Annotated in this window: 47 protein-coding genes, 1 other RNA gene and 1 pseudogene (1 of these 49 running past the window's edge); 22 read left to right on the top strand and 27 right to left on the bottom strand. The window is 65.7% G+C overall.

What is annotated here, in order from left to right:
* From R2770_20385 to fbaA, 6 genes are all read left to right on the top strand, one after another.
* A protein-coding gene (locus R2770_20385) for a 4Fe-4S dicluster domain-containing protein (GenBank protein MEZ5282823.1) crosses the window boundary here: on the top strand, positions 1 to 1036 show its 3' portion. It extends 482 nt beyond the left edge of the window; only the last 1036 of its 1518 coding nucleotides appear in the window; its start codon lies off the left edge, out of view; the stop codon is at positions 1034 to 1036.
* Between the two features lie 8 nt (positions 1037 to 1044).
* On the top strand, positions 1045 to 3894 hold the full coding sequence (locus R2770_20380) for a molybdopterin-dependent oxidoreductase (GenBank protein MEZ5282822.1): 2850 nt from the start codon (positions 1045 to 1047) through the stop codon (positions 3892 to 3894).
* Positions 3895 to 3904: 10 nt separating this feature from the next.
* On the top strand, positions 3905 to 4519 hold the full coding sequence (locus R2770_20375) for a histidine phosphatase family protein (GenBank protein MEZ5282821.1): 615 nt from the start codon (positions 3905 to 3907) through the stop codon (positions 4517 to 4519).
* 318 nt (positions 4520 to 4837) lie between these two features.
* Positions 4838 to 5848, top strand: a complete 1011-nt coding sequence (locus R2770_20370; protein MEZ5282820.1) for an HNH endonuclease signature motif containing protein — start codon at positions 4838 to 4840, stop codon at positions 5846 to 5848.
* Between the two features lie 25 nt (positions 5849 to 5873).
* Complete coding sequence (locus R2770_20365) at positions 5874 to 6269, top strand: VOC family protein (protein ID MEZ5282819.1); 396 nt, start codon at positions 5874 to 5876, stop codon at positions 6267 to 6269.
* A gap of 12 nt (positions 6270 to 6281) precedes the next feature.
* Positions 6282 to 7352 carry a class II fructose-bisphosphate aldolase gene (fbaA, locus tag R2770_20360; GenBank protein ID MEZ5282818.1) on the top strand — a complete coding sequence of 357 codons (1071 nt, stop codon included), beginning with the start codon at positions 6282 to 6284 and terminating at the stop codon, positions 7350 to 7352.
* Between the two features lie 14 nt (positions 7353 to 7366).
* Here the strand turns inward: fbaA and nth are convergent, their stop codons facing one another.
* Positions 7367 to 8014, bottom strand: a complete 648-nt coding sequence (nth, locus tag R2770_20355) for an endonuclease III (protein ID MEZ5282817.1) — start codon at positions 8012 to 8014, stop codon at positions 7367 to 7369.
* 21 nt (positions 8015 to 8035) lie between these two features.
* A complete protein-coding gene (locus R2770_20350) occupies positions 8036 to 8749 on the bottom strand; it encodes a nitroreductase family protein (protein ID MEZ5282816.1) in 714 nt (237 codons plus the stop codon).
* 54 nt (positions 8750 to 8803) lie between these two features.
* On the opposite strand from R2770_20350, the gene R2770_20345 reads away from it, so the two are divergent.
* Entirely contained in the window at positions 8804 to 10000 is a 1197-nt protein-coding gene (locus R2770_20345; protein MEZ5282815.1) for an acyl-CoA dehydrogenase family protein, read from the top strand.
* Between the two features lie 13 nt (positions 10001 to 10013).
* Here R2770_20345 and R2770_20340 read toward each other — a convergent pair whose 3' ends face one another.
* The 3 genes from R2770_20340 to R2770_20330 are packed head-to-tail and all read right to left on the bottom strand — an operon-like array spanning position 10014 to position 13593.
* Positions 10014 to 12425, bottom strand: a complete 2412-nt coding sequence (locus R2770_20340; protein ID MEZ5282814.1) for an AAA family ATPase — start codon at positions 12423 to 12425, stop codon at positions 10014 to 10016.
* Positions 12422 to 12973: a hypothetical protein gene (locus tag R2770_20335; GenBank protein ID MEZ5282813.1), complete on the bottom strand. Its 552-nt coding sequence runs from the start codon at positions 12971 to 12973 to the stop codon at positions 12422 to 12424. The genes R2770_20340 and R2770_20335 overlap by 4 nt, the downstream gene beginning before the upstream one ends.
* A complete protein-coding gene (locus tag R2770_20330; protein ID MEZ5282812.1) occupies positions 12970 to 13593 on the bottom strand; it encodes a hypothetical protein in 624 nt (207 codons plus the stop codon). Before R2770_20330 ends, R2770_20335 begins: the two co-directional genes overlap by 4 nt.
* A gap of 47 nt (positions 13594 to 13640) precedes the next feature.
* On the opposite strand from R2770_20330, the gene R2770_20325 reads away from it, so the two are divergent.
* Positions 13641 to 14132: an NUDIX domain-containing protein gene (locus R2770_20325; GenBank protein MEZ5282811.1), complete on the top strand. Its 492-nt coding sequence runs from the start codon at positions 13641 to 13643 to the stop codon at positions 14130 to 14132.
* Here the strand turns inward: R2770_20325 and R2770_20320 are convergent.
* The 6 genes from R2770_20320 to R2770_20295 all read right to left on the bottom strand — a co-directional run bounded on the left by R2770_20320 (position 14122) and on the right by R2770_20295 (position 24065).
* Entirely contained in the window at positions 14122 to 15039 is a 918-nt protein-coding gene (locus tag R2770_20320) for a cation diffusion facilitator family transporter (protein MEZ5282810.1), read from the bottom strand. The two genes, R2770_20325 and R2770_20320, sit on opposite strands and share 11 nt — an antisense overlap.
* A gap of 9 nt (positions 15040 to 15048) precedes the next feature.
* Positions 15049 to 16398 (bottom strand): aminotransferase class V-fold PLP-dependent enzyme, encoded by a 1350-nt coding sequence (locus R2770_20315; GenBank protein MEZ5282809.1) that lies wholly within the window; start codon positions 16396 to 16398, stop codon positions 15049 to 15051.
* Between the two features lie 61 nt (positions 16399 to 16459).
* A complete protein-coding gene (locus tag R2770_20310; protein ID MEZ5282808.1) occupies positions 16460 to 18262 on the bottom strand; it encodes an ABC transporter ATP-binding protein in 1803 nt (600 codons plus the stop codon).
* A complete protein-coding gene (locus R2770_20305) occupies positions 18249 to 20162 on the bottom strand; it encodes an ABC transporter ATP-binding protein (protein ID MEZ5282807.1) in 1914 nt (637 codons plus the stop codon). The genes R2770_20310 and R2770_20305 overlap by 14 nt, the downstream gene beginning before the upstream one ends.
* A 48-nt stretch (positions 20163 to 20210) precedes the next feature.
* Positions 20211 to 22001 carry an HD-GYP domain-containing protein gene (locus R2770_20300; protein MEZ5282806.1) on the bottom strand — a complete coding sequence of 597 codons (1791 nt, stop codon included), beginning with the start codon at positions 21999 to 22001 and terminating at the stop codon, positions 20211 to 20213.
* Positions 22002 to 22058: 57 nt separating this feature from the next.
* The gene (locus tag R2770_20295) at positions 22059 to 24065 is read right to left on the bottom strand and encodes an HD-GYP domain-containing protein (protein MEZ5282805.1); all 2007 of its coding nucleotides are present in this window, start codon (positions 24063 to 24065) and stop codon (positions 22059 to 22061) included.
* A 54-nt stretch (positions 24066 to 24119) separates the two neighbouring features.
* Here R2770_20295 and R2770_20290 point away from each other — a divergent pair, with 54 nt between their 5' ends.
* Positions 24120 to 24776, top strand: coding sequence for a nitroreductase family protein (locus R2770_20290; protein MEZ5282804.1), 657 nt, complete (start codon positions 24120 to 24122; stop codon positions 24774 to 24776).
* Between the two features lie 10 nt (positions 24777 to 24786).
* A complete protein-coding gene (locus R2770_20285; GenBank protein ID MEZ5282803.1) occupies positions 24787 to 25992 on the top strand; it encodes an aminotransferase class III-fold pyridoxal phosphate-dependent enzyme in 1206 nt (401 codons plus the stop codon).
* A gap of 175 nt (positions 25993 to 26167) precedes the next feature.
* Here R2770_20285 and R2770_20280 read toward each other — a convergent pair whose 3' ends face one another.
* The 3 genes from R2770_20280 to R2770_20270 are packed head-to-tail and all read right to left on the bottom strand — an operon-like array spanning position 26168 to position 30351.
* Positions 26168 to 28513, bottom strand: a complete 2346-nt coding sequence (locus R2770_20280; protein ID MEZ5282802.1) for an ABC transporter substrate-binding protein — start codon at positions 28511 to 28513, stop codon at positions 26168 to 26170.
* Positions 28514 to 28544: 31 nt separating this feature from the next.
* The gene (locus tag R2770_20275) at positions 28545 to 29408 is read right to left on the bottom strand and encodes an ABC transporter permease (protein MEZ5282801.1); all 864 of its coding nucleotides are present in this window, start codon (positions 29406 to 29408) and stop codon (positions 28545 to 28547) included.
* Positions 29401 to 30351, bottom strand: coding sequence for an ABC transporter permease (locus R2770_20270; protein MEZ5282800.1), 951 nt, complete (start codon positions 30349 to 30351; stop codon positions 29401 to 29403). Before R2770_20270 ends, R2770_20275 begins: the two co-directional genes overlap by 8 nt.
* A 111-nt stretch (positions 30352 to 30462) precedes the next feature.
* Here R2770_20270 and R2770_20265 point away from each other — a divergent pair, with 111 nt between their 5' ends.
* From R2770_20265 to R2770_20250, 4 genes are read left to right on the top strand one after another with little or no spacing between them, the layout of a single operon-like run.
* Complete coding sequence (locus tag R2770_20265; GenBank protein ID MEZ5282799.1) at positions 30463 to 30945, top strand: OB-fold domain-containing protein; 483 nt, start codon at positions 30463 to 30465, stop codon at positions 30943 to 30945.
* Between the two features lie 16 nt (positions 30946 to 30961).
* Positions 30962 to 32158 (top strand): thiolase family protein, encoded by a 1197-nt coding sequence (locus tag R2770_20260; protein MEZ5282798.1) that lies wholly within the window; start codon positions 30962 to 30964, stop codon positions 32156 to 32158.
* The gene (locus R2770_20255; GenBank protein MEZ5282797.1) at positions 32122 to 32694 is read left to right on the top strand and encodes an 8-oxo-dGTP diphosphatase; all 573 of its coding nucleotides are present in this window, start codon (positions 32122 to 32124) and stop codon (positions 32692 to 32694) included. The genes R2770_20260 and R2770_20255 overlap by 37 nt, the downstream gene beginning before the upstream one ends.
* 44 nt (positions 32695 to 32738) lie before the next feature.
* A complete protein-coding gene (locus tag R2770_20250) occupies positions 32739 to 34562 on the top strand; it encodes a hypothetical protein (GenBank protein ID MEZ5282796.1) in 1824 nt (607 codons plus the stop codon).
* Between the two features lie 259 nt (positions 34563 to 34821).
* On the opposite strand, the gene R2770_20245 is transcribed toward R2770_20250, so the two are convergent.
* Both R2770_20245 and R2770_20240 read right to left on the bottom strand, forming a co-directional pair.
* Entirely contained in the window at positions 34822 to 35643 is an 822-nt protein-coding gene (locus tag R2770_20245; protein ID MEZ5282795.1) for an HDOD domain-containing protein, read from the bottom strand.
* Positions 35644 to 35719: 76 nt separating this feature from the next.
* Positions 35720 to 35974, bottom strand: a complete 255-nt coding sequence (locus R2770_20240) for a hypothetical protein (GenBank protein ID MEZ5282794.1) — start codon at positions 35972 to 35974, stop codon at positions 35720 to 35722.
* A 39-nt stretch (positions 35975 to 36013) separates the two neighbouring features.
* On the opposite strand from R2770_20240, the gene R2770_20235 reads away from it, so the two are divergent.
* Complete coding sequence (locus R2770_20235) at positions 36014 to 37183, top strand: glycoside hydrolase family 3 N-terminal domain-containing protein (protein ID MEZ5282793.1); 1170 nt, start codon at positions 36014 to 36016, stop codon at positions 37181 to 37183.
* A gap of 46 nt (positions 37184 to 37229) precedes the next feature.
* On the opposite strand, the gene R2770_20230 is transcribed toward R2770_20235, so the two are convergent.
* From R2770_20230 to R2770_20220, 3 genes are all read right to left on the bottom strand, one after another.
* Entirely contained in the window at positions 37230 to 38318 is a 1089-nt protein-coding gene (locus R2770_20230) for a Zn-dependent alcohol dehydrogenase (GenBank protein MEZ5282792.1), read from the bottom strand.
* Between the two features lie 70 nt (positions 38319 to 38388).
* Positions 38389 to 39618 carry a substrate-binding domain-containing protein gene (locus R2770_20225; GenBank protein MEZ5282791.1) on the bottom strand — a complete coding sequence of 410 codons (1230 nt, stop codon included), beginning with the start codon at positions 39616 to 39618 and terminating at the stop codon, positions 38389 to 38391.
* The gene (locus R2770_20220) at positions 39606 to 40244 is read right to left on the bottom strand and encodes a thiamine diphosphokinase (protein MEZ5282790.1); all 639 of its coding nucleotides are present in this window, start codon (positions 40242 to 40244) and stop codon (positions 39606 to 39608) included. The genes R2770_20225 and R2770_20220 overlap by 13 nt, the downstream gene beginning before the upstream one ends.
* 60 nt (positions 40245 to 40304) lie before the next feature.
* Here R2770_20220 and R2770_20215 point away from each other — a divergent pair, with 60 nt between their 5' ends.
* From R2770_20215 to R2770_20200, 4 genes are all read left to right on the top strand, one after another.
* Positions 40305 to 42758, top strand: a complete 2454-nt coding sequence (locus R2770_20215) for a transglycosylase domain-containing protein (GenBank protein ID MEZ5282789.1) — start codon at positions 40305 to 40307, stop codon at positions 42756 to 42758.
* A gap of 73 nt (positions 42759 to 42831) precedes the next feature.
* Entirely contained in the window at positions 42832 to 43560 is a 729-nt protein-coding gene (locus tag R2770_20210; GenBank protein ID MEZ5282788.1) for a hypothetical protein, read from the top strand.
* Positions 43560 to 44081, top strand: coding sequence for a hypothetical protein (locus R2770_20205; GenBank protein ID MEZ5282787.1), 522 nt, complete (start codon positions 43560 to 43562; stop codon positions 44079 to 44081). The genes R2770_20210 and R2770_20205 overlap by 1 nt, the downstream gene beginning before the upstream one ends.
* A complete protein-coding gene (locus tag R2770_20200; GenBank protein ID MEZ5282786.1) occupies positions 44075 to 44674 on the top strand; it encodes a histidine phosphatase family protein in 600 nt (199 codons plus the stop codon). Before R2770_20205 ends, R2770_20200 begins: the two co-directional genes overlap by 7 nt.
* On the opposite strand, the gene R2770_20195 is transcribed toward R2770_20200, so the two are convergent.
* From R2770_20195 to R2770_20165, 7 genes are all read right to left on the bottom strand, one after another.
* Complete coding sequence (locus R2770_20195; GenBank protein ID MEZ5282785.1) at positions 44661 to 45368, bottom strand: hypothetical protein; 708 nt, start codon at positions 45366 to 45368, stop codon at positions 44661 to 44663. The two genes, R2770_20200 and R2770_20195, sit on opposite strands and share 14 nt — an antisense overlap.
* Positions 45369 to 45477: 109 nt before the next feature.
* Complete coding sequence (locus R2770_20190; protein MEZ5282784.1) at positions 45478 to 46710, bottom strand: trypsin-like peptidase domain-containing protein; 1233 nt, start codon at positions 46708 to 46710, stop codon at positions 45478 to 45480.
* Between the two features lie 108 nt (positions 46711 to 46818).
* Positions 46819 to 47182, bottom strand: an RNA gene (gene rnpB / locus R2770_20185) — RNase P RNA component class A.
* A 34-nt stretch (positions 47183 to 47216) separates the two neighbouring features.
* Positions 47217 to 49034 carry a hypothetical protein gene (locus R2770_20180; protein ID MEZ5282783.1) on the bottom strand — a complete coding sequence of 606 codons (1818 nt, stop codon included), beginning with the start codon at positions 49032 to 49034 and terminating at the stop codon, positions 47217 to 47219.
* Positions 49035 to 49237: 203 nt separating this feature from the next.
* The gene (locus R2770_20175) at positions 49238 to 51187 is read right to left on the bottom strand and encodes a delta-60 repeat domain-containing protein (protein ID MEZ5282782.1); all 1950 of its coding nucleotides are present in this window, start codon (positions 51185 to 51187) and stop codon (positions 49238 to 49240) included.
* 145 nt (positions 51188 to 51332) lie between these two features.
* On the bottom strand, positions 51333 to 51752 hold the full coding sequence (locus R2770_20170) for a hypothetical protein (protein ID MEZ5282781.1): 420 nt from the start codon (positions 51750 to 51752) through the stop codon (positions 51333 to 51335).
* 18 nt (positions 51753 to 51770) lie between these two features.
* A complete protein-coding gene (locus R2770_20165; GenBank protein MEZ5282780.1) occupies positions 51771 to 53315 on the bottom strand; it encodes an FAD-dependent oxidoreductase in 1545 nt (514 codons plus the stop codon).
* Positions 53316 to 53459: 144 nt separating this feature from the next.
* Here R2770_20165 and R2770_20160 point away from each other — a divergent pair, with 144 nt between their 5' ends.
* Together R2770_20160 and trpD are read left to right on the top strand one after the other, a co-directional pair.
* Positions 53460 to 53723, top strand: coding sequence for a WhiB family transcriptional regulator (locus tag R2770_20160; protein MEZ5282779.1), 264 nt, complete (start codon positions 53460 to 53462; stop codon positions 53721 to 53723).
* A 72-nt stretch (positions 53724 to 53795) separates the two neighbouring features.
* Positions 53796 to 54806: pseudogene (gene trpD / locus R2770_20155) on the top strand (anthranilate phosphoribosyltransferase).
* A 64-nt stretch (positions 54807 to 54870) separates the two neighbouring features.
* Here the strand turns inward: trpD and R2770_20150 are convergent.
* Positions 54871 to 56673, bottom strand: a complete 1803-nt coding sequence (locus R2770_20150) for a DEDD exonuclease domain-containing protein (GenBank protein ID MEZ5282778.1) — start codon at positions 56671 to 56673, stop codon at positions 54871 to 54873.
* 87 nt (positions 56674 to 56760) lie between these two features.
* Between R2770_20150 and R2770_20145 the strand changes: the two genes are divergently transcribed.
* Positions 56761 to 57671: hypothetical protein (locus R2770_20145; GenBank protein ID MEZ5282777.1), on the top strand; the 911-nt coding region annotated here is incomplete at its 3' end.

Below are 57671 nucleotides of genomic sequence, written 5' to 3'. Positions count from 1 at the left end.
CGTGGCCGTTCGCTCCCCAGAGCAGAACACCAACCCCAAGGTGTACTACCGGGGTGCCAACCAGGCTGCCCTCGACCCGCTGCGCAGCCGAATCCCCGCCGACGGGCTGATCTGGGCCGACACCACACCCAACCATCCCACGCCGCCTCACATCGACGCCGGTGTGATCGCCCGCACCACCTACACCACCGGCTCGCACCCCCTCACCTGGAAGGGCAAGGTGTCTGGCTACCTCGTCACCAAGGCCATAGCCGCCGGTGTCATGTTGGTCGCCGCGCTGATGGTGCTGATGGGTCATTCGGGCGAGCAGGCCGCTGTGGGCGTGGTGCCCCCGATGATCGGTGGGGCGTTCCTGGCCGTCACGGGTGTGCTGCTGATCGCCGACCTCAAGCGGCCCGAGCGCTTCTATTTCCTCATCACCAAGGGCAATTCGAGCAGCTGGTTGGTCAAGGGTGCATACATTCTGGGCGCCTACGCAGCCGTGATGGCGCTCTGGTGGATCGCAGGCCTTGCCGATTCGGGTGGCGTGCTGAAGCTGTTGGCCGTGCCGGCCGCCGTGCTGGCCGCGGCGACCGCCGGGTATACCGCCTATCTGTTCGCCCAGTGCGAGGGCCGCGACCTGTGGCAGAGCGAGCTGCTGTTGCCGATGCTGCTGGCCCAGGCGGCCACCGCCGGTGGGGCGACCTTCCTGATCCTCGACCTGTTCATGGACCTGCCCGAGGTCGCTGCGGTCCGCTGGGTCACCCTGGGCGGCATCGCTGCCATGGCCCTCGTGCTGTTCGCAGAGCTGTCGGGCAAACACACCCGCCATGTCGAGATGGCCGTGCACGCCATGACCAGGGGCGCATACATGGGCAAGTTCTGGACCGGCGTGGGCCTCGGGATGCTCGCCCCGCTGTGTGTCCTGGTGTTCCTGGTGGCAGCCGACATCTCCAATCCCGTGCTGGGAGCCATCGCCGGAGTGTCGGCCTTGGCCGGCATGTGGGCATACGAAGACAGCTACGTCCGCGCCGGCCAGTCCGTGCCGTTGAGCTAGGGGACACGATGACCGACTCGAACTATCGCAACGTCAACGCCGGGCTGTCGAACTTCCCGCCCCACGAACGTTGGCACGACTGGACCGAACTCGACGCCAAGCAGTGGCCCAAGCGGGTCGAGCGTAAGTACACCCTGGTGCCCACCACCTGTTTCAACTGCGAGGCCGCGTGTGGCCTCGTGGCATACATCGACCAAGAGACCGGCCAGGTCACCAAGTTCGAGGGCAACCCCGAGCATCCCGCCTCTCGCGGCCGCAACTGTGCGAAGGGCCCTGCAACCGTCAACCAGGTGCACGACCCCGAGCGCATCTTGTACCCGATGCGCCGAGTGGGCGAGCGCGGCAGTGGCCAGTGGCAGAGGGTGTCGTGGGACGAAGCCCTCGACGACATAGCGGGCCGTATCCGCACCGCCATCGCCGAGGATCGCCGCGACGAGGTCATGTACCACGTGGGCCGCCCGGGCGAAGATGGCTACACCGAGCGGGTTCTGGCCGGCTGGGGCGTCGATGGCCACAACAGCCACACCAACATCTGCTCGTCCAACGCCCGCATCGGCTACCAGAGCTGGATGGGGCACGATCGCCCGTCGTCCGACTACGCCAACGCCGAGGTCATCTTCTTGATCTCGAGCCACCTCGAGACCGGCCACTATTTCAACCCGCACGCCCAGCGCATCATCGAGGCTCAGCAAAAGGGCGCCAAGGTCATCGTCGCCGATCCGCGCCTGTCGAACACCGGCTCGAAGGCCGACTACTGGTTGCCCACCTGGCCCGGAACCGAGGCGTTCCTGTGCCTGGCCATCGCCAGATTGCTGATCCAGAACGACACGTGGAACAAGCGCTTCGTCGAGCGCTGGACCAACTGGGAGACCTATCTGCGCGAGACCAGGCCCGACCTGCCGGTCGAGTTCGCCTCTATGCGCCAGGCCCTGCTCGACGAGTACTCCTATTACACCCCAGAAGAGGCGGAGCGGATCTGCGGGGTAGATGCGGCGACCATTCGCGAGATCGCCGACATCATCGGGGCCCACCCCACCAAGCTGGCCACCCACAACTGGCGCGCCGCCGGCGCCGGCAACCTGGGCGGCTGGCAGGTGGCTCGCACCCTGTTCTTCCTGAACGTACTGACTGGTTCTGTGGCCACGGTCGGCGGCACCGCCGGCAACGGCTGGAACAAGTTCAAGCCCCACGCCCCCCTGGGCAAACAAGACATCGAGCACTGGAACGAGATGTCGTGGCCGCAGGAATACCCGCTGGCCTACCACGAGATGTCGATCCTGTTGCCCCATTTCCTGAACGAGGGCCGCGGCAAGCTCGACGTCTATTTCACCCGCGTCTACAACCCGATCTGGACCAACCCCGACGGGTTCACCTGGCTCGAGGCGCTGAAGGACGAAGCCAAGGTCAACTGTCACGTGGCGTTGACACCGACGTGGAGCGAGACCGCCTGGTTCGCCGACTACGTGCTGCCCATGGGCGTGGGTTCAGAGCGTCACGACATCGCCAGCTTCGAGACGCACGCCTCGCGCTGGATCGGTTTCCGTCAGCCGGTCATGCGCCGTTACGCCCAGATCAAGGGCGAGAGTGTCGACGACAACTCTCGCGTTTATGACTTCAACCCCGGCGAGGTGTGGGAAGAGAACGAGTTCTGGCTCGACCTGTCGTGGCGTATCGACCCCGACGGGTCCATGGGCATCCGTAAGCATTTCGAGAGCCGCGCCAACCCAGGCAACGTCATGCCCATCGACGAGTACTACGGCCTGATGTTCGAAGAAGAGGTGCCCGGCCTGCCAGAGGCCGCCGCCGCTGCAGGCCAGACGCCGCTCGAGTTCATGCGCGACCGTGCTGCGTTCGAGGTACCCGGCGAGGTCTACGAACCCTACGAGAAGCCGGTCGACGCGGCCGCGGTCGAGGGTTGTGTGAAGGACGATCTGGGGGTCTACCGCAAGCCGGGCACCATCGGCATGTTCGATGGTTCAGACGAGGCCTTCGCCAACACAGCGCTGGCCCCATTGGGCGACGGTTCACCGGCCGTCGAGATCGATGGCGAGCTCAAAGAGGGTTTCCCAACGCCCTCGAAGAAGCTCGAGTTGTTCTCGACCACGCTCAAGGAGTGGGGCTGGCCCGAATACGCCACGCCCAAGTGGATACCCAGCCATGTTCACTGGGAAGAGCTCGATCTGGCGGGCACCGAGCGCATCTTGTTGCCGACGTTCCGGATTCCGACCCTCATCCACACCCGGTCGGCCAACTCGAAGTGGCTCAACGAGATCAGCCACCGTCACCCATTGTGGATTCATCCAGAGGATGCCGAGAAGCTCGGCATCGAGGAGAGCGGGCTGGTGCGCATCACCACCCGCATCGGCCACTTCGTCATCCAGGCCTGGCGCACCGAGGGCATCCGACCCGGCGTCGTCGCAGCTTCGCACCACATGGGGCGCTGGCGTCTGGAGGAGGAGAAGGCCCGTTCCTGGGGTGCAGGCCTGGCCAAGATCACCAACGACGGCACCCAGTGGAACCTCAAGCGAACCAAGGGCATCAACAGCTACGACTCGGCTGACCCAGATACCAACCGCATCTGGTGGAACGACACCGGCGTGCATCAGAACCTGACGTTTGCGGTGCAACCCGACCCCATCAGCGGCATGCAGTGCTGGCATCAGCGGGTGCACGTGACCCCGGCCCAGCCGGGCGACGAGTATGGCGATGTCTCGGTCGACACCGCCAAGGCCCGCGAGGCTTATCTCGACTGGCTCGACAAGACCCGCCCGGCACCGGGCCCTCACGGGCTGAGGCGGCCCCTGTGGTACGCCAGACCGATGAAGCCGGTGGCCGCGGCGTACAAGCTCGAAGGCTGAGCCGGTCGCCGTGACCCGCGAGTTGCTGGTGGTCCGCCATGGCGAGACCCAATGGGCGACTGCGGGCAAACACACCGGCCGCACCGACATTCCACTGACCGACCTCGGGCGCCAGCACGCGGCAGCGGCCGGCAAGATGCTGGGCGGTTGGTACATCGACCGGTGCTACACCAGCCCGCTCAGCCGGGCGCGCGAAACGGCCGAGTTGGCAGCGGTCGACGCCCCGACCTTCGTCGACGATCGGCTGGTCGAATGGGACTACGGCATCTTCGAAGGCAGGCGCACGTCGGAGATTCGCCGCGAGGTTCCGGGCTGGACGATCTGGAGCAGCCACGACGGGGCAGGCGAGTCGGTCGACGATGTCGGGCGTCGCATCGATGCGTTCATCGACGATCTACTCGATCCGGCCACCGCGCCCGAGCGGGGGTCGGGTGTCGACATCGTGTTCGCACACGGGCACAGCCTGGCCGTGCTGATCGCCAGGTGGCTCGGTCTGGCGGCCATCGAGGGTCGGCGTTTCAAGCTGGCCACCGCCACGGTCAGCTGGCTGTCGTTTCACCGAGAAGACCGGGTGCTGAAGGTGCTCAACCACCGCCTGGGCGATCAACTTCCCGGCCCCGGTTAGCCGTCGTCATCGCCAGCCCTCTGGCACGGGTACTGCTACCACTGCTCGATCGACTTCGAGCCTGAACGGTGCGACGTGGGTCGCCCAGAGGCCTAGTGGGCCGGGCAGACGCCGCGGGGTGCCGGGCCTTGAGCGTGACCGCGGTCGGGTCGATGTCGCCGCGGACGCGTGGTGGCTACTGGTCGTGTCAGTACTGACACACGCTGTGATGTTTCTTTATCAATAGAGACTGTCCCACCCCTTCAGTAGGCTTTCGATCACAGATCGAAAGCCTGTTCGACCCGTTGGGGTGAGGCGGGAACAAAGAGGGGAACATTCATGGTGGAACCAGTGATCTACACGACACAAGAACTCGACGTTTGTCGTCGGGAAGCCGACCTGCTGATCGAAACCGGCCGCCGTATCACCCAGGCCCACTATCGGCTTGTTGTCGGGTGCGCGGAGTTTGCTGATGGGCCGGTGTGGATCGCAGACGGAGAACCATCGGCCGCGCACTGGTTGGCGCCCCGCCTCGACGCCTGCGCGTCCACGGTGCGCGACTGGATCCGAATCGGCCGCGCTCTGCGCGTTCTTGACGCAACCGCGGTTGCGTTCAAAGGCGGCCAGTTGTCTTATGCGAAGGTGCGAGCCCTCGTTTCTATGGCCACACCGGCCAACGAAACCGAACTGTTGGCTATCGCACGCACCACACCAGCAGCAGACATCGCCAAAGCATTCGCCCGCTGGTCACAACAACACGAACCCCACACCATCATCGACAACCGCCACCGCCGCACCCGCGCCATGCGCACCCGCACCGAACCAGACGGCACCGTCTCAACCAGTCTGCGACTCCCACCCCTACAAGCCGGCGTGCTCGAACGTGCCGTCGAGGCACAGGTGATGCGCCGCACCATGCAACGCGAACCCGACGGCACCTGGCCATCGCTGGCTCAGCAAAGAGCAGACGCCCTAACCGAACTAGTCACCACCAACAGCCAACACCGGTTCGAGGTCCTCATACATGTCGATCACACCGGCTGCCGGTTCCCCGACGGAACACCACTCACCGACTCGACCGTCGCAGGCCTTCTCGACCAGGCAGCCGTTCGTCTCATCGTCCACGACACCAACAGCAAACCGGTCAACGCGTCAGACGCCAGACGGCGACCAACCATCCGCCAGAAACGCACCACCCAAACCGAACAACCCGCATGCACCCAATGCGGAACCACCCACCTACCCAACCTCCACCACACAACCCCACACGCACAAACCGGCCACACCCGAACCGACCAACTCCAAACCCTCTGCACACCCTGCCACCGCAAACACCACAAAGACGGCTGAAGCCAAACAGTTCTATGGTCGTCTGGTGAACATCGAACTAGCGGCCCTGATCGTCGCCGACTACGACGCCGCCATCGACTTCTTCGTTCAGGCGCTCGGTTTCGAACTGGTGGAAGACTCGCCATCGACCACCAACGACGGGCGTCCCAAGCGGTGGGTCGTGGTCCGGCCACCGGACGCATCGACCGGACTGCTGCTGGCCCGGGCCGACGGCGACGAGCAATCCCAGGCGATTGGCCGACAATTCGCTGGTCGCGTGGGCCTGTTCCTGCGCGTCGACGACTTCGAAGCCGCCTACACCCGCATGGTCGAACACGGCGTGCGGTTCGTCACCGAACCCCGCTCAGAGCCCTACGGCGAAGTCGCAGTGTTCGTCGACCTCGAGGGCAACCGATGGGACCTGCTGGGCCCGCCGAACTAATACTCTGAGCCGATGGATTCAAACCAGTTCCCCGCGGGTGTACTCACAGGCGATGCCGTCAGCGAGGTCTTCGCCTTGGCCAAATCCGAGGGGTTCGCGATCCCGGCGGCCAACTGCATCGGTTCGAACTCGATGAACTCGGTGATGGAGACGGCGGCCAAGGTCAACGCACCGGTGATCATCCAGTTCTCCAACGGCGGGGGAGCGTTCGTCGCCGGCAAGGGGCTGGGCAGCGACATCAGGGCTTCGGTGTTGGGCTCGATCGCCGGCGCATATCACGTTCGCAGCCTGGCCGAGCACTATGACGCAAGGGTGATACTGCACACCGATCATGCAGCCAAGAAGCTGCTTCCGTGGATCGACGGCATGCTCGACGCCGGCGAGGACTATTTCGAAGCCGCAGGCGAGCCGCTGTTCAGCTCGCACATGCTCGACCTTTCCGAAGAGCCGCTCGAGGAGAACATCGACATCTGCGTCGAGTACCTGCGGCGTATGTCGAGGATGGGCATGACCCTCGAGATCGAGCTGGGAATCACCGGTGGCGAGGAAGACGGGGTCGACAACTCGGGCGTGCGCCCCGAGGACCTCTACTCCAAGCCCGAAGAGGTCGCATACGCCTACGAGCGACTGTCAGAGGTCAGCGACCGGTTCACGATCGCCGCAGCGTTCGGCAACGTGCACGGTGTGTACAAGCCGGGCAACGTCGTGTTGACCCCCAGCATCTTGGGCGACGCCCAGCGTTTCATCGAAGACAAGCACGGCACCGGGCCCAACCCGGTGAACTTCGTGTTCCACGGCGGGTCGGGCTCGTCCGCCCAAGAGATCGCCGAGGCCATCTCTCACGGCGTGGTCAAGATGAACATCGACACCGACCTGCAGTGGGCGTTCTGGGACGGCATTCGGGCCTACGAGGCCGAGAACCACGACTACCTGCAGGGCCAGATCGGAAACCCCGAAGGGCCCGACGCACCCAACAAGAAGAAGTACGACCCGCGTGTGTGGCTCCGCAAGGGCGAGGAGTCGTTTGTGGCCAGGCTCGAGCAGGCCTTCGCCGAGCTGAACAACATCAACACCCTGGGCTGAGGGCCCGCGACTTCCTAGCGGCGGGCCTCGTCGCGAATCCGCTTCTTCGTGGCTGCCCAACTGCAGATCGGGCAGGTCAGCAGATCGTGATGGCGGGCGGGGCAATATTCGCGCCCGAAGAAGATGATCTGCAGATGGCGGTCGTTCCAGGTTTCGCGCGGGAACACCGCCTTCAGGTCGCGCTCGGTGCGTTCGACGTTTGAGCCGTTCGACAAGCCCCACCTGGCGGCCAACCGATGGATGTGCGTGTCGACGGGAAACGCCGGCACGCCGAACGCCTGCGACATCACGACGCTGGCCGTCTTGTGGCCAACGCCGGCAAGCGACTCGAGGAACTCCCAGTCGGGCAACACCTCGCCGCCGGCGTCGAGGATCTGGTTGGCGGCGGTCCACAGGTTCTTGGCCTTGGTGGGCGCCAGGCCGATCTCGCGAATCAGCTCGAGGATGCGGTCGGGTCCCAGGGCCGCCATCTTCTCGGGGGTGTCGGCCAAGGCGAACAGGGCCGGGGTGACCTCGTTGACCTTCTTGTCGGTGGTTTGGGCCGACAAGGCCACGGCGACCAGCAGCGTGTAAGGGTCGGTGTGATCGAGAGGTATCGGCGTCTCGGGGTACAGGTCGTCGAGAATCTCGCCGATGCGGTCTGCCTTGTCCTGACGTTTCACCCGGGCGACGATAGCTGCGAATCAGCCCAGCACCGTGAGGACATCGGCCAGCGGTTTGCGGTGCAGATCGGGCACCCGAGTGCCGGGTAACGGGTAGCCGATCGGGAACATCACGAACGGACGCTCGTTGGCCGGCCGACCCAGCAGCTTGGTCAAGAACGCCATCGGCGAAGGGGTATGGGTGAGAGTGGCCAGGCCCATGTTGTGCAGGGCGGTGATGAAGATGCCGGCCGCAATGCCGCAGCTCTCCTTGACGTAATAGTTCTTGCGCTGGGTCCCGTCGGCCAACAGCTCATAGCGCTGCTCGAACAACACGACGATCCACGGAGCTATCTCGAGGAACTCCTTGTGGTGGTCGGTGCCCAGCGGCGCCAGGGCCTCCTGCCACTCGTCGTTCATGCGGTTGTCGAGATAGTTGACGCGTTCCTCTTCCTCGGCGGCCTCGCGGATCTGGCGTTTCAACACCGGGTCACACACCGCCACGAAACTCCAAGGCTGCTTGTGGGCGCCCGAGGGAGCGGTCGAGGCTGCAGCCACCGCCAGCTCGATCAGCGAGCGGTCGACCGGTTCGTCGGAGAACATCCGCACGCTGCGCCGTCGGCCGACCGCGGCGGTGAATTCGCCGGCGCGACGCTGCATCTCGTCTGGCGACAGGCGGGCGAAGTCGAGCTCTATGAACGGGTGTTGTGCCGCCAACTCGGGCGGGGGATAGGGGTGCTCGTAGTGTGGAGCCATGCGCACAGCTTGCCCGGTTTGGACCCGGCGCGCCCGAGGTGCACAATCTCGGCCATGACCGACGCACAGCTCGCCAGGGTCGACGCCGCAGTCGACGACCTCCTCGCCGCCACCGACGCTCAGAACATGACGCGGATCGAGTTCCGAGGGCACCAATTCGACCACGGGCTGGCCTGGGTGCACTTCGACGAAGGCCACGGCGGCCTGGGCGTGAGACCCGACCTGCAGGGTCACGTCGAACGCCGTCTGCGAGAGGCCGAAGCGCCCGGACAAGACCCGGCCACCTTCTTCATCGCCCTCATCGGCCCCACCATGCACACCCACGGCACCGACGAGCAGAAGCGGCGGTTCCTGCGGCCGATGTTCACCGGCGAGGAGAAGTGGTGCCAGCTGTTCAGCGAGCCGGGCGCGGGGTCAGACTTTGCCGGCCTGGCGACCAGGGCGGTGCGCGACGGCGACGAGTGGGTCATCAACGGCCAGAAGGTGTGGAACACGCTGGCCCACATCGCCGACTGGGGAATGCTGGTCACCCGATCCGACCCCGAGGCACCCAAGCATCGGGGCATGACGTACTTCGCACTCGACATGCATTCGCCGGGGGTCGAAGTGCGGCCGCTGCGCCAGATCACGGGCGAAGCCGAGTTCAACGAGGTCTACATGACCGATGCCCGCGTTCCCGACGCGAACCGCATCGGCGACGTGGGCGATGGCTGGCGGGTGTCGCTGACGACGCTGATGAACGAGCGCAGCGCCATCGGCGGCGGGGGAGCACCCAAGCGGGGCAGCGGCGCCATAGCGGTGCTGGTCGACGGCTGGAATCGGGCACCCGAACATGCCAAGACCCCGGCAGCCCGAGAGCGCCTGATGAAGCTGTGGGTGCAGGCCGAGGCCCTGCGTCTTACCAACATCCGCGCTTCGCAGAACCGCAAGGCGGGCAACCCGGGGCCCGAGATGTCGGTGGCCAAGCTGGCGTTCTCGTCGCTGAACCAGTCGATCATGGAGGCGGCCGTAGACCTCGAGGGCATGGCAGGCCAGGTCGACTACGACTACACGTTCCGTAGGCCAGAAGACCTGTCGGTGTCAGGCGCCGAATCGGGCGCCCATCACGCGTTCCTGCGGGTGAGGGCCAACTCGATCGAGGGTGGCACCAGCGAGATCATGCGCAACATCGTCGGCGAGCAGGTGCTGGGCCTGCCGGGCGAACCCCGCGTCGACAAGGACGTGCCCTGGATCAAGGTGCCGCGCAGCTAGCCGGACATCGGTGTCACGCGGGCCGGGGTAGTTCGGGAAGCGGAACCGACACCGGACCATGGGCGCGGTGGGCGTCCACGGCGAACTGGTGATAGTCGTCGAGGGCTTGGCGGGCTTCGTCGGTGTAATAGACGGTGCCGTCGAACAATGGGCCCTGCTTGCCGTCGATGATCGCGATGACGTCCTCGCCGGCGATGGTCTTGTTGCGTTCTAGAGCGTGGGCCAGGGCCAGAACCTCGTAGCGGTTGTCGGCCAGCAGTTGCTCGGCGTCGTCTAGCAGGCGCCGAAGGTTCTGCTCGACCCGCTCGCCGAGCGGGCCGCGTGTGGGGCTGAACTCTTCCTCTTCGTCGCCTGGTCCGCGGCCCGTGCCGCCGCCGATCTTGAAGCGCAGCGAAGCAGCATGTGATGCGACGGTCGAGCCCATTCCCCAATAGCCCTCCATCAGGGCAGCGAGGGTGGTGGCACCTTCCAGATCGCCCGAGACGCCAGACGAGTTGTCGTCGCCGAAGAACATCCGCTCGCCCGCCAGCGAAGCCAGCGACACGATGATGTCGGCCTCGTAATCGGTGCGCCAGCGCGTGAATTGGTCTTCGGGGCGCACCGATCGAACCATGCCCAGATAGGTGCCGCCCTTCTCGATGGTGGCGATGTCGATGTCCATGTGATGGCGCACCCGGTGGGCGGCCACTGCGTGGCATGCCTCGTGAACGGCGATTGCGTGACGCTCTCGCTCGATGTACTCGACGTCCTCGGATGGCCCGAGTTCCTTGAAGTGTTTGGCCGAGATGACATCGGCCCAGGTCACCGTGTCGCGCCCGTCGCGCACCGCCGTGATCAGGGCCTCGTTCACCAGGTCTTTCATCGTGGCCCCGGTCGCGTAGGGCGTGATCACCGCCAACTTGTCGACCTGGTCATCGGTCAGGTTGTGGCGCACCTTGTTGAGGTAGCCCTCGTAGGTGCGGCGGCGGCCATCCTTCGACGGGTAGCCGACCTTGTAGATGCGGTCGATGCGGCCCGGTCGCAGCAAGGCGTCGTCCAGGGCCGACGGCATGTTGGTGGCCATCATGATGAGGATGCGGTACTTGAACGGGGGTTTGGGCTTGAGGCCCAGGAAGCGCCTCACCTGGCGGTTCAGGAAGCCGCGCGGCTTCTTGAGGCCCGAGATCTCGGTCAGCAGCGCCTGCAGGGTGCCCATGCCGCCCCCTCCGCCGCCGCCCATGCCCATGATCACCTTGTCGATGACGCGGCGAGGTGGTTCGACGTCGGTGCTGGGTTCGTGGCGCCCGGCGGCCGCGTCGATCAGCGCCATCTGGGCCTCGGGCGAAAGCCACCTCATGTGATCGTCGCCGAAGGCCGAGTGGGCCATGCCCGGCCCTGGCTCGCCCGCCAACTGGCCACGGTTACCGAGCGAGTCGGCCTCGTCGAAGAACACGATGACACCACCGTGCTTCAGCGCCAGCTTGCGGAGCTTGCGGAACAGGCTCTTGACCTTGAGGATGCCCACGCCCATGAACATGTTGATGAACGCGCCCGGGTCGACGAACACATAGGGCTTGCCGGTCTCGCCGGCCACGGCCTCGGCCATCAGCGTCTTGCCGGTGCCGGGCGGACCCCACAACAACAGGCCTCCGGGCACGTGGCCGCCGCGGTCTTCGATCTCGGCCGGGTTCTCGAGGAACACGATGTTCTCGCGCACCTTGTCGAGCACCTGGTCTTGACCCCACACATCGTCGAAGGTGGTCTCGATGTCTTGTGGCATGTAGGTGTCGACCCCGCCGCGGCTGAGGAACCAGAACAGCAACACGAACTGGCCGACGATGAAGAACATCGGGAACGCGATGTTGATCCAGAACGGCACCGTTTCGGGGCCTGTGGACAAGAAATCCCAGATCGCGCCCGGGGTCTGGCCGATGCCGTCGACCAGCGAGATGTCGCGCCGGCGCGACACCAGCAGCGACACCAACAGATAGAAGGCCGTCCACTTGAGATAGCGCGCCACCCTGAAGCGCAACCACGGATTGCGACGGTCTTTCCAGCGGTCGATGCGACCCCAAACCCGGTCGACCCAGAAGTGGTTGTACCGGGGCGAGCGCTCGCTGATCAGATAGTGCATCTGGCGCAAGGCTTCGACGACGAACAGCACCAGCAGCCAGCGTCGAGCCTGCAACTGCTCGATGATGGCGTCGCCCAGTGTCATCACCGGAACGTCGGCGCGCTGGCGCCACACGAACACCACGAACAGCACCGTCATCAGGGCCAGCAGCTTGAACCGGTCGAAGGTCTGCATCGGGTGCCTGGCCTTGGGCGGCTCGGGCGGTGGAACCCAGATTTCGGAGGCCTCGACGTGGGCTGGGGTCAATCCTCCGTCACCGGCCGAGGTGACCGACCCGATGACGGGCTCGGGGGAGTCGTCGACTTCGCTCATCGTGGCTCCTCGATGGTCCAAGACGACATGATCTGTTCGATCGTGTCGAGGTTGCGTTCGAAGCAGCGTCGGGTGCACGTGACCGTGGCGATGTGTACCGACATGTCGGCCCGGTTCACCAGGGTCAGTACCCGGTAGAGGCTGTTGCTGTTGGAGAAATACATCTCGACACCCCATGCCCGAGGTTCGGTGAACTCGTCGTACCCCAGCATCGTGATCTCGGTGACGAGATCGTCGTCTGGGTTCAACGGGTCGTATCCCATGGTGCGCCGGCGAAGGGTCTCGAACGAGTCGGCCGTCGAGCCTGCGAGCGACTGGACGATGACGACCGGTTCGGTCCTGACGCCCAGGTCGGTGTCGATTGGGTGACCCACAGCCACCACGTCGGGCCCGAAGTCGTCGACCCGGTCCCAGTCGGCCGGCGCCGCGAACTCGACCGAGTCGCCGGTGGTCAACGTCTGGGCGGTCGGCGGCCCACACGCCGCCAAGGCGGTCGACGCCAGCAGGGCAACGACGGCCATCGAGAAGGCACGGCAAGCGAGGTTCATGGCGTCAGCTCGATCGAGTCGACGATGGCGTCGATTTCGTCCGCGGATCGCAGGTAGCACTGGGTCGAGCACGAGACGTTGACGCTGTAGACGGCCGAGCGGTCGGGGCTCAAGAACGCAGCCAGCACGGTCGTGGAAGACCGACCATCGACGACCGTGTCGAACCGGATCACCTGACCCTCGTAACCCCGGTCGTCGAGGTAGCGCTCGTAGAGGGTTAGGCGGTGAGCACCGTCGTCGCGCGACGGGTCGGTCCCGTCGAAGGTGGCACTTTCGCGCAGGGTCTGCAGCGACACGCGGTCGCGGGCCTCGGCCGAAAGGGCGGTGGACGACATCATGACGAACGGCTGCTCGACCCCGAATCGGCCGGCGTGGTCGAACGTGGCCTCGGCGTCGGCGTCGGCACCCATCATCCAGCCGCTTTGCCATGCGTCGAACGCAAGCACGGTGTATTCGTTGGGCAGCGCCAGCGACATCGTTCCGTCGTCGCTGGTGACGTACTGCCTGCTGGTTTCGAGGCCGCACGCAGTCAGCGGCCCACCGAGCGCGACGAAGAACAGCACAGCGGCGACTGCCCGGCGCATGCCCAGTCGCAAGAGCTCCCCGCTCGACCCAGACAAGGCCCGCATCGTATACGCCAGAGATCGGTTGGTACTACGGTGCGTCGATGGCTGGTGAACGCAGCGTGGGCCTGTTGCTGTACAGGAAAAGGCCGCCAGAGGGCCACGTCGAGGTGCTGATCGCCAAGATGGGCGGCCCGTTCTGGGCCAACAAGTACGCCCATTCGTGGACGGTGCCCAAAGGGCTGGTCACCGAGGCCGACGCCGACGACGCCGCGGCCGCCGAGCGCGAGTTCGCCGAGGAGATGGGCAGATCGGCACCACCCGGGACCTCGGCCGACCTGGGTACGTCGAGATCGGGCTCGAAGACCATCGTGGTGCTGGCCCGAGAGGGCGACTTCGACGCCGACGACATCGTGTCCAACACCTTCGAGGTCGAGTGGCCGCCGCGGTCGGGGTTGGTTCAGCAGTTCCCCGAGGTCGAGCGTGCGAGTTGGGTGACCCCGCAAGACGCCAGGCAGTTGCTGGCCAAGAGCCAGACGGTGTTCATCGACCGGTTGCTCGAGCTGTTGGCAAACACCGGTGAGGTCAGTGGCTGATGGCCTCGCACTCGTGGCACTCGATCTGGATGGTCGAGTGGGTTACCCCCAGCTCGGCCTCCAGGGCCTGGGCCATGGCGTCGATCAGCCCCTGAGCCGCGTGCAACGACAACTCGCTGTCGAGCACAACGTGTGCGGTGACGCTGACCTTGCCGCTGCCGAGCCCTCTGACGTGCACGTGGTGAACCTGCTCGACGCCATCGAGGTTGCCGAGCACGGAATCGACCGAGGCGACCGTGATGTCACCAGGACTGCGGTCGAGCAGCTCGTTGCTGGCAGCCGCCAGCACCGCCAGGGTCGATCTAAGCACCACCGCGTTCAGCACCAGCGACGCCACCGGGTCGAGCCACTCTGCGCTGGTGGTCGCCAGCAGCACACCGGTCGCAACCACGATCACTGAGCCGCCCAGGTCGATCAGCAGGTGCAGCCGGGCGGCGCGTACCGACAGACCGGATGCGCCGTTCAGCGCAAGCACGCTGAGTCCGTTGATGGCTATTCCGATGAGGCCGATGGCTATTACCCCGGCTCCTGCCACCTCGACAGGATCGAACAGGCGGTGGATCGACTCGTAGGCCACCCAGATGATCGACCCCAGCAACAACAGGCCAGACGTGAAGGCGCCTAGGGCGTCGACCTTGCCCCAGCCAAATGTCATGGCGTGGTCGCTGGGACGCCTGGCGAGGCGCAGGGCGACCATGGCGGTGACCAGGCCCAATGCGTCGACAACCTGATGCAAGGCGTCGGCCAGCACCACGACCGAACCGATCAGCAGGCCCACGACCACCTGAACCACCGCGAAACCGACGTTTACGCCGGTGGCCAAGCTGAGCCGCGCCACCGAGACATCGGTGCCGTCCGGCCCGTGAGAATGCTCGTGTCCGTGAGAGTGCCCGTGGCCCAAAGCCATGGTTCGAGGTTAGGCGCTGACCGCCCGCCAGCAATCGATGATGGCCTGCGCGCTGTCGACGATGTCGTCGGGCGTGGTCGCGTGCGATGACACGCTGAGGCGCATCGCCCGTCTGGCGTGCCAAATGGTTCCGCCGGCCCAGCACCGGCCGTCGGCCTGCACGGCGGCGATCACCGCATCGGTGGTGGCGTCGTCACCGAAGGCCACCAGGGCTTGGTTCAGCACTACGGGCGTCAGCACCTCGGCGCCAGCCTGGGCAAGCAGCTGAGCCAACTGGGCGGCACGGTCACTGGTGCGATCGACCAACTCGGCGATGCCTTTGCGCCCGAGAGATGCCATGGCGGCCCAAGCCTCGAAACCGCGAGCTCGTTGAGACATCTGCAAGCCCATGTGCATGGGGGCTCGCCCTGCCGTGGCCTCTAGATAGGCGGCGTCGGTGGTCATGGAACGACGGATGTCGTTCTCGTCGGCCACGATGGCCACGCCAGAGTCGTAGGCGACGTTCAGCCATTTGTGGCAGTCGGTGGCCCAGCTATCGGCCTGGCCCACGCCCTCGACGAGGCGACGCCGTGTAGGCGACGCAGCTGCCCACAGCCCGAACGCCCCGTCGACGTGAACCCAGGCTCCGGCGTCGTGAGCCATCGGGACGATTTCTGCGAAGGGGTCGCAGTGGCCGGTGTTGACGTTGCCGGCCTGCAGAACGACGATGCACCGGTCGTCGAGATCGGGAACAGCGTCTGGTCGAGCCCTGCCGGCTTCGTCGGTGGGGATTCTCTCGATGGCGTCGGTGCCCAGGCCAATACCTCGTGCTGCCTTGTCGATGGTGACGTGGGCCTCGGCCGTTGCGACGATGCGCAGGCGGGGCGAGCCGTTGATGCCCTTGGCCCGGGCATCCCATCCCAGGCGGGCCAGCATCGCGTCGCGCGCGGCGGTGACGCAGGTGAGGTTTGCCACGCTGGCTCCTCCACAAAACGTCGCCGCCGCACTTGAAGGCAATCCGAGGAGATCGATGATCCAGTCGGTTGCCACCTGGTCGAAGCGCGCCGCGGCCGGAGACATCACCGGCAAGGCGGCGTTCTGGTCCCAGGCCGAGGTCAGATAGGCGGCTGCCAGAGCTGCGGGCAGCGTGCCCCCGTTGACGAACCCGAAGTACTTTCCGCCCGTCGAGCGCATGGTCGCCGGTGAGGCGACACGATCGAGGGTTTCGATCACCTGTTCTGGCGGCAATGGGCTGTCGCCGAGCGCGAGGTCGAGGTCTTCGAGCCCCGCAACGGCGGCGGGCCCGGGAGACACTCGGTCGGGTTGTTGGGCCAGGTAGCGGCTGGCGCGTCGTGCGGCGTCGATCAGAAGCGGTTCCACGAACCGAACACCACCACCAATCGACCGGGCCAGTCGACACTGCGTTTGGACCGGTATTGGGTCAGCGATACGACGAAGATTGGGTTTCGTATAGGTCGGCGTAGTGGCCCTTGGCGGCCATCAGTTCGGCGTGTGAGCCGACCTCGACCACCTTGGCACCGTCGAGCACGACGATGAGGTCGGCCATACGAACCGTGCTGAAGCGATGCGAGATGAGGATGGTTATGCGGCCGCCGTCCGAGCCGCGCGCAGCCGCCGCGTAGTGCTCGAACAGGGCGTTCTCGGTCTCGGCGTCGAGAGCCGAAGTGGGCTCGTCGAGCACCTGAACCAGAGGTTCGCTTCGCATGAAGCCCCTGGCGAGGGCGACCTTTTGCCACTGGCCGTGCGACAGCTCGACGCCGCCCTCCCACGATGGGCCCAGCTGGGTGTCGAGACCGGCCGCCAGCCCCGATACGACGTCGTCGGCGCCGGCTCGCCCGACGGCTGCCCCCACGGCGGGCCGATCGTCGATGTGCGGCTCGTCGCCAACCCCCACCGAGGTGAGGGCTGCGAACTCGAATCGGAAGAAGTCTTGGAACGCCCCGGCCAGCCGTGAGCGCCAGCTGCGGGTGGTGAAGCGGGCGATGTCGACGCCGTCGGCGGTGATGCGACCTGCGGACGGGGCGTACATGCGCGCCAGCAGCTTGACCAGGGTGGTCTTGCCGGCACCGTTCTCGCCCACGATGGCGACGACCGCACCCGCCGGCAGGTGCAGGTCGACCGAGTCGAGGACCTTTCGCTGAGTTCCGGGATAGGTGAAGTCGACCGCTTCGAAGTCGATGCCGTGGGCCAGGTGGTCTGGAGCGTCGAGGTCGGCCGACTCGTCGGCGGCCGCGGCGTAGTCTTCGAGCCAGGCCAGGCGCTGGGACGAATCGAGCCAGATACCCCGCAGGAACCCCAGCTCGCCGACTGCGGCACCCACGTACATCGACAGTCGCGACCCGGCCACCAGAACCAGCAACACCGCGGAGGGCCCCGAGCCCAGCCCTTCGGCGACGAAGACGATGGCGCCCACGTACGCCGCTCCGAAGATGGCCCAAGCCAGGCTGTGCCACAACGCGGTGTTGCGTCGGGTGGCCGACAGGGGGGTCCACCAGGCCGTCCACGACTCGTTGCGCCTGTCTTTGATGGCCTGCGCGTTGCCGCTGAGGCGTACCTCCTTGGCGCTGTGGGGCAGGGTCACCAGGCTGAACAAATGCCTGGCTCGCCGGTTGTGTTGGGCTACCGATTCTTCGACCTTGCGTTCGATGCCGGGGCGCCACGTGGCGGTGTAGACGGTGGGCAGGGCGAAGACCACCAGCACGAGCAGCAATGGGTGCACCGTGGCCAACAAGACCAGGGTGATGATGAGGCGAAACACCCAGCCCATGGTCGAGAACAGCGACATGAACAGGTGGTCGAGGGCGAACACCTGGTCGCGCAGCACCGACAGCCGGTCGAGGTAGTCGGGTCGTTCGTGATGCTCGATGGTGGGCACCGAGGCCTGCAGCTGGGCGACATGAGACTCGAGGGCAACAGAAACCCGGTCGCGGAACCGGCGCTCGATGCGATCGAGCACGGTGCGAAGAAACCAGGTGAGCGTGGCCGAGAGGCCGAGCCCCAGGGCGGCCCAGACCACCTTGGGCCGTGAACCGTCGAGCACGCCGTCGGCCAGGATCGACAGCCACAGCGCTATGAGAGCGTCCGGAAGTGCGGTGAACAGCACCATCACAAACGACACCAGCAACAGCCTGGGCTCGGCGCGGTATCCGATGCGGACAGTACGCAACAGCGATGGGATGGCTGGGGGCAGGCCAGTGTCGGGGGCTGCGTCAGAGTGATTCACCGACGACCTCCCTTCCCTGGTCGTCGAGTTCGGCCTCACCGGCGGCGAAGCGCGCCGCCTGCAGCCGATACATGGTGGCGTAGCGCCCTCCCAGCGCCAGCAGTTCTTCGTGTGTGCCCAGCTCGATGACCCGGCCGTCTTCGATCACACAGATGCGGTCGGCCTTGCGCACGGTGTTGAAGCGGTGCGATACGAGGATGGTGGTGCAGCCGCGGGTGGCTTCGAGGATCCGCTCGAAGATCTCGGTTTCGCCGCGGACGTCGAGCTGGGCCGTCGGCTCGTCGAGCAGCACCACGCCGGCTCCGGCGAACACGCCGTGCACGGCCCGGGCCAAAGCCACGCGTTGCCACTGCCCACCGCTGAGTTCGGTGCCGTTGGCGTAACCCCGGGCCAACGTGGTGTCGAGATCGGCGAGGCCCGCGGCTCCGGCGCTGTCGAGGGCGCGCACCACCGCTTCGGTGCGCGCCGGGTGGGGCCCCGACCCGTTCTGGGTGAGGGCGCTGGCCGCGATGCCCGCCGGATCGACATTGTCGATGAGCGGCAACTCGTAGCGGACGAAGTCCTGGAAGATGGCAGCGACGCGACTCCGCCATGTGGCCAGGTCGAGTGTGCGCATGTCTTGGCCGTCGACACGAATGGTGCCCGAATCGGGTTCGTAGAGGCGACAGATCAGCTTCGCGAGTGTGGTCTTGCCCGCCCCGTTCTGCCCGACGATGGCCAGGCTGGTGCCCGCAGGGATTTCGAGGTCGAGGCCCCTCAGCACCGGCTCGGTAGCGGTCGGGTAGGTGAAGGTGACGTCTTCGAAGCGGATCGACACGGCTCCGGGCGCAGCGCTGGCCTGGCCCTGCTGAATGGGCTCGACCTCGCCGACTGCGCGTTCGACCTTCTCGACCGCAGCCACCGGCGCGGCCGCCGAGTCGATGGCCCAGCTGAGCCCGCCGAACGCTATTGCGCTGGCACCGATGGCGGCCTGCAGATACACGACCGCAGCGCCCAGGTCGGCAGAACCCGACAGTGCAGCTTCGGCCACCTGCCAGAACACCAGCGCGTTGGCGCTCAGCACCACGACCAGGCTCCACACCACGGGTCGCTCGCGCAGCCGGGTCGCCTCCCACCTGAGATCGTCGAGTTCGAGGCGCCTGGTGCGGAACCGCTCGATGACCCAATCGGCCAAGCCGAACAATCGGACCTCCTTGGCCGCCGGTGCGTCGACGGCCAACCGGTAGGCGTAGTCGGCATGACGCTGAGCGGTCCGGACCCGATCGGTGTTGCGGGTCTTCCAGACCGCGCTTTCGCGAAGCAACCAATGTGTGGAGCCCCACCCGATGATGAGCACCAGCGGAGCCCACCAAGCGAAGGCAAAAAGCACACACGACGTGGCGATGCCGGCCACCATCTGAACCAAGCCGCCGGCGACGAAGTCCATCGAAATCGAAAGCGGCGGACCGGTGATGCCCAGGTCGAAGTCGCGCGCCATTGTGAAGTCGTTGACCAGATCGGGGCGCTCGAGGTGGGCTATGCCCTCGGGAGCCGACACGGTGTCCATGAGGCGACGGTTGAGATGGTCGGCGGTGCGGACACCCAACGCCGAGCCCACCGCCTGGTGAACTGGCGCCAGAATCTGCAAGCCGACGAACACGAACCCGACGAACACCAAAGGGGCCGTCAAGCTGTCGCCCCGGTCGACCGCGCCGACCAGCCAGCCCGTCGAGATCGCCAGCAGCGCAGGCACCAGACCGCGGGCGAACAGGATTGCCCACCATGCGGTGCTGAGGCCCGGCGCGGCGCGGTGGAGGGCGCGGGCGAAGGTGACCTCCTGGCGCGACATCAGACGCTGCAAGGGCGAGGTGTCGGGGGATTGGGATTCGTCTGGTGCGGATCGGCCGCTGCTGCTGCCCACTCAGCGGACGCTATCGCAGCACTGGGACACTGGCGATCAGCCGATGCCTCAGCCGCAGGCCGTGAACATCCTGACCTGGTCGCGGTCGGTGCCGGTGGCATCGAACTCGACCAGCACCACCTGGCCGTCGACGGTCAACGAGTCACCCGGCTCGATGGGCGAGGTGAATTCTGCGGCGCCCACGGCAAAGCCGAGGATCGTGTCGTCGCTGCCGATCACCGCGTCGATGGGGCGATCTCGCTGCGGGCTGGCGGCCACGATCAGGTAGCTACAGATCGACGACCCCGATGTGATCGTGAAGTCCGCGGAAGAGCCGATGCCGACTGTTCGACCCGAAGACGCACCCACTACTCGCAGGTCAGCGCTCAGAGTGGTAGGGCCCGACTCGTGGATCACGAACATCGAGCTGTCGGAGGTGATGTCGTCTGGACCAGAGCCGACAACCAGTTGGTCTGGCGCCAGGCGGATGACGCTGCGGTCGAGTGGATGCGCCGTGAGCGACTCGATGGGTTCGGTGGTGGTGGAGGACGAGGTCGTGGCGTCCACCGATGTGGTCGTGGTCGGCAGCCCGATCGTGGTCTGGCTGGTCGGAGGGTTCAGGGCCGTCGTTGTGGTTCGATCGACCACAACCGTGTCGTCGGGCGCTGAGCTGGTTGTCGAAGGTGCGGTCTGTTCGACCTGGGCTGCGGCCGCGGGTTGCGGAGTGTCGTAGGTCGCCACCATCAGCGGAGCCATCACGGTGGCGGCAGCAGCAGCACCCGCCACCGTCGCGGCCGTGGATCCTGCGGTGGTCGCGCTGCCCACCAGTTCGCCCAGTCGGGGAACCTGCGCCAGCCAGCTGAGCGGACCGCTGATGCGCTGGAGCCTTGCGGTCGAGATGTGTAAGAACGCCCGCACGACCTTTGGATCGAACTGGGTGGCAGCACAGCTGGCCAGCTCGCGCCTGGCGTCTTCGGGCTTCCAGGGCTTCTTGTACGACCTGGCCGAAGTCATCACGTCGTAGGCATCGGCCACGGCCACGATGCGGCCCGCCAACGAGATGTCCGAGCCGGCCAGACCCAGCGGGTAGCCATCGCCGTCGTGGCGTTCGTGGTGTTGGGTAGCGGCGTCGAGCCATTCGCCCAGCCACGGGCGTAGCGGTTCGAGGATCGGTCCGGCCGCGCCCGGATGCTCGCGCAGCGTCATCCACTCTTCGTCGGTAGGTCGCCCGTTCTTGTTCAGTATCTCGGCCGGCACGGTCAGCTTTCCGACATCGTGCAACAGCGCAGCCCAGTGCAGCATCGAACGATCGTCGTCGGGCAGGCCCATGTTCTCGGCGATGAGATCCGAGTACGCCCTCACCCGCTCGGAGTGACCGCGAGTCTTGCGGTCGTGGTCGTTCAGGTCGGCCAGTATCGCCAGGATGTTCTCGGCCGCCTCCTGGGGCGTGTCGCCCAGCGGCAGGCCGGCTTCTACGCGCCTCGCCAGGTCGCGGGCCTGCGAACGCCTCAACGCCACCGAATACCTCGACGGCGCGTCGTCGGGGAACACGAGGCTGCATTGGTACAGGAACGACAGCGGAGCGAACTGTTGCATCACCGGCCGCGACAGCCATATCGCCGCGGTCGACGCGGCCAGGATCGCCACCCACCAGCCGACCGCGGCCAGCAGGCCCGCCGGTCGCGGAACGAGGGTTGCGGCAACGAATCCGGCCACATAGCCGGCGACCAGTGGAGCCGTGAACACGAACGCCCGAACGGCCCAGGCCTTTGTAGGAGAAGCACGCCAACGTCCAGAGCCGTCGGCCTGCGAGCGCGCCGAGCCGCCAGTAGCCGTGGTCTTGGGTGACTCTGCGCTCACCTTGTTCCCATCGGCGGCCGGGGCTGGTGGGTTAGCTGCTGCCGGCGTTGGCGCTGCCTAACACGACACGTAGACGCGCACCTGATCGGCGTCTGTTGCCGATGCGTACAACGTGCCGCGAACCTTCGAGCCGTCGAAGCCGACCGTGTCAGAGCCTTCGATGCCCAAGAATGAGGGGGCACCGGCCCCGAAGAACCAGCTGGTTTGCGCCAACTGTGCGTTGGTCACCGAGAAGCCCAGGATCGTTCCGATGAAGTTGATCTCGAACGAGATAGCGCTCGCTCCGCTGGGTGTTCTGGCATGAACGATCGAGCTGCATACCGTCGATCCGGCGGGGATCGTAGCCGTGGCGAGGGAACCGGCGGTGATGTCGGCGACGGGGGCCAGAACCACCAGCGGATCGTCTAGAAGGGTCGGTACCGATTCGGCGATCAGGTACACGAAGTTGGGAGCGCTGGGGCCGCCGCCGTTCAGCTGGTCCCGAGTGGACAGCGCGTAGCCGCCGGGCGGGGGAGGGGCCACCGTTGTCGTGGGTACGTTGCCCGTTGTCGTCGTGGTCGTCGTGCTGGTGGTCGTGCTCGGCGGAGGAGGCAAGGTCGTCGTAGTCGTCTGCCTGGTCGTGGTCGGCGGCGCTGCGACGGTCGTCGTGGCGATCGAGGTGTCGACGATCGTCGACGCGCTGGTGACCACCGTCGTCGTGGTGCTCTCTGGCTCGGCCGGTGCCACGGCCGTGGTGTTGGCGATACCGTTCTCTGGAAGCACCAGGTCGGTCATGGCCAAGGTCGTGGTGGTCTCGGAGCCCTCATCCACGACCACGGGGTCGTCGGCTGCCGGAGCGCCGTCAGGCATGTTCGACTCTGCGGCGACGACCGCAGACATCGCCGTGGCATCTGGGGCATCGTTGAAGCCCAGGGAGGTGAGGCCCAAGGTGGCCAGCGCAGCCGTGGTGACAGCCGAAGCCACAGCGCCGACCGTTGTGCCCGACACCGTTCCGAGCCGACCGATTACCTCTGCGATACGAGGGAACTCGGCAAACCACGACAGTGGCCCCGCGATGCGATGAAGATGAGATGACGGTATCGACATGAACGCCCGAACCACTCGGGGGTCGAACTGGGTGCCCGCGTTGCGCGCCAACTCGAGGCGAGCGTTCTCCCTTGACCATGCGGCCTTGTAGGACCTGGTCGAGGTCATGACGTCGTAGGCGTCGGCAACCGCGACGATGCGACCGGCCAGGGAGATCTCGTTGCCCTTCAGGCCCCGGGGATAGCCATCGCCATCCCAGCGTTCGTGGTGCTGGGTCGACGCCAGCAGCCACTCACCCAGCCAAGGGATCAGCGGCACAAGCAGGCGGCCCGACGCGCCGGGATGCTGGCGTAGCAGTTGCCACTCTTCGTCGGTGGGCCTGCCGTCCTTGTTCAAGATCTCGGGCGGCACCGCCAGCTTGCCAACGTCGTGCAGCAGTGCGGCCCAGTGGAGCTTGGTCCTGTCGTCTGGCGACAGCTTCATGTCTTCGGCGATCAGGTCCGAATAGGCCCTGACCCTCTCGCAGTGGCCTCGGGTACGCCTGTCGTGCTCGTTCAGGGCGTTCACCAGCAGCACTACGTTCTCTGCTGCCTCCTGGGGGGTGTCGCCCAGAGGTTGACCGTTGGTGAGGCGGCGCTGGAGGTCTCGTACCGATCGCTGCCTGATCGCCATCTTGAAGCGATCTGGCGCTGTATCGGGGAACACCAAGGTCAGCTGATAGAGGAAGGCCAGGGGGCTCAGCCGCTGGATCAGTGGGCGGCTGATGTAGACGACTGCGCTGGTGACGGACATCAGGCCCAGCCACCACAACGCCGCAACGAACCAGCTGCTGGGGTCGCCCAGAACCCTGGCGTAGAGGCTTCCGGCCACCATCGCGAACACGATCGGCAGGGCGAACATGACGAACTTGATGATCCGTGGCCACCAGGGCGAGGTGTGCCAGCGCCCCGTCGCCGCGTCGGTGGCCTGCGAGCGCGCGGAACCGCCGTCGGGCCGTTCTTCGTATTGGGTGTCTGCCTTCGAGAGCGTCGACGCCACGGGTTTCCATCGGCACAATGGGAAGGTCGGGTGAGCGTGTGATTCAATTCGCTCATGGTCGACCTGTACGAAGCCATGAGCACGCTGCGCGCCGTTCGGCGCCTGCGGCCCGATCCGATTCCCGACGATGTACTTCGGCGGGTCATTCAAGCCGCGGCGTGGGCTCCTACCGGAGGCAACGCCCAGCCTTGGCATGTCGTGGTGGTCAAGGATCGCGCCGTCAAACAGGGCCTGCAGGCGATCTATGAGCCCGAGTGGCAGGAATACATGAAGATCGTTCGGACTCGCATGGCGGCTCTGGAGGGTGAGGCGCTGGCCAAGATGCAGCGCACCGCGGCCGCGGGCGATCAACTGGCTGCGAACCTGGCCGACACACCGGCGATTCTGATGTTCTTCGCCGATCCGACCCGCATGGCCATCACCGACATCGATCTCGATCGCACCAGCATCGTCGGGGGTGGCTCGGTGTATCCGGCGGTGCAAAACGCCATGCTCGCGTGTCGTGCCGAAGGTCTGGGCTGCGTGTTGACCACACTTCACTGTCGCCGCGAGCCCCAGGTGCTGGAGCTGTTGAACGTGCCACAGCCGTGGATGACAGCGGCGATGGTGCCCGTCGGCTATCCCGAAGGCGGCGGACATGGCAAGATCACGCGACAGGCCGTGGCCGAGCTGACCTCGGTCGACTCGTTCGGCACGCCTTGGTCTACATAGAGGAGGACCGATGTCAGCTTTGCTCCACCCCTTCGCCGACCCGGCGAAACCAGAGGAGAACTTCATCTCCATAGCGCGTGCTGAGGGTTCGACGCTGTGGGACTCGAACGGAAAGAGCTACATCGACGGCCTGGCGAGCCTGTGGTACTGCCAGGTGGGTCATGGACGCCGCGAGATCGTCGAGGCCGTGAACCGCCAGATGCTCGAATTCGAGAACTATCACATCTTCGACCCCTTCACCCACGAGCCGGCACGCCAGGTCGCCGAGTCGATCCGGTCCAAATCGCCGTTCCCCGATGGCCGGGTGTTCCTTGGCTGCTCGGGTTCGGAGGCCGTCGACACCGCCCTCAAACTCATGCGGCTGGTTCAACAGCGGCGGGGCAAGGGTGACAAGCAGATCCTCGTTCGCCGCGAGCACGGCTATCACGGCACCAACTTCGGTGGCACCACCGCACAAGGCATCGCCCCCAACCGTGAGGGCTGGGGCGACCTGGTGCCTCACTTCGAGCAGGTGCCCAGCGGCGACCTCGAGGCTGCGGCGTCGCTGTTCGCCGAAAAGGGCGACCAGATAGCCGGAATCATCACCGAACCCATCCAGGGCGCAGGCGGGGTGATCCCGCCCCCCGAGGGCTATCTCGAGGGCCTGCGCCGTCTCTGCGACGACCACGGAGCCCTGCTGTGTTTCGATGAGGTCATCGCCGGATTCGGGCGCACCGGCAGCTGGTTCGGGTCGCAGACCTGGTCGGTGCAACCCGACCTGTTCACCTTCGCGAAGGGTGTCACGTCGGGCTATCTACCGCTGTCTGGTGTGGCGGTATCTCGCCAGGTGGCCGGCGAGCTCGAGCAGATCGGTGGTGTGATGCGCCACGGCTACACCTATTCGGGCCACGCCGCATCTTGTGCCGCGGGCATCGCCAACATCGACATCATCGAAAACGAAGGCCTGGTCGACCGTGCCGCCGGCGAACTCCACAAGTGGTTCTCCGAGGGTCTGTCTGCGCTGGCCGACGACGGCACGATCGAGTCTTACCGTGGTCAGGGCGCCATCTGGGCTGCGGAACTGGGGCGTGATGCGATACCGGTTCGCGACGCAATGCTCGACGCCGGCGTCGTCGTGCGCCCCATCGGCACTGCCATCGCGTTCTGTCCGCCCCTGGTCATCACCGAATCCGAGGTGACCCAGATGCTCGACACCCTGGTAAAGGCCGCTTCTTAGCTGCTAGTTCGCGACACCTTTGGTGTCGCTCATACGCACATCGGTCGGCGCAGGCAGCGCCCAGGCCACGTCTGCGCTGCCCGCATCTTTGCGACGGCCGTGGGATCCGACTGCTTCTTGTCGCAAAGATGCGGGCGCGGACACACGCCGGGCTTAGCGCGGAGCCGCAGCAGGGTCAGCCCAACCCGGCCAGTATCTCGGCGGCTCCCTCGGCCAGCGGTGTGACCACAGAACCATCGGCGGGGCTCAGAATGTGCAGCGCCGTGACCAGAGCCAAGTTGTCGCCCGAGCGGATCAACACGATGTCGCTGTCGATCGGGAAACCGCCCGCGTCGCCGGCCACCCCGTAGCCGTAAGACTCCGGGCCGAACGACCCCAGATCTCTGCTCACATAACCGAGGTTCACAGGCGTGCCGTCGTCGAGTTCTGTCGAGAACTCGACGCACTCGGCGACAGCCTGCTCGTAGCGGCCGATGATGGTGTCTGCGTCCCCGGGCTCGAGGACATAGATCGTGACCTGTCCGTTCGGCCCCAGCTGCGGGTCGCCCGGATAGCTCTGGGATGTGGCACTGATCGGTTCGATGCCTTCGAGCGTCGTGATACCAGGGCACAGATCGGCCAACGGTGGCCCGTTGCCAGCCATCCTCAACCCTGGCGGCGCGGCAGGCATTGCGTCTGCGATTGCTGGATCGGGCCCGCCTGGTACGGGCTCTGCGGGTGCCTCGGTTGTGGTCGTGGTGGTGACCTCCGGGATCTCGACGAAACCGGTCGGTACATCGTCGAGCGGCTCGGCGCCTTCCAGCCAGACCTCGTGCCACCACACCCGGCCCGACCCGCGGCGTTCGCCCACCTGCCCGTCGGGGTAGGTGAAGTTCTCTACACCGTGAACCTCGGGGCGCCCCAGAACCAGGGTCGAGCCCGAAGCCCACCAATACACCGTCTGGGCATCGGCTGTGATGCGTGCGATGTCGGCGGCAGCGGCCTTGCGGGTGTCGAAGTCGAGGCTCGTGCGCAGGGTTTCGAGCGCTGCGTCGATGGCCGGATCGGTGAAGTTGGTCCAGTTCAACACCTGGTTCGACCCATAGCGCGTGCGATAGATCGACAACGGGTCCTGCTCGCTGCCGTCGGCCCAGCACGCGATCTGGAAGTCGCCCTGGAACAGCGGCTCGCTGGACGTGCCGATGATCTGGTTGACGAAGCTCGCCTGCTCGGTGGTGCGGATCTCGACCTCGAATCCGACGTCGCCCCACTCCTGCTGGAACAACTGGGCGGTGTCGAGGTTGATCGGGTCGGTGTTGCAGTCGTAGGTGAAGCTCACCGGCTCGCCCACGGACTTGCCGTCGCTGCGGCCAGGGTCGTTGATGTACTCGTCATAAAGCCGCTGGGCCTCATCGGGGTCGAACCTGGCATAGCCCTCGCCCGCAGCCTCGTCGTACCACCGGCTCGACGAGTTGTAGTACTGGGTCCGGAACTCGGCCACGCCGGACAGGTTCGGTGGGCGCAGCGCATTTGCCTGTTCGGGGTCGAGGGCGTGTGCAGCGGCCCTGCGCATGCGAACATCATCGAATGGTGGCACCGCGGTGTTGTAGATGTTCAGAGCGGCGCCGTTGCCGATGAACTCGTAGGGCACGAAACCCTGTTCGATCAGAGCGGGCCCTCCGTCGGGTCCACCCTGGGTGGCCATGTCGAGATCGCCGGCCTCGAGGCTGGCACGACGAGCGGTTCCGTCGGGAAGCACCCGGAAACGAATGCGATCGAGGTAGGGGAGGGTGCCGCCGTCGGGTGCCGAGCGCCAGTAGTTGGGGTTGCGCACCACCACGACCTCGCTGTCGCGAATCCACGATTCGAACATGAACGGCCCGGTGCCGATGGGGTTGTCGACCGAGTCTTCAGGTCCGAATGCGCGCCCGGCGGTGGGGGAGAACACGGCGCCGGTCGCTATCCCGGCCAGCACCTCCTCGAACGCCGGGTCGGGGCCTGTCAGGAAGTAACGAACCGTGTACTCGTCGACCACCTCGGCCCGGTCGATGGTGGACGACGAACCGAACGGACCCTCGTGCCACTGGGTGATCATGTCGACGGCGGCCTGGGCGTTTACCTCGGTGCCGTCGTGGAACATGATCCCCGGCCGTATGGGCATGGTCCACTCGGACGCATCGTCATTGGGTGTGGCACGCGCAGCGGCCACCACGGGGATGAGCTCGCCACCTCCGGTCTGGTCGTACCAACGGTCGTACAGGGCGTCCATCACCAGGAACCCGGCCGAGAACGCGGTTTCGGCACTGGGCGGATACCAGCCGGAACTCTCGGCGACGATACCCACCGAGATCTCGCCACCTCGGGTGATCTCCAAGCCGGTCTCGTCAGGAGCCGCCTCGGTGGTGGCCGACGAGATGTCTTGGCCCGTGCCCGAGTCGTCGGGCGACGACCCGCCGTCCGAGTCGCTGTCGCCAGACGAGCACGCGGTGGCTGCGAAGGCCAGCACCGCCAGCAAGATGATCAGCAGACGATTCGGTTTCATTGGTTCCCCCTAGGTGGCCGGACCCAGCCGGTCATATCTGAGCTTCGCGCACTTGCAGCCGTCTGCGCAGGCCATCGCCCAGCAGGTTCAGCGACAAGATCGTGAAGAACATGGTGGTGTCCGGTACCAGCGCCACATGAACAATGTCGTCGGCGAACGCACGGTTGCCGTCGGCGATCATCCCTCCCCAGGTGGCTTGGGGAGGTGGAACGCCAAAGCCCAGGAATGCGATTGCGCCCTCGGCCACGATCACCCCGCCCAGGGCCAACAGCCCGAACGTCACCAGGGTGATGAGCACCTCGGGCAGCAGAACCAGCCCTACGACCCTGGGGGTGGTGGCGCCCATCATCTGCGACGCAGCAACCCATTCGCGCTGTTTCAACGAGATCGCGGATGCTCGGGCGAACCGGGTGTAGGCCGGAATCGCCAGCAGGCTGAACACGATGGTCAGCACCTTCAGCGACTGACCGACCATGGCGATGACACCGAGCAGCACGACCAGCGCCGGGAATGACAGGGCGATGTTCACCACCGCCATCGCCGCGGCTTCGATCTTGCCGCCGAAGTAGCCGACCGTGGTGCCCAACAGCCCACCCACCGAGATGCCGACGATGACGGTGACAAAGCTGATGATCATCGAGATCCGCGATCCGTCGACCAGGCGGGCCAGGATGTCGCGGCCCAGTTGATCGGTGCCGAGCAGATGGCCTTCCGACAAGACGGGCAGGTACTTGTCGGCGGGGCTGATGCGGTCGGGGTCCGGCAACGGGAACAGATCGCCTGCAACCGCAGCCACCACCACCAGCGCGAACCATACAGCCGCGGCCCAAAACAGCACGCCGTAGCCGTCGCCACCTTTCGAAACCGCCTCCACGGGTCGCATCGACTCAGCCACGTCGGATCCTCGGGTCGGTCAGCCGATAGGCGATGTCGACCAGGAAGTTGACCACCACGTAGGCGCTGGCGACCACCAACACCGTTCCCTGCACCAGAACCAGATCGCGCCTCGAAATCGCCAGCAACATCGTGCGGCCGATGCCGGGAAGGCCGAAGATCTGTTCGATGATGACAGCGCCCGTCATGGCGCCAGCGATCTGCAACCCGACCAGGGTCAGCATCGAGGTCAATGCGGCGGGTAGAGCGTGCCTGAACAAGATGTAGGGGGTGGTCAGGCCCTTCGCCCTGGCCGTTTCTACGAACCCGCTCTGGAGAACCTCGATCATGTCCGAGCGCAGCACCCGGGTCAGTACGGCGATTTCGCCCAGCGCCATCGCCGATACGGGCAGGATCAGGTTCTTGAGATTGGTGAACGGAGACTCGGTGAATGGCACCCATGCGGGCGCAGCCGGGACCAGCTTCCATTTCACGGCGAACACGATCAGCAACACGATGGCGATCAGGAAGCTGGGCAGGGAAAGCACTGCAAAGCTGGTCGAGGTGATGATTCTGTCGACCAACCCTCCTTGGCGCCATGCGCTGACAACGCCGAGCGGAATCGACACGACGATGCCGATTCCGATGGCCAACACCGCTAGTTCGATGGTGATCGGAAGCTTTTCGGCCAGCACACTCGAAACGTCCTGGTTGAGATCGGTCGAGCGGCCCAGATCGCCCTGGAGCACACCTGCCAGCCAGTTCGCGTAGCGCACGACCATCGGGTCGTCGAGCCCCAACTCGGCTTCGAGTGCCGCTATCGACTCGGGTGTGGCCTGGTCGCCCAAGATTCGAAGTGCGGGGTTGCCGCCTGGCACCAGCGATAGCAGCAAGAAGCTGAGCAGCGACACGACGAACAACACCAACAGCAGTTCGGCGAGTTTTCTGACCAGAAGCTTGACCATCGTCCCCCGACCCCTCCCAAGGGGCTGGCAGAACCGTAGTCGCTGTGCGCGCCGATTCTCGACTCGGCTGGGCCTTCTGGCAGAATCGACGAAGTTTCACGAGGAGGCGCGATGACCGATACCGCAGCACCGTCCCAGATTCCCCTTGTCGACTACCTGGTGCTCGGCGACCAGCCTCACCTGGTAGCCAACGAATGCACCAACTGTGGGGCTCGTTACTTCGATCGCCGCAACGCGTGTGCGGGGTGCTTCGCCACCGAGTTCCGCAAGGTCGACATCGACACCGAAGGCGAGGTCGTGTCGTTCACCATCGTCACGATGGCATCACCGGGTGTCGAGGTGCCGTTCGTCTCGTCGATCATCGACTGTGGCGGCACCAGCGTCAGGGCCAACCTGCGCAACGTCGAACCCGACGATGATCACGTCAAGCTGGGCATGAAGGTCCGGCTGTGTACCTATTCGATGGGCACCAAGAACGGTGTCGAAGGCATCGGGTTCGGTTTCGAACCCGTCAGTCAGGACAGCATCGGGTTCGGTTTCGAACCCGTCAGTCAGGACAGCATCGGGTTCGGTTTCGAACCCGTCAACAACTGAGGGGGAGGAACCACTTATGGCCGAGGATGTTTGGATTCTTGGAATCAACATGACCAAGTTCGGCAAACATTTCGACAAGGACACTGTCGATCTGGGAGCCGAGGCCGCCATGGCGGCCATGAAGGACGGCGGCGTGACCATGGCCGACATGGGCATCATGGCCGCGGGCAACCTCAGGGGCAGCGGATCGTTTGGCCAGCAGCTGCAAAAGCAGATCGGCCAGACGGGTATCCCGGTCTACAACGTGTCGAACGCGTGCGCCACGGGTGCCACCGCGCTGCGCACCGTGATCATGGCCATCAAGGCCGGCGAGTGCGACATGGGCCTGGCGGTCGGTGTCGAGAAGCTGGCAGGCGCCGGACTGCTGGGTGCCACCGCCCAGACCGACCAGGACGAGTGGACACCCGAGGGTCGCGTGGGCGCCATCGCCCCAACCGACGGCCGTGTCGGCACCGCCAACATGCCGGGAACCTTCGCCCAGGTCGGCATGGAATATGGCCACAAGTACGGCGACGTCGGCTTTGAGACCTTCGCCCGCATCAGCCAGAAGAACCACAAGCACTCGACGCTGAACCCGCTGGCGGCCTACACCAAGGAGATGTCGCTCGAGCAGATCATGGGCGACATCATGATCGCCTACCCCAACACGCGTCCGATGTGTTCTGCCAACTGCGACGGCGGTGCTGCGGCGGTGGTGGTGTCCGACTCGAAGCTGAAGACCCTGTCGCTCGAACAGCAGCGCCGTGCGGTCAAGATCAGCGCTTCGGTGCTGACCTCCGATCCCTACACCGAGCGCTGCCAGGTGCTTCCCGACGTCAACACGCTGACCAAGCGGGCCGCCGCGCAGGCATACGAGCAGGCCGGCATCGGCCCCGAAGACCTCGACCTGGTCGAGTTGCACGACTGCTTCGCCACCGCAGAGTTGGTCCACTACGACAACCTCGGTCTGTGCGAAGAGGGCGGCGCCGTCGACTTCTTCGAGTCGGGGGCGCCCTGGCGCGACGGCTCCAAGCCGGTCAACGTGTCAGGCGGTCTGCAGAGCAAGGGTCACCCGATCTCGGCCACCGGCATCGCCAACATCTGGGAGGTGTGCCACCACCTTCGGGGCGAGGCGGGCGACCGACAGATCGAGGGCGCAAAGGTCGGTCTGGCCCACGTCATCGGCCTGGCCTCGGCCTGTGGCGTTCACATCCTCGAGAAGTCGGCAGCCTGACACCCACAGGTCGATTCCAGCCGGTCGTAGGGACGCTCGCGTACCTGCTCGATCGCAGCACCAACAGGGTGCTGATGATCCGCAGGGATGCGCGTCCCGACGACGACCACTTCGGCAAGGTCAACGGTCTGGGAGGCAAGGTCGACCCGGACGAAGGTGTGGTCGAAAGCCTGCGCCGCGAGCTGCGTGAAGAGGCCTCCGTCGAGCTCGAATCGATCGAACTGCGCGGCACGATCACCTGGACCAACTTCGGTCCCAAGCGCGAGCAATGGCTGGGGTTCGTGTTCCTGGTCGACTCGTGGTCTGGTGACATTCCCCAGGCCAATCATGAGGGCAGCCTGGTGTGGATCGAGCTGGAACGCCTCATGGCTGCCTGTTCGGCCGACGAGCGCACTAGGCGTGACGCCGACCTGCCCATGTGGGACGGCGACAGGCATTTCGTGCCACTTGTCTTCGACGGCGAGCCGGGCGTGTTCCACGGCACCATGCCCTACGACGGTGACCGGCCGCTGGCGTGGCGCTACGAGAGGATCTGACCCTCGATGGCCTGATGCGAGTCAGGCGACTACGCTGAGCGTTCATGAAACGACGTTGGTTGGTTCCATTCACTGTGGTTCTCGTCCTCGTCGGCACTTTCGGCACCGGTGCGGCACCCGCTGGAGCTGACGTGAACCACGGGGGTCTCGTCCCCGAAGAGCCCCTGGCAGGTGTCCCGCGCGTTGCCGACGGCATCGTCTGGGCCCAGGCACGCGTAGGCAACCGCATCGTCGTCGGTGGCTCCTTCACCCAGGTCGAACTGCCCGACGGCACGCTCGTCGATCAGCCGTACCTGTTCGCCTACGACATCGAGAGCCTGGCATTCGACTTCGGCTTCGACCCTGTGGTCGAAGACGCGGTTCTGGCACTAGAGGCAGATCCGGATGGTTCTGGCATCTACGTGGGCGGTCAGTTCAAGCAGATCGACGGGGCGTGGCGGCTCAGGTTCGCCAAGTTGACCAACGATGGCGAAGTCGACCTCGGCTTCAGCGCCGACGTCGACGCCAGGGTCATGGCGATCGCCGCCGATACCCAGCGGGTGTACATCGGTGGTGCCTTTTCGTGGGCGGGCGGCCAGCCGCGATCGGGCTTTGCCGCTCTCGACGCCGCGACCGGTGAGGTCGACACGCTGGTGGCCGACTTGTCGGGAGACCTGGGCAAGGCCGGATCCGGAACGGTGAGGGCGCTCGATATTCACCCCGACGGTTCGACCCTGCTGATGGTGCATGCGAGCCGCTATGTGAACGGGCTCGAGCGTCCGGTGGCGACGATGATCGACCTCGGAGCCGACGCAATCACCGATTGGCGCACCGACTGGTATCTGTTCGCCGGACCACGTTGCTCCCAGGGAGCGGTGCAGGTGCGCGACGCCGAGTTCTCTCCCGATGGCTCCTACTTCGTCATCGTCGAAAAAGGCAACTGGAGCTGTGACAAGGCCATCGCCTTCCCAACCGCAGACGGTCCCGGGCTCGAGGAGAACCTCTGGGTAACGGCGGCGTTCGATTCGGTGTACTCGGTGGGTATCTCCGACGCTGCCGTCTACATCGGAGGCCACTTCTGTTTCGTCGAAGGCCTGGGTCCGATCGCCACCGCCGACGTGGCCGGCTACCCGTTCGTGCCCAAGCCCGCCGCGTGCGAGTCGGGCGGCAACGAGAACACCGCCGGCATTCAGGCGCGCTATCAGATTGCCGCCCTCGATCCGGCTACCGGTGACCCGCTCGATTGGAATCCCGGTGTCAATGCTCAGCAGGCCGTGTTCGATCTCGAGGTTCTCGATTCGGGGTTGCTCATCGGCCACGATCGCGACCGGGTGAACACCTTCCGAACCGGCAGGCACGCCTACCTGCAGTTGTTCGACCCGGTGTTGGTGGATCCGCCCGATCCGAACCCCGATCCGTCTTGTTCTGTCGAGCTCGACGCGGCGGACAATCCGGTGCTCTCCTGGGACCAGATTCCGGGGAACGACCGCTGGCAGGTTCGCCGAGACGGCTCGTGGCTGGCCACCATCGAAGGGGCAACCACATTCGGCGACACCGCAGCGGCTCCGGGCGCGCACAGCTACGTCGTCCGCTACAGGATCGACGACAACACGACCGATCTGACATGTGATCCCTCGCCCATCGTCGTTCCCGACGATCCGGGGCCGGGTGGGCAGTGCCTCGTGGTGTTCGACGCAAACGGGGCGACCATCGGTTGGGATGACGTCGACCCCGACAGCAGGTATCAGATCAGGCGCGATGGGTCGTGGGTGGCGACTACAAATGGCCTGACGACCTACGTCGACCCCTTCGGGGCACCTGGCGACACGTACGTGGTCAGGTATCGCCTGGACGGGTCGGTCTTCGATCTCGATTGCCAGCCCGTGTAGGAGATCTGGCGCTCAGGTGAGCCGCTGGTGTGCCGACAAAGTCGGTATGCCGCGTTTTCGAACCTTGACCCTGCCCGATGCGGCCCCGGCGCCGGTGCTGGAGCCCCAACCCGGGGGCCTGCTGCCGCGGGCGTGTCGCGAGTGTGAGGTCACCTGGTACGGCTGCTCTGACGACACCTGCTGGTGCTGTGAGGGTCCGGGCCAGGATGGGCCGCTGCGCTTGTTTGCTTCGCGGCGCTGACCCGCGGCCGCAAAGGCCCTAGGCCAGCACTGCGCGCAGATCGGCGATTTCGGACTCGAGGTCTTCGAGCATCTCGTCCGACGGCGGGAACGACAGGTCGACAGCTTCGAAAGAGTCGATGGGATCGGCGATCGGTTGTGTGGTCGAGGGGTGTCCGCCCGCTTCGGCCAGAGCGATTCCGGCGATCACGATGCGGGTGAGGCGGCTGGTTACCAGAGCCGACGGGTTGTTGTGCGACGACACGACATCGACGATCGACGGCGGGAAGTGCAGGTACTCCATCACCTGGGCGCCAAGCTGGTCGTGGCTCGAACCGAACACCGCACGTTCGGCCGTCAGCGACAGATAGACGTGGCCGTTGTCGTCTTCGACCACGGCCTCTTGCCAGCGGGGGCGAGCAGCGCGGTAGAGCAGGGGAGAGCCCACGTCGTGCAACAGAGCGGCGCTGAACGCGTCCGAAGCCCTCACGCCGACCTGGCGGGCTACAACCGCCGCGCCCGCAGCCGATGCGATGCTGTGTTCGAAGAACCCGTCGGGCATCTCACCGGCCGGGTCTCCCAAGCCGAGCGAGCCCGATGCGGCCAGAGCGCGAACCACGTTGAAACCCACGACCATGACCGCGCCCCAGGGATTGGTGACGGGGTTCTTGACCGCGAAGAAGGCCGAGTTGGCCAACGTCAACAGCCGAGCGGTCATCGACGGGTCGGCCTCGATGACACGAGCGATGTCGCGACCCTCGACGTTGGGATCGTCGAGCAGCGACAGCAGTCGCATGGTCGCCGAGTCTTGCTCGGGCAGTATCGAGAATTCTTCTACGAGGGTGGCTAGCTGCAATGACATGGGGTCCTCGATGGATGTGCGGGTACAAACCCATCGGACCGACTTGGGGTCGAGTTGAGTGCTGGAAATCTTCGATTCATCTGAGCTGTCCGCGTTCGGCCGCCGCGACATCGGGCCTGGCCACCAACAGGTAGACGATCGCGATGATCGGTCCACCGATGAGGGTGACCCCTCCGGCCACCATCAGCGTCAGCCACATCACCCGGTTCCGCTGAGCCAAACCCCAAGCCCAACCAGGCCTCCTGGCCGCGTCCAGGAAGGCAGCGGCGGTCAACAGCAGGGGGCTGGTTATCAGGATCCACCAGATAACCGCCCACAGAACCGAGGTCATGACCCGGGCCCCAAGGTCATATTGGGTACGTTCGTAATCGTGACCAAGCGCCTGTTGACCCCGCTGATACTCGTGTCGCTGCTGGTTGCGGCAGTGGTGTCCACGCCGGCGTCAGCATCGCAGGTCGACGACGGACGAGACGAACCGGTGGTGCTGGGCACCCTCACCGGCACCGTTGCGGCAACCTACCTGACATCGGACGCGAACGCGTCCGATGTCGACCCCAACCGCATCTGCACCGACGAGATCGACCTCGACGCCCAGATCGGCCAGGTGCTGATGCCCGGAGTCGACTGGGAACGGCTGGGCGAACTGGCCGATCTGGTTTCGCGCGGCCGAATCGGTGGCTGGGTGGTTCTGGGCACTCCGGACAGCACCCTCGCCGGCGAACTGGCCGCGCTGCGGCAGCTGGCGCCGATCGAGCCCCTTGTGGCTGTCGACGAGGAGGGTGGGCGCGTCCAGAGGCTCAGGAACGTGCTGTCGAGGCTGCCGTCGGCGGCCCAGATGGCAGCCACGCTGACACCAGACGAGTTGAGCGAGGCTCTCACCGCTCACAGCCGCGACATGGCCGCCCTGGGCTTCGACGCCAACCTGGCTCCGGTGCTGGACGTCGGCGGCGGTCCGGGTATCGGCGACCGGGCCTTCGGCGATGAGGTGCCCGTCGTGGTCGAGTACGGGTTGGCGGCCATGCATGGCGTCGAGGCCGGCGGCCTGATCGCGGTGGTGAAGCACTTCCCGGGTCATGGGTCGGCCTCGGCCGACTCGCACGAGGAGCTGCCGTTGGCGCCCACGCTGGCAGAGCTCGAAGCCCGCGACCTGGAGCCATTCCGGCAGGCGATCGCGCAGGGCGCCAGGGCCGTGATGGTGGCCCACCTCGATGTTCCCGGGCTCAGCGACGGCCTGCCCACGTCGCTTTCGAACGCGGCCGTGGAAGGCCTGTTGCGCAATCAGATGGGCTTCGACGGGCTGATAATGACCGACTCGCTCGACATGGACGCGGTAACCGATCGGTGGACCACCCCCGAGGCGGTCGAGCTGGCCATACTGGCGGGCAACGACATCGCGCTGCTCGGCAATGCCGACGAGGTCGACGCAATACACCTGAGGCTGCTGGACGCCGTGGCGGCCGGTCGCATCGATGCAGACCGGCTCGCCGATTCGGTCGCCAGGATTCTGGTGGCGAAGGGTTTGTTCGCCTGTGCCCTGTGATTTGAGGGGGCTGTGATTCGAGGGTCGGTGATCTGGGGGCGCCAGATCAGAACATGATGACGTTGCGGGCGATGGAGCCCGTCTTCATCTGCTCGAAGCCCTCGTTGATCTCGTCGAGGTGGATGTGGCCCGAGATCATCTCGTCGAGCATCAGCCGGCCGTCCATGTACATGTCGACCAGGCGGGGCATGTCGGTGCGGAACTGGTTGGAGCCCATGTTCGACCCCTGGAGCTTCTTTTCGCTCAACAGCTCGACACCGTGGATCTCGACGTTGGTGCCCACCGGAATCATGCCGATGATGGTGGCCGCGCCGCCTACTCGCAGCATCTGGAACGACTGCTCGGCGGTGGCCTTCAGGCCGACGGCCTCGAACGAATAGTGGACGCCACCGCCGGTGAGTTCCTTGACCGCCTCGACGGCGTCGACCTGGCCCGAGTTCACGGTGTCGGTGGCGCCGAGCTGGCGGGCGATCTCGAGCTTCGAATCGATCATGTCGACGGCGATGACACGGCCTGCGCCCGCAATGCGAGCACCCTGGATGGCGCCCAGGCCGATGCCGCCGCAGCCGATCACGGCCACGGTCTCGCCCGGACGCACACCGGCGGTGCGAAACACAGCGCCTACGCCGGTCATGATGCCGCAGCCGATGAGAGCGGCGCGATCGAGGGGCATGTCGGGGCGGATCTTCACCAGCGCATGCTCGTGCACCAACATCATCTCGGCGAACGAGCTGAGGTTGAGGAACTGCCACGCCGGCTCGCCGTCGATGGTGAGCCTCGGAGGCTCGCTGGGGCCTCGGCCCAGTTCGCCCGCGCCCTTGCCGGAGCACAGCGACGGCCGACCCTCGAGGCAGTACGAGCAGTGACCGCAGAACACCGACAGGCAGCTGATGACATGGTCGCCCGGCTTGAGGTAGGTGACATCGCTGCCGACCGCCTCGACCACGCCGGCCGATTCGTGGCCCAGGATCGCCGGCGTCATGTAGGGGTACTTGCCCTCCATGAAGTGGAGATCGCTGTGGCACAGACCGGCCGCCGCGGTGCGAACCAGCACCTCGCGCGGGCCTGGCTTGTCGACCGAGGCCTCGACGATGTCGAGGTTTCCAGGAATGGTGTTGAGAACTGCAGCCTTCATCAGACCCCGTTTCGAGTGGCTAGGGATGGGGCGAGACTACAACGGTGGCGACACCTGACCGAAACGGGTCTCAGGGATCGGTGGTGGTGGTGGAGGTAGCCGCCCCGCCGCTGTCGACATCGTTCAACACGGCATCCCACTGGGCCAGCAGGTAGGCGACGAGTTCTTCATCTGCGGTGCCGGGTACCGGTGTCGCCTCGACGGTCGAGGGATACAGCTCGTCGAGTTCGCTGACGATCAGGTCGGCGCGGGCGGGTCGCGAGCCAAGTGCGTCACCGAGGTAGAACTGGAACTCGGGCGAGATGATGGTGTCGATCAGCCTGCCTGCGGTACGGCGATCGCTGGCCCCCTGGACTATGGCGGCGTACGACACCACGCGCAGGCAGCCGTCGTCGATGGCCTCGGTCTCGAGCAATTCTGGGGTGTTGTGACGCAATCTGGCCGTCACCACCGGCATGCCGGCGGAGGCGACAACAGCTGTTTTTGTCCCTTCCAGATTGCCCTGTGTGAAGTCGCCGAAGTATGCGTCGCGCCAGGTCGGGGCGATCGACATGCCGTTGAGGTAGAGGTCTCGCAGCACCGCCGTCCACGAGCTCGCCGAGTTCGGATCGTCGCCGAAACGCTGCCACAAGGCGAGCATGAAGTACTGACCCAGCCGGTCGTCGTGCGGGTCTGGCACGACGAGCTGGTCGGCGAACTCTGGCCTGGTGAGGTCCAGTATCGAACCCGGCGCTGACAGCGCCTGGGCTTGTTCGCCCTCTGGGATGGCCAATTCGGCCCCGTCGGGCAGCGCGGCCTCGATCTGTGCCAGCCGCTCCTGCTCTTCGGGGTCGAGAGGTTCGGGTCGATAGTGCTGGGCGTCGAGATTCAAGCAGACGTCGAGGGTGCTGACCGGGGTGAGCCTGTCGTCGTCGACCAGCAGTGTCGGGTCGAGTTTGTCGACCTCAATCGCTCTGTACGGCGTGACGAGGCCCTCGGAGATGACCCGGTCGACCGAAAGGCTGTCGATTCCCAGCACGACATCGGCCACCGGTGTGTCGCGTGTGCGCGACAACAGCTCGACCACGGCCGCCGGGTCTGGTTCGCGCAACACGGCCACCCTCACACCGGTGCGTTCGGTGAAGTTGTCGAGTGTTTCGGACGGGATGACGAAGTCTTCGTGGGTCAGCAGCCGTACCGTCTCGACCTCGGGGCGGGTCGACCCGCAACCGGCCGCAATGGTCGCCATCGCCATCAGGGCCAAGACCGCGCGGGCCAGCGGGTGCCTGCGGCGTGATCTGTAGGGGCTCAACGGTTGCACAGCGCCAAGACGATGCCAGACGCAACGCTCACCGTGGGATCACCCTGGGTCGCCAGGTTGCTGAGCCCGCGACTGCTGGTCGGCTCGAGGGTTGCATCGACGAGGTCCCAGCGAAATCCCGACGCACTGACGCGCGCTGGGCCGCCTATCGCGAGCAACGACACGGTGGCGCCCGCCTGCACCGGCAGGCGTCTCGAGCGGCCGGCATGAACGGGTGTCATCGATTTCTTGTCGTCGCCCAGCCAAACCTCGATGTCGGCCAATCGGGGCGAGCACGCCACGGCGACGTTGATCAGTGAGTGGTCGACCCGGCCGCCAAGAGCTGCCCAGATGAGTATTTGGTCGCATTCGCGCTCGATGGCCAGGTCCAGGGCGAGTTCGAGGTCGCTGACGTCCTTGTCCGGGGGGTGCGTCAGTACGGTTGCGCCGCTGTCACGGGCCCAGCGGATGGCCTCGGCCGAGGCCGAATCGAGATCTCCGACCACCAGGTCGGGTGGCATGTTCGACGCCTGCAACAACGCTGTTCCGCCGTCGGCTGCGATGACGATGTCGGGGCGACCGCTGCCGGCCAGTTCTGCGGGCAGCGATGAGGTTTTCGAGCCGTTGGCGACGATCAGCGCGCGCACAGGCCCATTGTGGCCGAGCGACCGCATTTGTCGCGATCTGGCCACTAACTTTGGTTACTCGTGGGAGTCAAAGTCAGGCGCTGGGCATGGCGCGCAGGAAGATTGGTCGGCATCCTTGCCGGCATCGCAATGGCCACCGGTGTGTTCGCAGCCGCCGGCTATGCCATCGCGCCCCACAGCGAAGAGGCGCTCACACCCATCAGCCGCGAGCGCCTCATCGTCGACTTCAACCTCGAACCGGGCGAGCAACGAACCGAGGTCTACGACAGCCGTGGCGTTCAGATGGGCGTGCTGAACACCAGCATCGACCGCCAGATCATCCCGTATGAACAGATCCCCACGGCGGTCATCGAGGCGGTCACTGCGGTCGAGGACGAGAACTTCTTCGAGCACAACGGTTGGGACTTCCGCGGCACCCTGCGGGCCCTCATGTCGAACGTGTCGGCCGGCGGCATCAGCCAGGGCGGTTCGACCATCACCCAGCAGATCGTCAAGCTTCGCGTCGTCGGCCCCGAACGCACGCTCAACCGCAAGATCCGCGAGGCTGTGCTGGCCTCGCGGCTCGAAGAAGAGCTGTCCAAGGAAGAGCTGCTCGAGTTCTACCTGAACGAGATCTACTTCGGTAATGGTGCCTACGGCATCCAGGCCGCCGCCGAGACCTACTTCGGAAAGGAAGCCCAAGAACTCGACCACGGCGACGCGGCCCTGTTGGCTGGTCTCATCCGAGCGCCATCGATCTTCGACGGGTTCGACGATATCGACATCGCTCAGAGGCGCCGCGAGGTGGGCCTGATCCGTCTCCTCGACCAGGGTCACATCACCGAAGAAGAGTTCGACGAATACCAGCGTCGGCCACTGCCCACCCGCAACCTCAGCCCGAGGTTCACCGACGAGACCCTCAGGCGCAACTACTTCCTCGATTCGGTCACCGATGCAGCCCTCGACCTCGAGGTGCTTGGCGAGACCCGCGACGAACGCTTCAACGCTGTCTATGCGGGCGGCCTGCGGATCTACTCGACCTACGACCCCGAGATGGAGCAGATGATGCGGGCCTCGGTGGAGGAGTTCTTCGCCGACAAGGACCAGGGGCAATTCGAGGTCTCAATCGCAACGATCGAACCCTCGACCGGCGCCATCCGCGCCTTCATCGGTGGCCCCGACTTCGCCGATTTCGAGTTCAACCTGGCCACCCAGGGCAAACGCCAGCCGGGTTCTTCGTTCAAGACCTACGTATTGACCACCGCCGTCGAGCGCGCCGGGTTCTTGCCATACGACACCATCAGCGGCATCGGCCCTTGTGTGTTCGACGACGGCGCTCAGGGGTTCTACACGGTCAACAACTTCGGTGGTGGACGCGGCAGCGCCGGCACCATCGCCTCGATGACCAGGGCCAGTTCCAACTGCGCGTATGTCAGGCTGGGCATCCTGGCCGGCCTCGACCAGGTGGTCGACGTCGCCAGCCGCATGATCGGTCGCACCGGCGACGACAGGTTCCTGCCCTTCAAGTCGATGTCTCTCGGCGCCCAGGAGGTCACACCGCTCGAGCAGGCCGTCGGCTATTCGGTGTTGGCCAACGGCGGCGTCCGCATGGAGCCCTACTACATCGAGCGAATCGAAGACCGCGACGGCAACATCTTGTATCAGCATGTTCCCCGTGGCGAACGGGTGCTCAGCGAAGACACTGCGGCTTGGGTCACCAACGTGCTGGAATCCAACGTCCGCTTCGGCACCGGCACCAGGGCCGCAATCGCCAATGGTCAGCCGGCCGCCGGCAAGACCGGCACCGCCCAGGACTTCGGCGATGCGTGGTTCGTCGGGTACACCCCCTACTACTCCACAGCTGTTTGGATCGGCGACCCCACCGAGATCGTCGAGATGCGCAACATCTGGGGGCTTGGCGGGGTCACCGGCGGCCGGGTGCCTGCACCGATATTCGGCAGCTTCATGAGCAAGGTGCACGAATCGTTGCCGATCCGCGAGTTCCCGGCAGACCCGCCGGGTCCGCGCGCCAGCCGCTTCCTGCACCTGCCCGACGAGAAGTGCGACGTCGAGATCGAACTCGACGACGGCACCACCTACGAGGTCGAGCTCGACTGCACCGACGTCAGGGTCGATCTGGGCGAGCGCAACGGCACGTTCCTGCCGCGCGACGACGCCCTGTGCGAGATCGAGGTCGTCGACCCCGACGGGCTGGTGCGCCGCGAAAAGATTCGCTGCGTCGACGTCGTGTCTCGCGTGAACACCACCACGACGACCATCGAGGAGACCACCACCACCTCCGAGGCCGACGCCAGCACCACAACCACCGATGGTGGCTCCAGCACCACCACGACCACTGCCGGTGGCGCGTCGTCTACCACGACCACAACCGCGGCCACCTCGTCTACGACCACCACGGCGGCCACGTCGTCTACGACAACCACGACGGCCTCGTCGTCGACCACAACCACAGCAGCGACGTCGTCGACCACGACCACCGCGGCGGCGACCACCACAACGGCAGCCGGCGGCTGATTCGCTGCAGGACGTTCGCGCGGGCCGCCGGAGGTGCTAGAACGAACCCGGTCGTCCCAAGTGGAGGTGTGAGTTGACCAACCTCACGGCACTGCTCGAACTCCAGAACCTCGACACGCGTCTGGATCAGCTCGAGCACAAGCGGGCACACATGCCCGAGGCGGCGCGCATCGCCGAGTTGGATCACAGCCTCGAGGCCATAGCGAACCGTCGTGTCGAGCTGGCCGACAAACGCCACGCCATCGCGCGGTCCCAGAAGGCCATCGAGGACGAGATCGCCGGCATCGAGGCCAAGCGGGCCGAGGACACCGACCGCATGTACAACGGCGGCATCACTTCTCCCAAGGAGCTGACCGCTCTTCAAGACGAACTCGACAGCTTGGCCAGGCACCAGTCGAGCCTCGAGGACGAGGTTCTCGAACTGATGGAGCAGGCCGAGCCCCTCGACGCCACGCTCGCCAAGTTCGATGCCAAGGCCGCAGAGCTCCAAGACGAGCGGGGTCGCACCGAAGCAACCATGACCGTCGTCATCGCCGAGATCGACGCCGAACACGGGGCGGTCACGGCCAAGCGCCAGGCGGCTGCGGCATCGGTCGAACCCGATCTGCTGGCTCGCTACGAGCGCATGCGCAACGGATCGCGAAGTGGTGTGGCCGTCGGTTCGCTCAGCGCCGGGGTGTGCTCGGCGTGCGGGCTGGGCGCGTCGGCCGTGTTCCTCGACCGCATCCGGTCGCTGTCACCGGGCGAGATCGTCAACTGCGAGGAGTGTGGCGTAATCCTGGTTCCGGTCGGTGGTACCTGATGCTGTTGTGGTTTGCCGGAGCCTCTCTGGTGTTGATGTGGGTTGTGTTCCGTGACCCGGCCATAGATCATCGCCTGGTCATCGTGGGTGCGCTGCTGCCAGATTTGGTCGACGTGGCCGTTGGCGGTGGGTTCGACGCCGATTCGGGGCCGGCCCACACCCTGGTGTTTGCCGTCGGGCTGATGTTTGCGGTCATGGGCATCACCGTGGGCAGGCGTCTGCTCAGGCGCCGACTGCTGGCCATTCCGATCGGCTGGTTCTTTCACCTGATTCTCGATCCCGTATGGCCGCACTCCTCACTGTTTTGGTGGCCGGTCGACGGCGGCTCGTTCGGTGGCGTGCCGATTCCGGCATTCGACCGTCCACTGGCGCTGACGTTGTTGCTCGAGGCCGCCGGTGCCCTGGCCTTGGTGTGGGCCTATGGCCGCTTCGGGTTGTCCGACCCGGCCAGGCGTTCGGTCTTCGCCCGCAGCGGACGAATAGACCGCCAGCTCACAGACGGAACCCCGCCCACGTGTTGATACTGGTTCGCCATGGTCGCACCAGCGCCAATGCTTCTGGCCTGTTGCAGGGCCGGGTCGACAATCCGCTGGACGATCTGGGGCGCATGCAGGCCGCAGCGGTGGGGGAAGCGTTGGCCAACCTGGGCATCCGGCGTGTCGTTTGTTCTCCGTTGGCACGTGCGGTGTCGACCGCGTCCGAGATCTGTTCGCGGGCCGGCGTCGAGGCCGAGGTCGACGAGCGCTTCATCGAGCTCGACTATGGGCAATACGACATGATCCCGCTGGCTGATGTGCCGGGCGAGGTTTGGGATCGTTGGCGGGCCGACGCTTCGTTTGCGCCCCCGGGCGGAGAGTCGCTGCTGGATCTGAGGCAAAGGGTCTGGGCCGGCCTCGAAGAGCTGGCCGACCAGGCTCGCCGCGACGACATTGCCGTCGTGTGCCACACATCGCCCATCAAGGCCGCGGTTCAGTGGTCGCTGGGCGTCGAAGAAGAACTCTCGTGGCGAATGCGCCTGGACCCGGCGTCGATCTGTCGGGTGGCGGTGCGCGACCGGCCCGTGATGGTCTCGTTCAACGAGACCGCTCACCTGGCGGGCCTCAGCCCTGGGTAGTTGCCGTGGTCGTGGTGGGCTCGGTGGTGGTCGAGACGGGCTGAGTGGTTGTGGAGACCGCCACCGTCGTGGTGGTGGTCGGCTCGGCCTTGGTGGTGGTTGTCGGCTCGGTGGTGGTCGTCGTGGTCGCCAGTCTCCGCTCTTCGGAGATGCGCCTGGCCTCGGCCGCGTCGGTGGTGAAGGTGGCCTTGCAGGTCGACTGGCGAATGCCGCTGGCGACCGAGCCATCGGCGAACACACAGATGCCGATGGGGTCGTTGACGGCGGTGGTGCTGGTGGTGCTGGACGAGACGGTGGTGGTGGACGAGGTCGACTGCTGTGTGCCGGGAGGCGCAACGGTGGTACCAGACACCCGCGGGTTCTGGGTGGTGGGAGTGGCCACCCGCGCTGTGGTGCTGGTGGTGCCGAGGCTTTCGACGACCACCCCGACCTCGACATCGCCCGAGGTAGAGGTCGACGTCGACGAGTCGTCTGAGGCGGGTGCTCCGTCGGGCAGGGTCGAGGACGGCGCCGACGACGAACCCGAGCTCGAACCCGACGTGGTTTCGGTTTGTCCGATGTCGGTGAGGGTGCCCTCGGCTACCACCGGGTCGCCTGAGTTCGTGTCGCGGTTGATGGCGAACAAGACGATGAACACCATCGGCGCGAGCGCAAGGGCTATCAGCCCAACGGTGGTCATTCTGTCGCGTTCCAAGATCTGGTCCCTCGTCGCCGCCGGGGAAGGGCGGGCTTTGCGTTCGGTGACCGATCGTATTCGCTAGAACTACGAAGCGGCGCGCAGCAACCGCAGCGGGTGCCCAACGTCAGCCCGTTGAGCCGAACACGACCGCCACCTCGATGGTTTCGCCTCCGCGCTGCACTGTGAGGGTGGCCCCCGATCCGGGTCGACGCACGAGCACATCGGCGCGTAGGTCGCTGCTGCTGCGGATCATCATTCCGTCGACGGCGGTGATGCGGTCGCCGACCTGCAGACCCGCGTCTTCGGCTGCAGAACCTTCGACGACCTGGCTGATCAATGCCCCCGCGGTGCCGTCGGTGGTGCGGCCCGAGCTGACGCCCAACAAGGCCAACTGCACCTGTTGCCCGGCGACGAGCTGATCGGCCACGATGCGAGCCAGGTCGACTGTGACGGCGAAGCCGACGCCGGCGTTGTCGCCACTTTCGGTGAAGATCTGAGAGCTGATTCCGATCACCTCGCCGCTCAGGTTCACCAGAGGGCCGCCCGAGTTGCCCGGGTTGATGGCGGCGTCGGTTTGCACCATGGGAATGTCGGACACCACACGATCCACGGCGCTGACAATTCCGGCCGTCACAGTCTGTTCCAGCCCGAACGGGCTACCCAGCGCCACCACGGCCTGGCCCACGGTTATCTCAGAGCCGTCTGCCAACGAGGCGACGACCATTCCGGCCGGTGGGTCGATACGGACCACGCCGATGTCGGACAGTGTGTGGGTGCCCACTACCTCGCCTGGTACGCGGCTGCCGTCGCTCAACAGCACTTCGACGGTATCGACGTCGTCGACCACGTGGGCCGCGGTCATGATCAGGCCAGATGGGTCGTAGACCACTCCAGAGCCGACCCCGAAGCCGGTCTGGATGCGCACGACTGCGGGCGACACCAGGGCCGCGGCCTGGGCATAGGGCTCGCCGTCGATGCCCGCCGACTCGATTATCGGCACGACGGCGGGCTGGATGGTCGTGGCGACGGGCTCGGCGTCCGCCTGGGCAGCGTCCGCCTGGGTCGATGTGTTCTGGGTCGATGTGTTCTTGGCGACCAGGTAGGCCACCGCGGCCGAGGCTGCCATCAAGCCGGTGATGCCGACGATTGCCGCCAGCACCAGCGGCCACCGACGCCGGCGCTTGGGCTTGGTTTCAGGAGCGCGCTCGGCGTCGGGCTGACCCTCATCGGTGGGCTGGTTCTTGTCTTCGAAGCCCCACATCAGTACGGGTAGCGGGTCGTCGAGGGTCAGGGGGATCCTGACGTCGGGTTCGTTCGGCTGGTCAGGTGTCCATCGATCCATGTTCGCCTCGGCCATGTCGAGCGGTTTGTCGGCCCCAGTCTGGGGACGCTAAATGAGACAACCGTGAGAACGTCCCGATTCATTCCGAGGTTCCGGCTGGTTGGGGTTCGATTGGCTCGTGTGACGGTGAGCCGGCCACATAGGCGGGATTCTGTCCGGCGGCACGAGCCGCTTGGGTGGCCATCCATCTATGCGGTCTACCCGGAATCGTGGGACGGGCCGCCCGATTCCTGCTCGACCTTGCTCCGGGTGGGGTTTACCTAGCCGCCTGGTCGCCCAGGTCGCTGGTGCGCTCTTACCGCACCGTTTCACCCTTGCCTGTGATCGGCCTGGTGGCGAACCATCAGCCCGACCCATCGGCGGTTTGCTCTCTGTTGCACTTTCCGTCGCCTCGCGGCGCCTGGCCTCACGCCAGCACCCTGCCCTGTGGAGTCCCGACCTTCCTCGAATGCCTCGAAGGGCACCCGCGGCCACCTCGGCCGACTCACCGTCGCACGCAGGATAGCCGGGTGGACGCTCGGCTAGACCGAGCAGGTGATGTCGTTGGGGCCGTTCTGCCAGTAGCGCACGAGGTAGTCGCCCGCCAGGTCACCACCCGGGTGCTGGTAGGTGGTGCCATCGACGTTGGCCAGCCACGAGCCGTTGAGCCGCACGTAGTAGGTGCCGATGCCGGCGATGGGGCTCCAGGTCAACAAGACGCCGCCTCCCTGGGCCGATTTGGTGCACTCCGGACCTCCGCCGCCGCCACCACCACCACCACCACCACCACCGCCGCCGCCTCCGTCGACCGTGGCGCAGGTGATGTCGTTGGGGCCGTTCTGCCAGTAGCGCACCACATAGTCGGTCGCCAAGGTGGCCGGGCTGTCGGTGTAGGTGGTGGCCTGGGTAGAGGCCAACCACGAACCGTCCTTGCGGATCTGGTAGGTCGGGTCCCCGGCTATCGCGTTCCAAGTGATGATGGCGGTGCCGTTGGAAACCGTTGCAGTGCATTCGGGGTCACCGCCGCCGCCACCACCACCACCACCACCACCGCCGCCGAGGTCGAAGAAGGCCAGGGGGCCGACGAGGAAGCCGTTGGTGCGGTCGCCGTCGTAGCCGACCAGTAGTCCTCGTTCGGTGACGGTGATTTCGCGGGCGCCGCGGAAGGTGTTGTTGCCGGGGTTCCAGGTCAGGGGTGTGCCGTCGTTGACGCTGAGGGCGGCCAGCTGGGTACGCCACGCCCCTCCGGCGAAGAACACGCCGCTACAGAAATCGAGCCCCTTCGGAGCCATGATCTCGGTGGGGCCAGGGCCCTCGTCGATCTTGCAGAAGTGGCCGCCCACATAGACGATGTCGTCTGTCATGCCCACACCAAAGGCAGAGTCACGCAGGTACTTGCGCCACGTGTAGGTGACCGGTCGATCGACGGCCTCGACCAGATAGGCATAGTCGGACGTGGTTGCGGTGCCATACACCAGAGCGATCTTGGTGCCGTCGGGGCTGACCGATGCGTCCTGCAGGTCGATCGTGGGAACCATTCCAGAAGACCGGTGGGCGGTGAGGAATGGTGCGTTGGGGTCGGCGATGTTGATGACGGCGGTGGGGCCGGTGGCGACGCCGCTGATGCTGCTCCAGCGGCCGCCCAACACCAGACGCGTACCCGCCGGGTCGACCCCCATACCCCGGAAGGTCGTATAGATGCCTGGGGCCACACCCACATCGAAGTTGGGGTTGACGGTGCCGGTGTTGGGGTCGAGTTGGGCGAGGTAGCCGATGGGTTGGTTGTTGATCTGGCTGAAGTCGCCTGCGACGAATAGGCGGTTGTCGTGTAGGGCTAGTTCGGAGACTTTGCCCCAGGTGCCTTGTACGTCGAAGGTGGTGTCGACGTTGCAGGTGGGTAGTTCGATTTTGACGAGTTTGGATCGTTTGAAGGTGCCGTTTGGTGCGGTGATGTTGCGGAAGCGGCCGGCTACGAATGCTGTGTTTGGTTCGTTGCCTGGGATGATTTCGAGGACTTCGTCGTCGAAGGTGATGTTGGTGCAGATGATCTGTTTGGTGTCGATGTGCCAGCCGGTGAAGTAGGGCTGGTTGATGAGGGTGCCGTTCTGGAGGCGGATCTGCTGGAAGTCGCCACCCGACAAGATGTAATCACCAACCTGATCGGCCGCCCACACGTCGTACTGGTTGGCCTGCTGGATAACCGGGTAGCCAGTGGAAGGTGTCTCGGGCACCAACGGAGTCTGAGCGGCGGCGGGGTCGGCCATTTCGGCAACGCTCGGAACAAGCCCGAGAACGGCGACCAACGTCAACCCGGCAATCAGCAACTTGCTGAGGCGGTCGGCGACTTTGCGTGGAATCATCTGTTGGATTTCGTTAGGGCCGAAATGAGGCGTTCGGCGTGTGCGCTGAGTCGTTGCCGCTCGACTCGTTCGTACTCGGGGCGTCACGGAGAGTGGGGGAGACGCCGGTCTCGATCTATTCGGTGCCACTATCTGCCACTGAAGGTGGCGGATTGTGTTGGGACACTAGTAGTTCATGGCAGTACGTGCAATGCCTTGGTGCATCAGTGACTTCCACCTTTGACCGTGTCGCACTCGATCTCGTGCATAGCTCCTTCGTGGTAGCGCACGACGTAGGTGTCGCTCACGGCGCCTGAGGGGTCCAGGTGGCCAAAGCCCTGCACCGTCGCCAACCAGACACCGTTCTTGCGCACGGTGTACTCGTCGGTTTCGGCCAGCGGGGCCCACTGGATCGAGGCGCCGTCGGAGGAGACCGAAACGACACACACGTTCGGCTGTGGCTGCGGCTCTGGTGTGGGCTCGGGTTCGCCTCCGTCGCAGATGATGTCGTGGGGTCCGTTCTGCCAGAACCTCACGACGTATTCGGAGTTGGCGGTGCCACCGACGACGACGTGGCTGGTGGTGGTCACCGAAACCACCCAGGCGTCGTCGCTGCGCAGGTGATAGTTGCTCTCGCCCTCAACCGGATCCCACGTCAGCATCACCCCGTCGGCCGTGGGTGAGGCATCGCATCGATAGCCCGTCTCGACCACTGGTGTGGGCTGTGGTTGTGGTTCGGGCTGCGGCTGCGGCTGCGGCTCGGGCTGTGGTTGTGGCTGTGGCTGTGGCTGTGGCTTGGGTTCCGGTTGCGGATCGGGCTGCGGCTTGGGTTCCGGTTGGGGGTTGGGCTGCGGGTCGGCGATATCGACCACCATCTGGCCACGGAAGTAAGCAAGGGCGCCGGTGCGCACACCGCCCGCCGTCATGCCATCGAAACCCATGAGGAGCCCGCCATCGGCGGTCACAGTCAACTCGCGGGCTCCGGTGAACGAGGTGTTTCCGGGGTTCCAGGTGAGCGGGGTGCCGTCCTCGATGCTCAGCGCTGCCATCTTCGTGCGCCAGGCGTCGCCGCGGTTGTCCACGTTGGTGCAGAAGTCCCAGCCATGCTTGGGGCTCATCACCTCGAAGGGTCGCGGGCCACCCTCGATCTTGCAGAAATGCCCTGTGACGTACACGGCGGATTCGCCGATTGCGATGCCGAACGACGAATCGCCCATGAAATGTGTCCACTTCGGTGTGACCCGCTGTTCGGCCAGCGGCATCAGAACCGCGTAATCGGTGACGGTCGTCTTGCCGAATGCGAAGCCCACGTACCTGCCGTCGGCGCTGATGGCGGCGTCCGTGATCGCGTCGATCGGGAACGGGATGACCGACCGGTGGGCGGTGAGGCGGGGGTTCGCGGGGCTCGAGATGTCGACGACCGCACTGGGTCCGGTCGCGATGCCGCCGATCGATGTCCACTTGCCGGCAACAACCAGTCGAGCGCTCGCTGGGAACACCTTCAGTTCTCGAATGGTTCCGGGCAGGCCCGACGAGAAGTCGAGGTCGAATCCAGGGTCGACGGATCCGCTGTCGGCGTCGAGTCTTGCGAGATGGGCGATGTCCTCGCCGTTGATCGACGTGAAGTCGCCCCCGACGTAGAGGTCGTCACCGGTCAGGGCGACGTCGGTGATCTTTCCCCACACCGAGCGGACCTCGAAGTCGGGGTCGATGGTGCAATTCTGTAGGTCGAGTTTGGCCACCTTGCTCTGGGCGTACTCGTCCTGGCCGTCCGACACGCGGGTGAACCTGCCCACCGCGAAGATCGTGTTTCGCGACTGTCCGCGGGTGAAGTTCAGTACCTCGTCGTTGAAGGAGATGTCGGGGCAGGCGAGCCGGTTGGTCCGCAGATCGACGGCCATGAAATAGGGCTGGTCGACGACCGTTCCGGGTGTGGTTTCGATTTGGCGGAAGTCGCCGCCACCCAACAAGAAGTCGTCGACGATCTTGGCCGCATAGACCTGGTATTCGTCTTCGTGAAGGATCACAGGCAGGTCCGCCGCCGGGGTGTCGGTGGCGATGGTCACCGCTTCGGCTGCCGACGCCGGGTTGGCGGCGACCGTCAGGCCGGCGACGCTGAGCAGGGCTGCGAGAATCGCAGCACAAGCACGCGCAGCACAATTCGATGTCTTCACCGTCACTCCCAAACGGCCGGCGGAACTCCCGGCCGTACCGAGTGAACAGATAATCACTCAGAGTGACACATGTCAAAGAAAATCACTCAAGTAGGCACAGTCGGTGGTCGAAGGCAATCGTTTGTCCACTGCCAATAGGCCAGTCTCAGCGGATCAGTGACCGAGGCCTGTCAGAGAAACGCGACGCGGCGACCCCGCCCAGAAGACCCAATGTGGTGCCGAAGGCGAACATCGCGGCCACGATGACCAGGTCGAATTCGGCGTCGCCCAGTGCGGCCAGGGTCATTCGAACCAGGGTCAAGACGGCTACCGGCGGAACGGCCGACAGGGCTCCGTGCAGCGCAGGGGTTTCGGGGCGCATCGAGCCCGATACTGCGCCGCCGGCGAAGAACACGGCGAAGATCGCAAACATGATCACGACCTGCCAGCCCGAATCGTCACCTATCAGCCGACCTGCGATCGCCGCGAGAGGAACCGACAACACCGTGACCAGCAGGGCGCCCCGGTAGATCGCCTCGGTGTCGACCTCGTAGCCGCGGATGCGGTGGCTGGCTCCAAGACTCATGGGCGCAAAGTTATCGACTCAAAGGCGGTCTTCGGTCCGTCCCGGTACTCCCATGGCGATGAATTCGTCCAGCATCGATCGCCTCGTGTGCTGATCCCAACCGAGCTCGGTGGCCAGCAGATCGGCCACCTGTGGGGCCAGCTCGATGGCCTGAGCCGCATCCAGCAGGCCGACGCGCCAGCGGCGGCTCAAGACGTCGTCTATCGAGCACGCCATCTCGTAGCGGGCGGAATACACGACCTCGCCCAGGATGTAAGTCGAATCGGGCCGCGCGGCAACAGCGAGGTCGGGGTGCGAACGCATTATCGCCTGCACCACCCTGCTCTCGGTCCCGTAGCGATGCCACAGCCGTGGGATGCTCAACCCACCCACGTCGTCGCGGCTGCCCGAGCCGACCAGCTCGATCCGTTTGGTTCTGCTGGGGCGAATGCTCACCTCGTACCCCAGTTGGGTGACGGCGATGTCGACCGCCTCGGCCGCGAGTCGGCGCGACTCGGTGAGGTCGTCGGTGTGGGCGGCGATGACGCCGTCGTCGGAGACCGTCGCCGAGATCCGTCCTCCCGGCCGTATCAAGGTGCGTTTGCGTGGCGGGGGGCCGAACCATGCGCCGGTCACGTCGGTGTTGTCGAGGTCGTGGTCGATCGAGCTTCGCGCGCTGGCGAGGGCTTGGGCGATCTGATCGCCACGGGGCCGCGTTGGCTGTGCATCGGGCGATTCGGAGAAGTCTCCAGCGATGCCGAGCATTACGTGGTCCAGCCACGGAACGATCGACAACTGTGCTGACAAGTAGGCCGAATCTGCCACGAACCGGTCGCTCTCGACCGCGAGGTAGAGCCGAGTTCTAGGCGGGGTGGGTCGCGGCTGAAGGCTTGGCCTGGCATCGATGATGGTGCGGGCAGCCACGGCGACCGAGCCGACAGTGGGCGCCGATTGCGCATCTCGAAGCACCACGTCGGCACCCACGGCGTGGCCGGATGCATCGTGCCTGACGCGCTCCACCGACGCCCTGTTCGCGCAGCGAGCACCAAAGCGGATGGCTGCCGTGCGCGCAAGGGCGAGGGTCAAGCGGGCGTCGTCTACAACCGCGCCGGTGTGAATCGAAGTGTTGGTGGAGGCGTCGGGACGCAGCGACGGGATGCGGTCGAGTACCGCGTCGCGATCGATTTGCCACTCGTCGCTCGGTCGCCGCTCGCCCAGCCTGAGCCTGGCTGCCACCCGGCCGGCCCGCCGGTGGCGCGTCGACCGTCTGCCGGGCTCGATCACCGGAATGTTCCACAGCAGGAACGAGGCGTTGTGGCGCAATATCGCGAGTTCCGACAAACGCTCGGCTGGAGCCACCCGCCCAGCCGTCAGCTCGGTGGTGCCGCACACCAGCTTCGACGTCATCGCTGATGTGCCCGAGGCGAAGTCGTCTGCTTCGACCAGAGCCGTGGCCAGGCCGCGGGATGCTGCGTCGAGCGCGGCCGCGGCGCCGAACAGTCCGCCGCCGATGACCAGCACGTCGAAGGTCTCGTCGGCCAGGCGCTCGATCGAGCGTCGGCGGTCGAAGGCATCTGTCAGCACGCGCAGGAGCATAAACAACGCGAGCCGAGAGTGGCCGACAGGCGGTCGCAGAGATCCAGTTTGCCGTTGGGCTGGACATTCGGCTCGTGGCGCGGGAGACTCGATCGTTGCTGGCACCTCCGTCCCCCCAGGAGCGCGACCAACGTGAACCAACAGTGGCAGAGCCACGCCGCGTGCCAAGGTCTCGCGGCCGACATCTTCTATCCCACAACCGACGACGAGTCTCTCGAGGCCAAGTCCGTTTGCGGCGAGTGCCCGGTGCAGACCGAGTGCCTCGAGCACGCGCTCTCGACCCGCGAGAAAGATGGCGTCTGGGGTGGGGCAACAGAGCGAGAGCGCAGGCGAATCATTCGCCAACGTCGCCGAGCGGCGGCCAAACAGCGCGCTCTGTCTGTGGTGTCCGCCTAACCTTGGCCCCGTTCAGAGGTCGTCGCTCGGCTCGTCGCTGATCGGCGGTACCTACCAGAGCAGAGGCAGGCGATGACAGACATCGGTGACCACGGCGGGTGGCCCGCCATTTTGACCGAGCTGACCCAAGGTCGCGACCTCTCGTCGCAGGCGGCGCGTGCTGCCCTGGGCACCGTTCTGGAGGGCGACGCCACCGATGCCCAACTGGCGGCCTTCATCGTCGCCTTGAGGATGAAGGGCGAAAGCGTCGCCGAGATCTCGGGAATGGTCGACGCGATGTTGGACAACGCCGCACCGCTCGACCTGCCCGAAGGTGTCATCGACATCGTGGGCACGGGCGGATCGGCCATGCGGCGACGAGCTGCACTGAGTGTGTCGACCATGTCGTGTTTCGTCGCTTCGGCGGCTGGTGCATCTGTTGCCAAGCACGGCAACGTCGGTGCGTCCTCCACCAGCGGCTCATTCGACACGCTGTCGGCTCTGGGCGTGACCACCGGGCTCGACGGTGACGGCGTGCGGCTCTGTGTCGAGGAGGCCGGGCTGGGCTTCGTGTACGCCAAAGCCTTCCATCCGGCCATGCGGTTTGCCGGGCCGGTTCGCTCGCAGCTGGCCATTCCCACCGTGTTCAACTTGTTGGGTCCGCTTTCGCACCCAGGTCGGGTCCTGCGTCAGCTGATCGGTGTAAGCGATGCCGCCATGCAGGACCGCGTCGCTGCGACGTTTGCGGCTCGCGGTTCGAGGCACTCTTGGGTTGTTCACGGCAGCGGGCTCGACGAGCTGACACTGACCGGGCCCACCCGCATCGTGGAGGTTCGCGACGGCGAGCTGACCCGTGATTTCGTAATCGAGCCCGGCGATTTCTCGCTGGCGACGGTGACCGAAGACGCCATCGCCGGCGGTGGCCCGCAAGACAACGCCCGGATCGCCCTGGAAATCTTCGGCGGTGCCGACACCGGTGCCAGGCGCGACATAGTGGCGCTCAACTCTGGTGCGGCCTTGGTGGTGGCCGGTCTGGTGGCCGACCTGGACGAAGGCATCAGCTTGGCGATTGACACCATTTCGTCGGGCGCTGTGCTGGACAAACTCGAGGTGGTCAGGGCCGTGTCTGCCCGCTGGCGGCGGTTGATCCGGCGGGGCCCCATGGGCCTCAGGCCTCGCGCTTTGTGCCCACACCCTTGGCTGCAGCGAAACGGGGCAGCGAGATGGTCGCCGAACTCCACTGACCTTCGACTTCCACCAGGCGAAGGTCGGCGGCGTTGGCGTCGAGCCACGACGCAACACAAATGATTTCGTCTGCGGCAGTACCGTCGAGAACGGTCCCGAACGGCCCGGTGGGCCCGGACTCGGGGGCGCTGAGGTTTGCTGGCGAAAATAGTGGCACGTCGCCGTCGGTGCTCCATGTGTTGGCCAGGCGCCCGGCGACGATCTCCGCTCCGCCGCGACCGGGCTGCTCGACCACCAGACGGCCGGCGCGTTGCATGCGAGCAAACAGGTGCGAGCGTCTGAGGATGGCCGCCAGTGCGGCAGCCCGGTCGCGGGTTTCTGCTGCTTCCTCGAAGCGTTCGGCCAGCGCCAGCGCGTGCATTCGGTCGGCCAGCCGGGCGAGGATACGTTCTGGGTGCCGGGTCAGCTCGGTCGTTACCTGGGCCGTGATCTGGGCGTACTGGGCGGGTGGGGTGAAGCCGGTGCACGGGCACGCGCTGGCGCCCAGCTGAGCGGTGGCGCAAGGACCGGATTGGGCCCGCGACGAGGGCCGACTGTTGCACCGCCTGAGGCTGGTGACCGAGTGGATGGCGTCGATGGCAGCCGTGGCCGCACGTCGCGACCTGACCGGCCCCAGGTACAGGGCGCCATCGCTCTTGGGTCGCGTCACGACCGACAGCCGGGGGAACTGTTCGTTCAACGTCAACTTGAGGTAGACGTACTTGGACGGTGACTTACCGACGCGGTTGAAACGCGGCGAGTGCTGCTGGATGAGGCGTATCTCGGTGACCTCGGGTTCGAGCGGCCCTGGGCATTCGATGTGGGAGATGTGGTCGGTCTCGCGCAGCAGTTGGGCGACCTTTCGCCTGCGGTCGCTGGAGAAGTAAGACCGCACACGCGTCCTCAGGTTCGTGGCCTTCCCGACGTAGAGAATGCGGCCATCGCGATCGTGGAACATGTAGACGCCGGGCCGGCGCGGAAGCCCGTCTGTGAGCGCCAACTTGTGGACCTGAGGGTGGGTGTCTATGCCGGGCAGATTGAGCAGATCGTCGAGACCCAGCACACCGAAGAAGGCCGCTCGCTCGAACAAGAAGTGCAACAGGTCGGCGGTGGCCATGGCGTCGTCGAGGGCTCTGTGGGTGGGGCGGTGGTCGAGCCTCAGACGATCGGCCAGGGTGCCCAGCTTCATGTTGGGTACCTCGTCGACCAGCAGCCGCCGGGCGACCGCAAGCGTGTCGACGACGTGATTGCCGAGACGCTGACGGCCCGATCGCTCGAGGGCCGCGTTGACGAAAGCGAGGTCGAAGCCGACGTTGTGGCCGACGACCACGGAGTCGCCGATGAACTCGAGCAGACTGGGCAGGACCGACTCGATCCGTGGAGCCCGCAACACCATGGCCTGGGTGATGCCGGTGAGCACGGTCATCTCAGCGGGAATCCGGATGCCGGGGTTGACCATGGTCTGGAAGGTTCCCAGGGCCTCGCCACCGCAGACCTTGACAGCGCCGATCTCGGTGATGCGATCGTCGTTGCGGTTGCCGCCCGTGGTCTCGAGGTCGATCACACAGAACGTGACCTGATGCAGGGGCACGCCCAGGTCGTCGAACGACCGCTGCGAACCGGGGGAGTGGGTGCGAGGTGATGCGCGGTGGGTCACGACGCGGTCGGCGGCCGGCTGGTCGAACAGAGGCTGGTCGAACAGCGAACGGTTGACGGATGTTTGGTTGAAGAGCGTCCCAGAGTCCACGCCGTCGACCCTAAGGAGGGGGTGGGACGGTCGACCTCGCCTCATGGGGGTTGGCGAACAAGTGCGGGGGCGCGACACTCGGGTCTGATGGATGCCGACGCTGAGGCAAGCGCCACCGCAGACCTGGGCCGTGAACTCAGGGACGAGCTGAGGCCTGCGATCGAGAGCGCTTTCCACGTGGCCCGTTCCCTCGCCCGCAACACCAAGTCGAGCGTCGAGGTGCCGGCCGCTCTTCGCCCTTTTCTGACCTTCGCGAAGCTTCCGCCCCGAGCACTCGACATAGTTCGCGAGGCCATCGACGCAGACGAAGCATTCAGGAAACACGTCGTGTCGCTGACCGAGGAACACGAAGTCGGCGAGCTGGGCTGGCTTTGGCTGGATCGCCCCGATGGTTGGGTGCAGAGGTTGGCCGCCGCCGAGGCCGAAGCCATCGACCGCAGGCGCAGTGCCGATGCCGAATTGAGGGCCAAGGCTCTCGAGCGCCAGGTGCAGCGCCTGGAACTGGATCACCAGAACGCCAAGGAGGCTCTGGCAGCGGTGGAGGAGGCCCGCGACCAACTCGACCGCTCGCTGGCCCAGGCCCGCACCGAGCTCGAGCGGATTCAGGCCGCCCACGATCACGCTGTCAACGAGCGCGACGAGCTTCGAGACCGGGTGACCAGGCTCGATCGCCGAGCTACCAGGGCCGAGAAGGGCCTGGGCGAGGAGCGGGCCAAGGTCAGGCAGCTCCAGGTCGAGCTCGATCAGGCCATCGCATCGGCCGGGCAGGCAATCGACACCGCGATGTCGCTGGGGCTCGACGATCTGGACACCACCGCCATGTCGGCCGAGGTGCCAGCCGATGTCGTCGAGGTGATGAAGCCCGGTCGCGATGACGGTTCCGACACCCTTGGGGCCGCCGACGCCATCGCCGCCGCCGCCGACCTGACCGCGTCGCTGGCCGACGCCCTTCGACGTGCTGCCGCCCACCTGCGACCCGACGCGCCCGACACCTCCGC

It is taken from the genome of Acidimicrobiales bacterium, from assembly GCA_041394185.1.
Classification (GTDB): Bacteria; Actinomycetota; Acidimicrobiia; order Acidimicrobiales; family Poriferisodalaceae; genus JAAETH01.
The sequence above is the reverse complement of the archived record's forward strand: the minus strand, read 5'-3'. Positions and strand labels throughout refer to the sequence as shown.

Excerpts from the sequence above, each read along its gene's own strand:
- R2770_20380 (MEZ5282822.1), top strand. The coding sequence starts at position 1,045 with ATGACCGACTCGAACTATCGCAACGTCAACGCCGGGCTGTCGAACTTC.
- R2770_20370 (MEZ5282820.1), top strand. The coding sequence starts at position 4,838 with ATGGTGGAACCAGTGATCTACACGACACAAGAACTCGACGTTTGTCGT.
- fbaA (MEZ5282818.1), top strand. The coding sequence starts at position 6,282 with ATGGATTCAAACCAGTTCCCCGCGGGTGTACTCACAGGCGATGCCGTC.
- R2770_20350 (MEZ5282816.1), bottom strand. The coding sequence starts at position 8,749 with ATGGCTCCACACTACGAGCACCCCTATCCCCCGCCCGAGTTGGCGGCA.
- R2770_20345 (MEZ5282815.1), top strand. The coding sequence starts at position 8,804 with ATGACCGACGCACAGCTCGCCAGGGTCGACGCCGCAGTCGACGACCTC.
- R2770_20340 (MEZ5282814.1), bottom strand. The coding sequence starts at position 12,425 with ATGAGCGAAGTCGACGACTCCCCCGAGCCCGTCATCGGGTCGGTCACC.
- R2770_20335 (MEZ5282813.1), bottom strand. The coding sequence starts at position 12,973 with ATGAACCTCGCTTGCCGTGCCTTCTCGATGGCCGTCGTTGCCCTGCTG.
- R2770_20325 (MEZ5282811.1), top strand. The coding sequence starts at position 13,641 with ATGGCTGGTGAACGCAGCGTGGGCCTGTTGCTGTACAGGAAAAGGCCG.
- R2770_20320 (MEZ5282810.1), bottom strand. The coding sequence starts at position 15,039 with ATGGCTTTGGGCCACGGGCACTCTCACGGACACGAGCATTCTCACGGG.
- R2770_20290 (MEZ5282804.1), top strand. The coding sequence starts at position 24,120 with ATGGTCGACCTGTACGAAGCCATGAGCACGCTGCGCGCCGTTCGGCGC.
- R2770_20285 (MEZ5282803.1), top strand. The coding sequence starts at position 24,787 with ATGTCAGCTTTGCTCCACCCCTTCGCCGACCCGGCGAAACCAGAGGAG.
- R2770_20280 (MEZ5282802.1), bottom strand. The coding sequence starts at position 28,513 with ATGAAACCGAATCGTCTGCTGATCATCTTGCTGGCGGTGCTGGCCTTC.
- R2770_20270 (MEZ5282800.1), bottom strand. The coding sequence starts at position 30,351 with ATGGTCAAGCTTCTGGTCAGAAAACTCGCCGAACTGCTGTTGGTGTTG.
- R2770_20265 (MEZ5282799.1), top strand. The coding sequence starts at position 30,463 with ATGACCGATACCGCAGCACCGTCCCAGATTCCCCTTGTCGACTACCTG.
- R2770_20260 (MEZ5282798.1), top strand. The coding sequence starts at position 30,962 with ATGGCCGAGGATGTTTGGATTCTTGGAATCAACATGACCAAGTTCGGC.
- R2770_20250 (MEZ5282796.1), top strand. The coding sequence starts at position 32,739 with ATGAAACGACGTTGGTTGGTTCCATTCACTGTGGTTCTCGTCCTCGTC.
- R2770_20245 (MEZ5282795.1), bottom strand. The coding sequence starts at position 35,643 with ATGTCATTGCAGCTAGCCACCCTCGTAGAAGAATTCTCGATACTGCCC.
- R2770_20240 (MEZ5282794.1), bottom strand. The coding sequence starts at position 35,974 with ATGACCTCGGTTCTGTGGGCGGTTATCTGGTGGATCCTGATAACCAGC.
- R2770_20230 (MEZ5282792.1), bottom strand. The coding sequence starts at position 38,318 with ATGAAGGCTGCAGTTCTCAACACCATTCCTGGAAACCTCGACATCGTC.
- R2770_20205 (MEZ5282787.1), top strand. The coding sequence starts at position 43,560 with ATGCTGTTGTGGTTTGCCGGAGCCTCTCTGGTGTTGATGTGGGTTGTG.
- R2770_20190 (MEZ5282784.1), bottom strand. The coding sequence starts at position 46,710 with ATGGCCGAGGCGAACATGGATCGATGGACACCTGACCAGCCGAACGAA.
- R2770_20180 (MEZ5282783.1), bottom strand. The coding sequence starts at position 49,034 with ATGATTCCACGCAAAGTCGCCGACCGCCTCAGCAAGTTGCTGATTGCC.
- R2770_20170 (MEZ5282781.1), bottom strand. The coding sequence starts at position 51,752 with ATGAGTCTTGGAGCCAGCCACCGCATCCGCGGCTACGAGGTCGACACC.